The organism is Ruegeria sp. AH7 (assembly GCF_056541325.1).
The window spans coordinates 446,968-502,896 of sequence record NZ_JBQFYF010000001.1; the positions used below are offsets into that span (position 1 = coordinate 446,968).

54 protein-coding genes and 1 riboswitch (1 of these 55 only partly in view) are annotated in these 55,929 nt (G+C 58.0%); of the genes, 29 read left to right on the forward strand and 25 right to left on the reverse strand.

Annotation, left to right across the window (positions count from 1 at the left end):
- Positions 1 to 403 carry the 5' end (the start) of an L-serine ammonia-lyase gene (locus ACR0JX_RS02295; protein WP_480541031.1) on the reverse strand. It extends 974 nt beyond the left edge of the window, so 403 of the gene's 1,377 nt are visible here — the first part of the coding sequence; it begins with the start codon at positions 401 to 403; its stop codon lies off the left edge, out of view.
- A gap of 1 nt (position 404) precedes the next feature.
- Positions 405 to 1,106, reverse strand: a complete 702-nt coding sequence (locus ACR0JX_RS02300; protein ID WP_480541033.1) for a glutathione S-transferase family protein — start codon at positions 1,104 to 1,106, stop codon at positions 405 to 407.
- A gap of 167 nt (positions 1,107 to 1,273) precedes the next feature.
- On the opposite strand from ACR0JX_RS02300, the gene rpiA reads away from it, so the two are divergent.
- From rpiA to ACR0JX_RS02335, 7 genes are all read left to right on the forward strand, one after another.
- On the forward strand, positions 1,274 to 2,062 hold the full coding sequence (gene rpiA / locus ACR0JX_RS02305; RefSeq protein ID WP_480541034.1) for a ribose-5-phosphate isomerase RpiA: 789 nt from the start codon (positions 1,274 to 1,276) through the stop codon (positions 2,060 to 2,062).
- Between the two features lie 127 nt (positions 2,063 to 2,189).
- Entirely contained in the window at positions 2,190 to 3,548 is a 1,359-nt protein-coding gene (gene gor, locus ACR0JX_RS02310; protein ID WP_480541035.1) for a glutathione-disulfide reductase, read from the forward strand.
- Between the two features lie 72 nt (positions 3,549 to 3,620).
- Positions 3,621 to 4,766 (forward strand): FtsH protease activity modulator HflK, encoded by a 1,146-nt coding sequence (gene hflK, locus ACR0JX_RS02315; protein ID WP_480541036.1) that lies wholly within the window; start codon positions 3,621 to 3,623, stop codon positions 4,764 to 4,766.
- The gene (hflC, locus tag ACR0JX_RS02320) at positions 4,766 to 5,662 is read left to right on the forward strand and encodes a protease modulator HflC (protein WP_480541038.1); all 897 of its coding nucleotides are present in this window, start codon (positions 4,766 to 4,768) and stop codon (positions 5,660 to 5,662) included. The genes hflK and hflC overlap by 1 nt, the downstream gene beginning before the upstream one ends.
- Positions 5,662 to 5,856, forward strand: coding sequence for a DUF2065 domain-containing protein (locus ACR0JX_RS02325; RefSeq protein WP_480541743.1), 195 nt, complete (start codon positions 5,662 to 5,664; stop codon positions 5,854 to 5,856). The genes hflC and ACR0JX_RS02325 overlap by 1 nt, the downstream gene beginning before the upstream one ends.
- Before the next feature lie 129 nt (positions 5,857 to 5,985).
- Positions 5,986 to 7,476: a Do family serine endopeptidase gene (locus ACR0JX_RS02330; RefSeq protein WP_480541040.1), complete on the forward strand. Its 1,491-nt coding sequence runs from the start codon at positions 5,986 to 5,988 to the stop codon at positions 7,474 to 7,476.
- A gap of 163 nt (positions 7,477 to 7,639) precedes the next feature.
- A complete protein-coding gene (locus tag ACR0JX_RS02335; RefSeq protein WP_480541042.1) occupies positions 7,640 to 8,641 on the forward strand; it encodes a DMT family transporter in 1,002 nt (333 codons plus the stop codon).
- A gap of 191 nt (positions 8,642 to 8,832) precedes the next feature.
- Here ACR0JX_RS02335 and ACR0JX_RS02340 read toward each other — a convergent pair whose 3' ends face one another.
- From ACR0JX_RS02340 to ACR0JX_RS02360, 5 genes are all read right to left on the reverse strand, one after another.
- Complete coding sequence (locus tag ACR0JX_RS02340) at positions 8,833 to 9,501, reverse strand: Crp/Fnr family transcriptional regulator (protein ID WP_480541044.1); 669 nt, start codon at positions 9,499 to 9,501, stop codon at positions 8,833 to 8,835.
- Between the two features lie 135 nt (positions 9,502 to 9,636).
- Positions 9,637 to 10,242 carry an inner membrane-spanning protein YciB gene (locus tag ACR0JX_RS02345; RefSeq protein ID WP_480541046.1) on the reverse strand — a complete coding sequence of 202 codons (606 nt, stop codon included), beginning with the start codon at positions 10,240 to 10,242 and terminating at the stop codon, positions 9,637 to 9,639.
- Between the two features lie 16 nt (positions 10,243 to 10,258).
- On the reverse strand, positions 10,259 to 11,161 hold the full coding sequence (locus ACR0JX_RS02350) for an EamA family transporter (RefSeq protein WP_480541048.1): 903 nt from the start codon (positions 11,159 to 11,161) through the stop codon (positions 10,259 to 10,261).
- A gap of 87 nt (positions 11,162 to 11,248) precedes the next feature.
- Positions 11,249 to 12,376: a signal recognition particle-docking protein FtsY gene (gene ftsY, locus ACR0JX_RS02355; protein WP_480541050.1), complete on the reverse strand. Its 1,128-nt coding sequence runs from the start codon at positions 12,374 to 12,376 to the stop codon at positions 11,249 to 11,251.
- Between the two features lie 57 nt (positions 12,377 to 12,433).
- Positions 12,434 to 13,069 carry a lysoplasmalogenase gene (locus ACR0JX_RS02360; RefSeq protein WP_480541052.1) on the reverse strand — a complete coding sequence of 212 codons (636 nt, stop codon included), beginning with the start codon at positions 13,067 to 13,069 and terminating at the stop codon, positions 12,434 to 12,436.
- Between the two features lie 129 nt (positions 13,070 to 13,198).
- Between ACR0JX_RS02360 and ACR0JX_RS02365 the strand changes: the two genes are divergently transcribed.
- The gene (locus tag ACR0JX_RS02365) at positions 13,199 to 13,594 is read left to right on the forward strand and encodes a hypothetical protein (RefSeq protein ID WP_480541054.1); all 396 of its coding nucleotides are present in this window, start codon (positions 13,199 to 13,201) and stop codon (positions 13,592 to 13,594) included.
- 2 nt (positions 13,595 to 13,596) lie between these two features.
- Here the strand turns inward: ACR0JX_RS02365 and ACR0JX_RS02370 are convergent, their stop codons facing one another.
- Both ACR0JX_RS02370 and xseA read right to left on the reverse strand, forming a co-directional pair.
- The gene (locus ACR0JX_RS02370; RefSeq protein WP_480541056.1) at positions 13,597 to 14,238 is read right to left on the reverse strand and encodes a glutathione S-transferase family protein; all 642 of its coding nucleotides are present in this window, start codon (positions 14,236 to 14,238) and stop codon (positions 13,597 to 13,599) included.
- A gap of 3 nt (positions 14,239 to 14,241) precedes the next feature.
- The gene (gene xseA / locus ACR0JX_RS02375; protein WP_480541058.1) at positions 14,242 to 15,726 is read right to left on the reverse strand and encodes an exodeoxyribonuclease VII large subunit; all 1,485 of its coding nucleotides are present in this window, start codon (positions 15,724 to 15,726) and stop codon (positions 14,242 to 14,244) included.
- A 75-nt stretch (positions 15,727 to 15,801) separates the two neighbouring features.
- On the opposite strand from xseA, the gene purD reads away from it, so the two are divergent.
- Positions 15,802 to 17,064 carry a phosphoribosylamine--glycine ligase gene (gene purD, locus ACR0JX_RS02380; protein ID WP_480541060.1) on the forward strand — a complete coding sequence of 421 codons (1,263 nt, stop codon included), beginning with the start codon at positions 15,802 to 15,804 and terminating at the stop codon, positions 17,062 to 17,064.
- Positions 17,065 to 17,144: 80 nt separating this feature from the next.
- On the opposite strand, the gene ACR0JX_RS02385 is transcribed toward purD, so the two are convergent.
- The 5 genes from ACR0JX_RS02385 to ACR0JX_RS02405 form a co-directional block, all read right to left on the reverse strand.
- Complete coding sequence (locus ACR0JX_RS02385) at positions 17,145 to 17,900, reverse strand: FG-GAP repeat domain-containing protein (RefSeq protein WP_480541062.1); 756 nt, start codon at positions 17,898 to 17,900, stop codon at positions 17,145 to 17,147.
- Positions 17,900 to 18,223 carry a 2Fe-2S iron-sulfur cluster-binding protein gene (locus tag ACR0JX_RS02390; RefSeq protein ID WP_480541064.1) on the reverse strand — a complete coding sequence of 108 codons (324 nt, stop codon included), beginning with the start codon at positions 18,221 to 18,223 and terminating at the stop codon, positions 17,900 to 17,902. The genes ACR0JX_RS02385 and ACR0JX_RS02390 overlap by 1 nt, the downstream gene beginning before the upstream one ends.
- 195 nt (positions 18,224 to 18,418) lie before the next feature.
- The gene (locus ACR0JX_RS02395) at positions 18,419 to 19,249 is read right to left on the reverse strand and encodes a TPM domain-containing protein (protein WP_480541066.1); all 831 of its coding nucleotides are present in this window, start codon (positions 19,247 to 19,249) and stop codon (positions 18,419 to 18,421) included.
- A gap of 115 nt (positions 19,250 to 19,364) precedes the next feature.
- A complete protein-coding gene (locus ACR0JX_RS02400; RefSeq protein WP_480541068.1) occupies positions 19,365 to 20,054 on the reverse strand; it encodes a glutathione S-transferase N-terminal domain-containing protein in 690 nt (229 codons plus the stop codon).
- Between the two features lie 23 nt (positions 20,055 to 20,077).
- Positions 20,078 to 21,013 (reverse strand): alpha/beta hydrolase, encoded by a 936-nt coding sequence (locus tag ACR0JX_RS02405; RefSeq protein ID WP_480541070.1) that lies wholly within the window; start codon positions 21,011 to 21,013, stop codon positions 20,078 to 20,080.
- 133 nt (positions 21,014 to 21,146) lie between these two features.
- Positions 21,147 to 21,224, forward strand: a riboswitch (SAM riboswitch).
- Between the two features lie 64 nt (positions 21,225 to 21,288).
- Between ACR0JX_RS02405 and metZ the strand changes: the two genes are divergently transcribed.
- Both metZ and folE2 read left to right on the forward strand, forming a co-directional pair.
- Positions 21,289 to 22,479, forward strand: a complete 1,191-nt coding sequence (gene metZ, locus ACR0JX_RS02410; RefSeq protein WP_480541072.1) for an O-succinylhomoserine sulfhydrylase — start codon at positions 21,289 to 21,291, stop codon at positions 22,477 to 22,479.
- Positions 22,480 to 22,678: 199 nt separating this feature from the next.
- Positions 22,679 to 23,779, forward strand: a complete 1,101-nt coding sequence (gene folE2, locus ACR0JX_RS02415; RefSeq protein WP_480541074.1) for a GTP cyclohydrolase FolE2 — start codon at positions 22,679 to 22,681, stop codon at positions 23,777 to 23,779.
- Positions 23,780 to 24,194: 415 nt separating this feature from the next.
- Here folE2 and ACR0JX_RS02420 read toward each other — a convergent pair whose 3' ends face one another.
- Positions 24,195 to 24,623, reverse strand: a complete 429-nt coding sequence (locus ACR0JX_RS02420) for a hypothetical protein (RefSeq protein ID WP_480541076.1) — start codon at positions 24,621 to 24,623, stop codon at positions 24,195 to 24,197.
- A 224-nt stretch (positions 24,624 to 24,847) separates the two neighbouring features.
- Here ACR0JX_RS02420 and ACR0JX_RS02425 point away from each other — a divergent pair, with 224 nt between their 5' ends.
- Positions 24,848 to 26,296 carry a TrkH family potassium uptake protein gene (locus ACR0JX_RS02425; RefSeq protein ID WP_480541078.1) on the forward strand — a complete coding sequence of 483 codons (1,449 nt, stop codon included), beginning with the start codon at positions 24,848 to 24,850 and terminating at the stop codon, positions 26,294 to 26,296.
- Positions 26,296 to 27,870, forward strand: a complete 1,575-nt coding sequence (locus tag ACR0JX_RS02430) for a 5-guanidino-2-oxopentanoate decarboxylase (RefSeq protein ID WP_480541079.1) — start codon at positions 26,296 to 26,298, stop codon at positions 27,868 to 27,870. Before ACR0JX_RS02425 ends, ACR0JX_RS02430 begins: the two co-directional genes overlap by 1 nt.
- A gap of 55 nt (positions 27,871 to 27,925) precedes the next feature.
- On the opposite strand, the gene ACR0JX_RS02435 is transcribed toward ACR0JX_RS02430, so the two are convergent.
- Entirely contained in the window at positions 27,926 to 29,665 is a 1,740-nt protein-coding gene (locus ACR0JX_RS02435) for a serine protease (RefSeq protein WP_480541081.1), read from the reverse strand.
- A 207-nt stretch (positions 29,666 to 29,872) separates the two neighbouring features.
- On the opposite strand from ACR0JX_RS02435, the gene ACR0JX_RS02440 reads away from it, so the two are divergent.
- Positions 29,873 to 30,802, forward strand: coding sequence for a glycine--tRNA ligase subunit alpha (locus ACR0JX_RS02440; protein WP_480541083.1), 930 nt, complete (start codon positions 29,873 to 29,875; stop codon positions 30,800 to 30,802).
- Positions 30,803 to 30,810: 8 nt separating this feature from the next.
- Here ACR0JX_RS02440 and ACR0JX_RS02445 read toward each other — a convergent pair whose 3' ends face one another.
- Complete coding sequence (locus ACR0JX_RS02445; protein WP_480541085.1) at positions 30,811 to 31,443, reverse strand: MarC family protein; 633 nt, start codon at positions 31,441 to 31,443, stop codon at positions 30,811 to 30,813.
- A gap of 75 nt (positions 31,444 to 31,518) precedes the next feature.
- Here ACR0JX_RS02445 and ACR0JX_RS02450 point away from each other — a divergent pair, with 75 nt between their 5' ends.
- From ACR0JX_RS02450 to glmM, 9 genes are all read left to right on the forward strand, one after another.
- Positions 31,519 to 32,040 (forward strand): DUF6446 family protein, encoded by a 522-nt coding sequence (locus ACR0JX_RS02450; protein WP_480541087.1) that lies wholly within the window; start codon positions 31,519 to 31,521, stop codon positions 32,038 to 32,040.
- 9 nt (positions 32,041 to 32,049) lie between these two features.
- Positions 32,050 to 33,261 carry a sodium/glutamate symporter gene (gltS, locus tag ACR0JX_RS02455; protein WP_480541089.1) on the forward strand — a complete coding sequence of 404 codons (1,212 nt, stop codon included), beginning with the start codon at positions 32,050 to 32,052 and terminating at the stop codon, positions 33,259 to 33,261.
- Between the two features lie 9 nt (positions 33,262 to 33,270).
- Complete coding sequence (gene glyS / locus ACR0JX_RS02460) at positions 33,271 to 35,490, forward strand: glycine--tRNA ligase subunit beta (protein WP_480541091.1); 2,220 nt, start codon at positions 33,271 to 33,273, stop codon at positions 35,488 to 35,490.
- Between the two features lie 64 nt (positions 35,491 to 35,554).
- Positions 35,555 to 38,095 carry a putative PEP-binding protein gene (locus ACR0JX_RS02465; RefSeq protein WP_480541093.1) on the forward strand — a complete coding sequence of 847 codons (2,541 nt, stop codon included), beginning with the start codon at positions 35,555 to 35,557 and terminating at the stop codon, positions 38,093 to 38,095.
- 186 nt (positions 38,096 to 38,281) lie between these two features.
- Positions 38,282 to 38,923: a cell wall hydrolase gene (locus ACR0JX_RS02470; RefSeq protein ID WP_480541095.1), complete on the forward strand. Its 642-nt coding sequence runs from the start codon at positions 38,282 to 38,284 to the stop codon at positions 38,921 to 38,923.
- A gap of 73 nt (positions 38,924 to 38,996) precedes the next feature.
- The gene (locus tag ACR0JX_RS02475; RefSeq protein WP_480541097.1) at positions 38,997 to 40,367 is read left to right on the forward strand and encodes a multicopper oxidase family protein; all 1,371 of its coding nucleotides are present in this window, start codon (positions 38,997 to 38,999) and stop codon (positions 40,365 to 40,367) included.
- A gap of 101 nt (positions 40,368 to 40,468) precedes the next feature.
- Positions 40,469 to 41,389, forward strand: coding sequence for a dihydroneopterin aldolase (locus ACR0JX_RS02480; protein ID WP_480541099.1), 921 nt, complete (start codon positions 40,469 to 40,471; stop codon positions 41,387 to 41,389).
- Positions 41,386 to 42,384, forward strand: a complete 999-nt coding sequence (gene folP, locus ACR0JX_RS02485; RefSeq protein WP_480541101.1) for a dihydropteroate synthase — start codon at positions 41,386 to 41,388, stop codon at positions 42,382 to 42,384. The genes ACR0JX_RS02480 and folP overlap by 4 nt, the downstream gene beginning before the upstream one ends.
- Before the next feature lie 33 nt (positions 42,385 to 42,417).
- Entirely contained in the window at positions 42,418 to 43,761 is a 1,344-nt protein-coding gene (gene glmM, locus ACR0JX_RS02490) for a phosphoglucosamine mutase (protein ID WP_480541103.1), read from the forward strand.
- On the opposite strand, the gene ACR0JX_RS02495 is transcribed toward glmM, so the two are convergent.
- On the reverse strand, positions 43,758 to 44,660 hold the full coding sequence (locus ACR0JX_RS02495; RefSeq protein ID WP_480541105.1) for a DMT family transporter: 903 nt from the start codon (positions 44,658 to 44,660) through the stop codon (positions 43,758 to 43,760). The two genes, glmM and ACR0JX_RS02495, sit on opposite strands and share 4 nt — an antisense overlap.
- A 79-nt stretch (positions 44,661 to 44,739) precedes the next feature.
- Between ACR0JX_RS02495 and ACR0JX_RS02500 the strand changes: the two genes are divergently transcribed.
- Both ACR0JX_RS02500 and ACR0JX_RS02505 read left to right on the forward strand, forming a co-directional pair.
- Complete coding sequence (locus tag ACR0JX_RS02500) at positions 44,740 to 45,051, forward strand: ArsR/SmtB family transcription factor (protein ID WP_480541107.1); 312 nt, start codon at positions 44,740 to 44,742, stop codon at positions 45,049 to 45,051.
- Positions 45,048 to 45,503 carry an SRPBCC domain-containing protein gene (locus tag ACR0JX_RS02505; RefSeq protein WP_480541108.1) on the forward strand — a complete coding sequence of 152 codons (456 nt, stop codon included), beginning with the start codon at positions 45,048 to 45,050 and terminating at the stop codon, positions 45,501 to 45,503. The genes ACR0JX_RS02500 and ACR0JX_RS02505 overlap by 4 nt, the downstream gene beginning before the upstream one ends.
- A gap of 45 nt (positions 45,504 to 45,548) precedes the next feature.
- On the opposite strand, the gene ilvC is transcribed toward ACR0JX_RS02505, so the two are convergent.
- Positions 45,549 to 46,571 carry a ketol-acid reductoisomerase gene (gene ilvC, locus ACR0JX_RS02510; protein WP_170487659.1) on the reverse strand — a complete coding sequence of 341 codons (1,023 nt, stop codon included), beginning with the start codon at positions 46,569 to 46,571 and terminating at the stop codon, positions 45,549 to 45,551.
- Positions 46,572 to 46,702: 131 nt separating this feature from the next.
- Here ilvC and ACR0JX_RS02515 point away from each other — a divergent pair, with 131 nt between their 5' ends.
- On the forward strand, positions 46,703 to 47,158 hold the full coding sequence (locus tag ACR0JX_RS02515) for an Lrp/AsnC family transcriptional regulator (RefSeq protein WP_480541110.1): 456 nt from the start codon (positions 46,703 to 46,705) through the stop codon (positions 47,156 to 47,158).
- A complete protein-coding gene (locus tag ACR0JX_RS02520) occupies positions 47,155 to 47,613 on the forward strand; it encodes an Lrp/AsnC family transcriptional regulator (protein WP_480541112.1) in 459 nt (152 codons plus the stop codon). Before ACR0JX_RS02515 ends, ACR0JX_RS02520 begins: the two co-directional genes overlap by 4 nt.
- A 6-nt stretch (positions 47,614 to 47,619) precedes the next feature.
- Here the strand turns inward: ACR0JX_RS02520 and ACR0JX_RS02525 are convergent, their stop codons facing one another.
- Positions 47,620 to 48,321, reverse strand: coding sequence for a GntR family transcriptional regulator (locus ACR0JX_RS02525; protein WP_480541114.1), 702 nt, complete (start codon positions 48,319 to 48,321; stop codon positions 47,620 to 47,622).
- A gap of 234 nt (positions 48,322 to 48,555) precedes the next feature.
- Here ACR0JX_RS02525 and ACR0JX_RS02530 point away from each other — a divergent pair, with 234 nt between their 5' ends.
- Positions 48,556 to 49,683, forward strand: coding sequence for an aminotransferase class V-fold PLP-dependent enzyme (locus ACR0JX_RS02530; RefSeq protein ID WP_480541116.1), 1,128 nt, complete (start codon positions 48,556 to 48,558; stop codon positions 49,681 to 49,683).
- 12 nt (positions 49,684 to 49,695) lie between these two features.
- Here the strand turns inward: ACR0JX_RS02530 and ACR0JX_RS02535 are convergent, their stop codons facing one another.
- From ACR0JX_RS02535 to ACR0JX_RS02545, 3 genes are all read right to left on the reverse strand, one after another.
- Positions 49,696 to 50,892: a UbiH/UbiF family hydroxylase gene (locus tag ACR0JX_RS02535; RefSeq protein WP_480541118.1), complete on the reverse strand. Its 1,197-nt coding sequence runs from the start codon at positions 50,890 to 50,892 to the stop codon at positions 49,696 to 49,698.
- 73 nt (positions 50,893 to 50,965) lie between these two features.
- Entirely contained in the window at positions 50,966 to 51,214 is a 249-nt protein-coding gene (locus tag ACR0JX_RS02540; protein WP_480541120.1) for a hypothetical protein, read from the reverse strand.
- A gap of 86 nt (positions 51,215 to 51,300) precedes the next feature.
- Positions 51,301 to 51,945: a pyrimidine 5'-nucleotidase gene (locus ACR0JX_RS02545; protein ID WP_480541122.1), complete on the reverse strand. Its 645-nt coding sequence runs from the start codon at positions 51,943 to 51,945 to the stop codon at positions 51,301 to 51,303.
- 99 nt (positions 51,946 to 52,044) lie between these two features.
- Between ACR0JX_RS02545 and ACR0JX_RS02550 the strand changes: the two genes are divergently transcribed.
- Positions 52,045 to 52,692: a GntR family transcriptional regulator gene (locus ACR0JX_RS02550; RefSeq protein ID WP_170532641.1), complete on the forward strand. Its 648-nt coding sequence runs from the start codon at positions 52,045 to 52,047 to the stop codon at positions 52,690 to 52,692.
- 3 nt (positions 52,693 to 52,695) lie between these two features.
- On the opposite strand, the gene ACR0JX_RS02555 is transcribed toward ACR0JX_RS02550, so the two are convergent.
- Both ACR0JX_RS02555 and carA read right to left on the reverse strand, forming a co-directional pair.
- Positions 52,696 to 54,576 (reverse strand): glycosyltransferase, encoded by a 1,881-nt coding sequence (locus ACR0JX_RS02555; RefSeq protein ID WP_480541124.1) that lies wholly within the window; start codon positions 54,574 to 54,576, stop codon positions 52,696 to 52,698.
- A gap of 81 nt (positions 54,577 to 54,657) precedes the next feature.
- Positions 54,658 to 55,824: a glutamine-hydrolyzing carbamoyl-phosphate synthase small subunit gene (gene carA / locus ACR0JX_RS02560; RefSeq protein ID WP_480541126.1), complete on the reverse strand. Its 1,167-nt coding sequence runs from the start codon at positions 55,822 to 55,824 to the stop codon at positions 54,658 to 54,660.
- Positions 55,825 to 55,929 lie beyond the last annotated feature (105 nt).

Genomic DNA, 55,929 nt, shown 5'->3' on the forward strand with positions numbered 1-55,929 from the left:
CTTGTGCATCAGTGGCCATCAGGATCATTCCATTGGCGTGGCCGGGCAGGGTGTGGTCATAGTCAAAGACCAGATCAGCCTTGGGGTCGAACGACAGGGGCGACAGGCCGTCAGGCGAAACCGTATGGGTTTCGGCAATTGAGGCGAGTGCAGCTTCAGCTTTTTCATTGTCATAGGTCTCGGGCACAAATCCTGCGAGACCCAAAATGGTGGCGCGGTCCGTGGCGTGGCCAACTCCGGTAAACGCCAGCGACCCGTGCAGTGACCCGCGCAGGCCGGAGAATTCAAATGGCGATGCGCGCATCATGTCCAGAAAGCGCGCGGCAGCCACCATCGGGCCCATCGTGTGCGAAGAAGACGGGCCAATGCCCACCTTGAACATATCAAAAACCGAGAGGAACATGTCAGACAGCTGAGCCTTCTGGAGGGTTGGCATAGGTGGGCGAGGTAAACGGATTAGCCCCAAGCCCTTCGGCGGCGATGGCGGTGCGGGCTGCAGGGCGCGATTCCAACTGCATCAGTATCCTCTGCAAATAGGGCGTATCTGCCAGCTGATACCAGCTGCGATCCGCTTGTGCAGGATAAATCGCCATCCAGCGCATCATGCATCCCACGTAATATGTCAGGACCGAGGGTTTATCTGCGTTCAGCCAATCGGGGGCTTCTTTTGCGACGGCATCCAGCTTTTGTAGATGCATCCGCAAGCGAGGCCGCATCCCGGCACGTAGGGCCTCGGCCTGCGACGGGTCGATGTATTTCTCAGCATAGAACAGAATGCGCAGATCTGCGTGCAATGTGTTCGACGCAAATAACAACCATTTCAGAAATGGCGCGCGATCCGGATGATCGGCGGCTGGGGCAAGGTGGGCGTGGGTATCGGCAAGCCACAGCAGAATGGCGGCGGTTTCGAAAATAGCTCCCTGCGGCGTTTCCAGAACCGGTATCAAACCGTTTGGATTCAGCGCAAGATAGGCGGCGCTGTCCTGTTCGTTCTGGCTGCGATCGACCAGCACGGTTTCATAGGGCAAGCCCATCTCTTCCAACACCAGCCGGATCACCAGTGAGGCGTTGTCGGGGGCGTAGTGCAGGCGATAGGGCTGTGTCATGGCGCGTACTTATGATGCGAGGTCAAATTGGGAAGGCATGATTGCGACGTATCCGATGGGAAACGCGTAGTCTAAGCGACTTTCATAGCGGTCTTGCATGAATTGGGTCTCGCCGTTGCGTTTTGCATTCCGTATAACTCAGAAAAACCATTTCGGGAAAGCTGCCGATGACCACAGAGATGTCGCCAATCGATACCGCAAAATATGTCGCGGCAAGGCGCGCCGCTGAAATGGTCGAAGATGGAATGCGCGTTGGATTGGGAACCGGTTCAACCGCCGCCTGGCTGGTGCGTCGATTGGGCGAGCGGGTGGCGCAGGAGGGTTTGCGGATCAAGGGTGTTCCAACGTCGACCCGCACGGCGCAACTGGCACGTGAGGTTGGGATCGAAGTTGTCTCGTTGGATCAGGCCGGGTGGCTGGATCTGACGATTGATGGGGCAGATGAGTTCGACGGTGATCTGAACCTGATCAAAGGCGGTGGTGGGGCGCATCTTCAGGAAAAGATCGTGGCAACGGCCAGCGATCAAATGGTGGTGATTGCCGATGCAGGCAAAGAGGTCGAAACCCTAGGTGCGTTTCCCCTGCCGGTCGAAGTGATCCCCTTTGGCTGGCAGACCACACGCACACTGATCGAAGAGGTTCTGGATACGATGGATGTGCTGGGCACCAACTGTGCGCTGCGCATGAATGGAGAGGCCCCCTATGTGACCGATGAGGGCAACCATGTCCTGGACCTGCATCTGCAACGGATCGGCAATGCTCGCCAGATGGCGCTGGTGCTCAATCAGGTGCCCGGTGTTGTCGAGAATGGTCTGTTTATCGATATCTGCGATAAGGTCGTCGTTGGCCATGGAGATGGTCGGGTTGAGCTGCGGGACATCAACGCAGGCACGATCGAGATGGATCAGCTTTTGAGTGGCGCGCGCGAGAACCTGTTTTCGGATCTGACGGATTGATCCGAACCCTTACGAAACTTGGCCTTATGAATGAAAAATCCGAGATTTGTGCCGCAAGGGGTTGGCAGCTGACTTTTTGCGCCCAGATATCCAAAGACTTTTTGAAGACTGAACGAAGGAACCCGGCATGAGCTTTGACTATGATCTGTTTGCCATCGGAGGCGGCTCTGGCGGGGTGCGCGCGGCGCGCGTGGCAGCAGGAGAAACCGGCGCCAAGGTGGCGCTGGCCGAAGAGGATCGCTATGGCGGCACCTGCGTGATCCGCGGCTGTGTGCCGAAAAAGCTGATGGTCTTTGCCAGCGAATATTCGGGCATGGTCGAGGATGCGCAGGCCTATGGCTGGGACATTCAGCCGGGTGCCTTCGAATGGAACACCTTCCATGGCAAGCTGGTTACCGAACTGGATCGACTGGAAGGCATCTACCGCAACATCCTCAAGAACAACGGCGTCGAAAGCTTTGATCAGCGCGCGCATGTGGTCGACGCGCACACGATTGAGCTGGCCGATGGGACCCGCAAAACCGCAAAGCACATTCTGATTGCAACAGGCGGTCGTCCGGTAGTGCCGGACTTCCCGGGCTCGGAACTGGCGATCACGTCGAACGAGATTTTTCATCTGCCGAAACTACCCGAAAGCATTCTGATCGTCGGTGGCGGCTACATCGCCAGTGAGTTCGCCGGGATCATGAATGGTTTTGGGGTCAAGACCACGCAGTTCTATCGCGGCGCGCAAATCCTGCGCGGGTTCGACGAAGAAGCGCGCGGGTTGATTTGTGAAGAGATGCGCCAGAACGGCATCGACGTGCGTCTGGGCACCAATGTGCTGGAGATGACGAAAGAGGGCGACAAAATCCGCGTCAAGGCTACGGATGGCACTGAGGATCAGTTTGACGTCGTGATGTACGCCACCGGTCGCGCGCCGAACGCGGACAATCTGGGGCTGGAAGCCGTGGGAGTTGAGCGCGGCCGCAAGGGTGAGATCATCGTGGATGACTACAGCCAGACCGGTGTGCCCTCGATCTACGCGATTGGCGACGTGACCGACCGCGTGAACCTGACCCCGGTAGCCATTCGCGAGGGCATGGCCTTTGTTGAAACCGTGTTCAAGGGTAACCCGACACCGGTGGATCACGACCTTATTCCCACTGCGATCTTTACGCAGCCTGAATTCGGAACGGTCGGTCTGAGCGAGGAAGAAGCGTCGGCTCAGGAACCAATTGAGGTATATGCGACCTCGTTCAAACCGATGCAGAAGGCGTTCGCTGGTGGCACTCAGCGGGTTCTGATGAAGTTGATCGTCAGCCAGGCGTCGCGCAAGGTGCTAGGATGTCATATCGTCGCCCCCGGCGCGGGTGAGATGATTCAGCTGGCAGGGATCGCCGTGAAAATGGGCGCCACCAAGGAAGATTTTGACCGCACGGTTGCAGTTCATCCGGTGATGGCCGAGGAATTGGTGACAATGCGGCAACCTGTACGCACGGCTTGATTTGCAACCGAGCGCACACAAGTTACAAGGGACCCCGTGATCACACGGGCCTAAACGAAGGATTCGAAAAATATGGCGGGCAACAGCGGTGGCCCCTGGGGGGGCGGAGGCTCATCCGGAGGCGGAGGAAATCGGGGTAACAACGGGGACGGGCGTAAGCCTCCCGAAGGTGACGGCCCGCAGATCCCCGAGATCGATGAGCTGATGAAAAAAGGCCAGGAGCAGCTGCGCGTTCTGATGGGCGGTCGTGGTGGCGGTGGTCGTGGCACAAACGGTTCAGGCGGTGGCGGCGGTGGTCCGTTGTTTACCAAAGGAACTGTGGCGATTGGCGCTTTGGTTGCCATTGGCCTTTGGGCGGCTGCCAGTTTTTACACCGTGAAACCCGAAGAACAGTCTGTTGAGCTGTTTCTGGGTGAGTTTTCCGCTGTTGGGAACCCGGGTCTGAACTTTGCACCTTGGCCGTTGGTAACCGCCGAAGTCATTCCGGTCACACGCGAACAGAACGAAGATATGGGCGGAGCGCGTGGCAGCGATGACGGTCTGATGCTGACCGGCGACGAAAACGTGGTCGACATTGACTATCAGGTTGTCTGGAACATCAACGACCCCGCCAAGTACCTGTTTAACTTGCGCGATCCGCGCCAGACGATCCGTGCCGTGTCCGAATCAGCGATGCGTGAGATTATCGCGCAAAGCGAACTGGCACCGATCCTTAACCGGGATCGCGGTGTGATCGCAGACCGGTTGCAGGAATTGATTCAGTCGACAATGGACAGCTACGATTCAGGTGTGAACATCATCCGTGTGAACTTTGACAAGGCCGACCCGCCGCAGGATGTAATTGCTGCCTTCCGCGATGTTCAGGCCGCTGCGCAAGAGCGTGATCGTCTGCAGAACGTCGCTGACGCTTATGCGAACCGAGTTCTCGCTGAGGCCCGTGGTGAAGCTGCACAGATTCTGGAAGAAGCGGAAGGGTATCGAGCCCAGCAGATCAACAGTGCACAGGGTGAGGCCAGCCGCTTTAGTGCGGTTCTGGAAGAGTATTCCAAAGCGCCGGATGTGACTCGTAAGCGTCTATATCTAGAACGGATGGAGCAGATTTTGGGTGACGTTAACAAGATCATTCTAGACCCAAGCTCGAGCGGCCAAGGGCAGGGTGTCGTACCCTATCTGCCGCTGAATGAGCTGCGTCGCAGCCCTGCAGGGGAGAGCAACTGATGCGTAAGTCACCTATTATCCTGATCATCGTTGCAATTCTGGCCGTTGCCGGGCTGTCCTCGATCTTCATTGTAGACGAGCGCGAACGCGCCCTGGTTCTGCAATTTGGCCGCGTTGTTGCGGTGAAAGAAGAGCCCGGCCTGGCGTTCAAAATCCCTGTGATTCAAGAAGTTGTACGTTACGATGACCGTATCCTATCCATCGACGTGCAGCCGCTTGAGGTGACGCCGCTAGATGATCGTCGTCTGGTTGTTGATGCCTTTGCACGCTACCGGATTTCCAATCTGGAACAGTTCCGACAGGCTGTTGGTGTTGGTGGCATCCCGGTCGCAGAGGATCGTCTGGACCGCATTCTGCGTGCTGAAACGCGCGAAGTGCTGGGTTCGGTTTCCTCGCGAGACATCCTCAGTTCAGACCGTGCCGCTTTGATGCTGCGTATTCGCAACAGCGCAATTGCCGAAGCGCAAGCGCTGGGTGTCACCGTAATCGATGTGCGCTTGAAGGCCACAGACTTGCCGCAAGCCAACCTTGAGGCCACATTCGACCGGATGAAGGCCGAGCGGGAGCGTGAAGCGACAGACGAACGCGCACGTGGTAACGAGGCGGCGCAACGTGTGCGTGCCCAGGCTGATCGGACCGTGGTTGAATTGGTGTCGGATGCGCGTCGTGAGGCCGAAATCACCCGCGGTGAGGCCGACGCTGAACGCAACGCGATCTTTGCCGAAGCATATGGCGCAGACCCGGAATTCTTCGAGTTTTATCGCTCGCTGACGGCCTATGAGAATGCGCTGCAAGGGGGCAACAGCTCGCTGGTGTTGAGCCCGGATTCCGATTTCTTCAACTACCTGGGATCACCGACAGGGCGCCCAGTGCCCACGGCACCGGCAGCTGAATGATGGGTATGATCCTTCTGGCCTTTGGGCTGGTTCTGATTGTCGAGGGGCTGGCCTATGCGCTGGCCCCTTCGCTTATTGAACGGATGCTAGAGGCACTCCGGTCCCTTCCAGAACAGGCGCGACGGTTATCCGGATTGCTCTGTGTGGTCAGTGGGCTGGTCCTGATTTGGGGTGCCTATCAGGTCGGGTTTTGACTTCAGGGCTTCACACGCTGGTGATTTCCCCGCGATCCTGAGTTGCGGGTTGCAGCAAACCGACTACATTGGTTGCCAAGAGGGCGGCCCAAGGGCGGTCCGCGGATAGTGACGACAAGGAGTTCCCAAGTGCAGGCACAAGCACGCAGTATTTCCGTCCGGCGGGACGAAGGTTTTGGTTTAATTCGGCTCATGTGGCTGGCATTTGCGGGAATGGTGCTGATCGCTGCGCAAACTGTTGCGGCCTATGCGCGGGGGGAAAGCCTAGCACCTCTGGCGGATCAGATCAGTCCTGCTGTGGTCAACATCACCACATCTACGTTGATAGAAGGGCAAACAGGCCCACAGGGTATCGTGCCCGAAGGATCCCCATTCGAGGACTTTTTTCGCGAGTTCCAGGATCGTGGGAACGATGGTGAAAACGTGCCGCGCCGTAGCAATGCCCTGGGCTCGGGGTTTGTGATCTCGGAAGATGGATTCATCGTCACCAACAATCACGTCATTGCCGAAGCGGATGAAATCCTTGTCGAATTCTTCCCTGGCGATGGTCAGCCCAAGAAAGAGCTGCCCGCCAAAGTGATTGGCACCGACGAAAAGACCGACATTGCTCTGCTCAAGGTCGAAGCTTCTGGCCCGCTGAAATACGTCCAATTCGGTGACAGCGACATCGCGCGCGTTGGGGATTGGGTGATTGCGATGGGCAATCCGCTGGGGCAGGGATTCTCGGTCTCGGCCGGGATCGTATCTGCGCGCAACCGCGCGCTAAGCGGATCTTATGATGACTACATCCAGACCGATGCGGCGATCAACCGGGGCAACTCGGGCGGTCCGCTGTTCAACATGGATGGCCAGGTGATCGGTGTGAATACCGCGATTCTTTCGCCCAATGGTGGGTCGATCGGGATCGGTTTTTCGATGGCTTCGAACGTTGTAGTCAAAGTTGTCGATCAGTTGCGCGAGTTCGGGGAAACCCGCCGAGGCTGGCTGGGTGTCCGTATTCAGGACGTGACCGAAGACATGGCCGAAGCCATGGGCCTTGAGAAACCCGGTGGTGCGCTGATTAGCGATGTGCCTGAAGGTCCCGCGAAAGAGGCTGGCCTGCTGGCGGGTGACGTCATCCTCAGCTTTGACGGCGTCGATGTCGCGGATACGCGCGGCCTTGTGCGTCAGGTAGGTGAAACAACGGTCGGCAAAGCCGTCCGCGTCGTGGTCAGCCGGGATGGCAGCACCCAGACCGTCTTGGTCACGCTGGGCCGCCGAGAAGATGCGGAGCGCGCCGAGAATGGCGAAGAAGAAGCTGAAGACACGCCTGATGATGAAAACACGGATATTCTGGGTCTGACTATTTCACCGCTCAACGACACACTGCGCGAAGAACTGGGTCTGGACGCAGATGCCGAAGGGCTGGTGGTTTCGGATGTGGATCAGGCTTCGGAAGCCTATGCCAAAGGGCTGCGTGCTGGCGATTTGATCACCGAAGCGGGTCAGCAAAAGGTTGCCACAATAGAAGACCTGGAAGACCGGATGGAAGAGGCACAGGTGGCTGGACGCAAGTCTCTGCTGTTGCTGGTGCGTCGTGGCGGTGACCCACGGTTTGTGGCGCTCAGCCTGGAAGAATAACAACAGTTTGGATCTTCCAAGCAATGATTTAAGAGGCTCCGATCCGGGGCCTCTTTTTGCCTGCTAGGCGGTGGTCAGGCTCTCTGAACCGGGGTTGGAATCAATGTCTAACATCATGTCGCAAACAGAGCGGACCTGATCCGAAACCCGTGTTACCGGCCGGATGAAAGGGCATATTGTGTCGGAAAACAAGATATTACAAAACCCTACATTGGCTATCGTCTTTATCCTGATCGGCATGCTGGGGATTTCCCTCAACGATATGTTGATCAAGTTTCTGTCGGGTGGGTATCCCTTGCATCAAATGGTATTTACCCGTTCTCTGATTGGAATCGGCTTTAGCCTCGCTCTGGTTCAGTTGGAGGGGGGATGGAATATCCTGAAAACCGATCAGCCGGGCCTGCATGTTCTTCGAGCGACGTTCCTGGTGATTGCAAACCTGACCTTTTTCACCGCGCTTGCGGTTATGCCTCTGGCCGAGGCGACGGCTGTGTTTTTCGTGGCCCCCTTGATGATCACCTTGCTCAGCATCCCGATCCTGGGCGAAAAGGTCGGACCGATGCGCATTGGCGCGGTTCTGGTCGGGTTTGCTGGCGTGATTATCATGACACGCCCCTGGGAAAGCGGGGCAGAGCGCGCGATCAGCCTGTGGGTTTATGTCCTGCCCATTGCCGCCGCTTTTACCTATGCGCTGAACAATGTGATGACGCGATATCTGGGCGCCAAATCCAAGGCGTCTGCCATGGCGGTCTATATTCAATCTGCCTTTATTGTTGTCAGCATTGTCTTCTGGCTCGTCGCCGGAGATGGACGATTTACTGAGGGTGTCGAGAATGAAAGCTTACTGTTCCTATTCCGTGCCTGGGTCTGGCCTGAAGGTCATGACCTCTGGTTGTTCGCAGGTTTGGGGTTGAACGCAGCTCTTATCGGGTATTGCCTTGGGCAGGCCTATCGCATCGCGGACGCGGCCACCGTGGCCCCTTTCGAATATGTGGGCCTGCCGCTGGCGATTTTTTGGGGCTGGGTGATCTGGGGCGAGCTACCGGGTTTGCCGGTTGTTTTTGGAATACTCTTGATCCTCGGTTCGGGTCTGTTTGTCTTCCTGCGGGAAAAGCAAAAGAACCGAATGGTTGTTCGTGGTAAACACGTGCATCGCAGGTACTGATACGCGCGAGCAAGGCCCGAGTTTGCAAAGAAAATGAGCCATATGTCGGGATGACATATGGCTCAGATACAGGGAGAGATCAGTGGACAGATATCGGGGATGATTCTCTGACCTCCTACGGTAACAAGCTCACCTTAGGTTAGGTTCGGCCTGTTCTTCTGTGAACCAGATCACACCAAACGACGAAATCGTCAGATCAGGTCGGATTCGGCTAATTCACGCAGGGCTTCGAAATCCTGAATCAGCAAACCTCCGCGCGAGGCTTCGACCACGTTGTCGCGCTTCCAGGTTGAGATGGTTTTTGACACCGCCTCGCGCGTGGCGCCGACAAATTCGGCCAATTCGCTTTGCGATAGCGTGATTCGTGCCGATGGGTCGTCCTGAAGATTGGACAGATGAAGCAATTTGCGGGCCAGGCGGATCGGCATGGGCAGAAAGACCTGCTCGTTCAGCTGGGAATCCATCCAGCGCATGCGTAAACCGGCCAAACGCACCATATCAACGGCCAGATCGGGATGCTGGCGGATTTGGTCCATCGCATCACGGCGGCGCACGCGCAGAACACGCGACGGTTCGGCTGCGGTGACCGTGGCGGTGCGCGGGCCACTGTCAAACAAGGCAATCTCGCCAAACACTTCGCCGGGGCGCATCAGAGTCAGCGTCAGCTTTCGCCCGCTCATGGCCAAAAACGACACTTCAAGCGTGCCTGAGAGTATCGCGTAAAGCGCGTCGCCCTCGTCACCCTGTTCAAACAGGGTTTCGCCCTGTTCAAGAGTCAGTTCAGAGGCAAGATCAGAGAGCATCTCTCGAAGCTCGTCAGAGGCTTCGGATAGAAAGCCACTAGAAGGAAAGGCCGTCATACGGGCGGTGAACTCCGGATTTAGGTGATGAGTGGTGCTTTAACCTTTCATAGCTTCGGGCTTAAGCCAAGTTCTTTTGCAGCGAGCGGATCACTCGCGCGGTGTGATGGTGGTGCATCAACGCAGCGCTGGCGCTTATTGCTGATCCGGATCTTCCATATAGTTTTGCAGTAGGCTGAATTGCAGCATCAGAAACGCCATCAAGGCAATCGGGAAGGCAAAGGTTTCGATCTTCACCCACAAGTCCGTGGACATGGTACGCCAGACGAGTTCATTGGCGATGGCCAGAACGGCAAAACAGGCACAGAGCCGACGGGTTAGTATCATCCAGCCTTCGTGTTTCATGGGCAGCATCTCATCCAGCACGTATGCCAGATATGATTTTCCCTGCAGCAGGCCGATCCCAAGGATGGTCGAGAAGACGCCGTAAACCAGCGTCGTTTTCATCTTGAAGAACCGTTCATCATTGAACCAGGCGGTCAGGCCACCGAAGAAGATCACCATGAAGGCGGTGAAAATCTGCAATCTGCTGAGTTTACCGGTCAGAAACCACAGGATGCCCATCGCGGCCAGCATCAGGGGCACAAAAATGATCGTCGCAACGATAAAGCCGGAATATTCTGTACCGCCGATCAGGAAGCTGTCATCGCGCAGGCGCAGGTAAATGAAGAAAAAGGCCAGTGGCGGGCCAAGCTCCAGCACCTGTTTCAGAAACGGGTTGATGTCTTTTTTGCCTGTCATCGTATCTTCCTGCTGCTTACCCGCCCATTTCAACGATTACGGCGCCCAATGCAATCAATGCCATCAACGCAATGCGTCTGGGGCCGACAGTTTCTTTCAGAACAAGCCAACCGATCAAGGCTGCAAAGACTGTTGAGGTCTCGCGCAGAACGGCGGCTTCGCCCACTTTGTCGAGCCGTGTGGCCAGCATGATCGCCCCGAAGGACATGGGCGCGATGATGCCGCCTGCAAGACCACGCAGCATGAGCGGACCAATGGCTGGACGGTTAATCATGGCGCGCCATCTGAGGAAGGCGTAGATTGGCATGGCCGCGCCGTCGATCATGAAAAACCACGCCAGAAAGGTGAACGGATCGGCGGTGGCACGGATGCCATAAGCATCGTAGGTCGTGTAAAGCGCCACGAAGAGGCCGGTTGTAACCGCCAACGCCAGCGCGATCCCAAGCGTTTCCCGGTTGGTTTCCAGAAAACGCAGGTTGTAGAGGGCGAGGCCGAATATCCCGGCCAGCAGAACCGCAACACCAAACCACTGAGTGCCGCTGAAAGTCTCGCCGAACAACAGATAGGCGCCAATCACGGTGAACAGCGGGCCGGTGCCCCGCACAACGGGGTAAACGACCGTATAAGACCCTTTGGTGTAGGCCATGGCCTGAAGCGTTTTGTAGGCGATGTGGATCAGCCAGACGACGGCAAAGATCGGCCACATATAGGGTTCGGGCCAGGGCACGACGAAGAACGCAAAAGGGGCGGCCATTACGCAATAGCAGGCGTCGATCGCTCCGCGCGACAGCCAGGGATCGTGGCGGCCTTTCTGAAGTGCCCCGAAGACCGCGTGCAAAAAAGCGGCCATGAGCGCCAGCCCAAGGGCAAGCTGGTGGCCCGCTTCGGTGCCTTCAAGTGAGATCAGCCAGTCGCTCAAGTATCAGATCTTTTCGCTGGAGGGAGAGGCTAGGGGCTGTCTGCCCCCAGACCCCCGAGGATATTTATGGCCAGATGAAGGTTTGGATCAGCTTTGGTCTAGGCCGGTCAGGGCGGCGGCGAATTCTTCGGGGTCGAAGGGGGCCAGATCGTCGATCTGTTCACCGACGCCGATGGCATGGATCGGCAGGCCGAACTTGTCCGCAAGCGCCACCAGAACGCCGCCCTTGGCGGTGCCGTCGAGTTTGGTCATCACAAGGCCCGAGACATCGGCGAGATTGCGGAAGGTCTCTACCTGGCTGAGGGCGTTCTGGCCGGTGGTGGCGTCGAGCACGAGCAGCGTGTTATGTGGGGCGGTATCATCGACCTTGCGAATGACGCGGACGATCTTGGCCAGTTCCTCCATCAGGTCGGCGCGGTTTTGCAGGCGGCCTGCAGTGTCGATCATCAGCAGGTCGGCGCCATCTACCTGGGCTTTGGTCAGGGCATCGAAGGCGAGGCTTGCGGGGTCCGAGCCTTCTGGCGCGGTTAGCACCGGGACACCGGCGCGCTCGCCCCAGACCTGGAGCTGTTCAACAGCGGCGGCGCGGAAGGTGTCGCCGGCGGCGATGACAACTTGCTTGCCTGCCGATTTGAACTGGCTGGCAAGTTTGCCGATGGTTGTGGTTTTTCCTGAGCCGTTGACGCCGACGACCAGAACCACCTGCGGGCGTTTGGGATAAATCGGTAATGGGCGCGCCACAGGCTCCATGACGCGGGCGACTTCCTGCGCCAGCAACTGCTTGATTTCGAGGGCCGAGAGTTTGCGGCCAAAGCGACCCTCGGCCATGTTGGCGGTGACGCGCAAGGCTGTATCGACGCCCATGTCAGAGGCGATCAGCAGCTCTTCGAGCTGTTCCAGCATGTCGTCATCCAGCGTGCGGCGGACAACGGTTTGGGCATCGCCGCGGCTGAACAATCGACCTAGCAGGCCTTTTGACTCCGGAACCTCTGGCGGCGTTGGCGCAGGCGTGGGGTCTGCAGGTTTAGGAGCAGGAGGTTCGGACGGCGCAGGGATGGGTGCCTCTGCAACGGGTTGCGGTTCGGGCTCGGGCTGCGGGATCACCGGGTCGGGCGCGGATTCCTCGCCGCCATCCTCGACAATCGCATCCAACCCCTCTTCGAGGCGCGAGGAGGATTTGAATAGCTTGTCCTTGAGCTTTGAAAAAAACGCCATTTTGGTCTCCGCAGGTGATCCTTTCACCTAATGCGGATTGGCAGCAGTTGCAAAGGGTCAGGTGAAGGCGATCAGGAACCCGGCTTGTGCGCCCCAATAGAGCGGCCAGATCAGATAGGGCGTGAGTTTCAGAGCCGGATGATTTGCAGGTAGTAGGAACTTTTCAGTTGCAAGGATCAGATCAGAGGCGATGAAGGCCATCGCAGCGGGCAAGGCCCAGCGAAGGGCACCGGCATCAGGTAGAGCGAGAACTGTGATGCCCATGCCGAGGATGATCGGGATGTAGGCCAGAACCGGAACCTTGAGGTCTCCGGCACGAGGGGCCAGGAGGGTGGCGGCGACAATTCCCAGCAAGATGAGGGACCAGACATATCCGGGGTGATCGAAGATGAGCGCCACGTTGCTGGTTGGATGAGACAGAAACAGGGCGATATAGGCAAGGTGACCCGCCGCAAATGCGCCGATACCGGCCATAAAGCTGGTCTCGGACTCGCGGGAAAGTAGCGCGTCCCCCATAGCGCAAAGGGCCAAAGCAAGGATCAACAGGCTCGCGGACCCGCTGAGAGCTGCGAACAGGGCCAATAGGGCGACAGAGGCAGTTTTTAGCGCGGTGCGTATTGTACTGGCCGGGCGTGGCGACAGGGGCAGATAGGCCATGGCGCATGCGGCTGCGATCCAAATCAGGCTTGTCATTCTGGTTTCCTCCCACTCTCGTGGGTTTACTGTCGTTCGAAATCTGCAATTGGCACAACAGGTGACGTGGAGGCATGCGAACGTGCAGCGCGCATAGCTTTGACCGCATGTATCTGACACTATGGCGCCATGCTGAGGTTCTTTGCGATTCTTCTTGTGCTTTCGGCCCATCCTGTGGGGGCGCAAACGGCGTTATCTGGGGCGGAATTCGATGACTATACGCGCGGAAAAACCCTGTTTTACGGCTATAGCGGCGAGGTTTACGGGGTAGAACGCTATTTGCCCAATCGTCGCGTGATCTGGTCGTTTCTTGATGGCAACTGCAAGGAAGGTGTGTGGTATCAGCGCGAAGACCAAATATGTTTTGTCTATGAAGACAGGTCAGATCCGCAATGCTGGGTTTTCACGCGGGTGGGCGGCGGCTTGGTTGCCCAGTTCGAAGGCGACCCACAGGCAACGCAGCTGTATGAGGCCGAAGATCTGGGTGAAGAGATGATCTGCCTTGGGCCAGAGGTTGGGGTTTGATCTCAGCTCACCCTTAGGTCTTCGTAGCTGATCATGACGTGCTGTCTGAACGCGGGTCTTGCTGTGAGTTGAGTATAGTAGCGTTTAAGATTGGGGAACTGCGCGTGCGAAATCTCGATGTCGTAGTATCGGTACAGGATGTGGCCGAACTGGATGTCGGCCAGGGTCAGGTCAGGGCCGGTGAGGAATTCGCGGCTCTCCAAACGTCGATCTGAAATTTCTAGTTTTGTTTCAAGCTGTTCAATGGCGTTCCTGATGTTAACCTTGTCTCTATTGGCAGGTGCGGTTCGAACCACATGCCAGAACACCGGGACCGTGAAACCCATTGCAACATTGATCTTCGCCCATTCAGCCCATTTGTCCACGTCGGCGCGCTGAACCGGGTCTTTGGGCCAAAACGTGTCGGGCCCGTAGCGGTCGGCGAGATAGCGCAGAATGGCCCCTGTTTCCCATAAGGGTGGGTTGGTGCCATCCTGCAGGACGGGGATGGTGCGGTTTGGGTTCAGCTTGCCGAAGGCTTGCGTGTCCAAACCGCCAAAGTGATGGCCAACATCATGGCGGTGATACTCCAGTCCCAACTCTCCGACACACCACATGAGGGCTTGCACATTCGATGATGTTTTGCGCCCCCAAATCGTCAGCATGGTTTAGAAGAGAGAGCCCTGATCGGGAGCATCTGTCTTAGCCTTTTTGGGGGGCGATTTGCTGGAACCTCCGGTCGTCAGGCGACCATCGGTGAACTCGATTTCCAGCACCAGGTGCTTGGAGGCTTGTGACTTGGTGGTAATCACGTCGCCCTCGGCCCGCACAACGGCATAGCCGCGTTCCAGCGTGGCTTTGTAGCTAAGCGTTTCGCGCAGGCGGTCTGTGGCATCCAGCTGTTGGCGCAGGCGATCCAATCGGGTGCTTTGAGCGGTGTCTAGTCGTTCGGCCAGTCTGTTGGTGGCTTGGCGCTGCTGGTCAATCTCGCGTTGGATCGGACGCACGGATAGGCGCGAAGACAGGTTGCGCAGGCTTTCCTGCCGAGATGCGACAACGCCGCGCAAGGTTGAGGGGCGCAGATGGGCCGACATCTCAACCAGTTGCAAGCGTCGGTTTTGCACGCCTCTGGTCAAAGCGGGTGTCAGTCGTTCTGCAATCAGATCAAGCCGTTGCCGGGGAGTGTTCAACAAACTATCCGGGCGCGGTAGGGCGCGGGCAATATCGCGCAAACGCTGGCTGCGGCGCTGGACCGCATCGCTGGCCGCACGGGACAGGCGTGCACCCTGTTCATTGGTCCAAGCCAGCAGCTCCATCCGGACGGGGACAGCCAGCTCAGCGGCAGCAGTCGGCGTGGGTGCCCGGCGGTCCGAGACAAAATCGATCAGCGTTGTATCCGTTTCGTGACCCACAGCCGAGATCAACGGGATGTCCGAGGCGGCAGTGGCACGTGCAACGCTTTCTTCATTGAACCCCCACAGATCTTCGATCGACCCGCCGCCGCGCGCAACGATGATCAGATCAGGTCGAGGCAACGCGCCCCCGGGTGTGAGCGCGTTAAACCCTTCGATGGCGCGGGTCACTTCAGGCGCGCAATTGGCCCCTTGAACGGCAACCGGCCAGATCAGAACCTTACGAGGAAAGCGATCCCGTAGCCGGTGCAGGATATCGCGGATTACTGCGCCGGAAGGTGACGTCACCACGCCTATGATCTGAGGCAAATATGGCAGTTGCTTCTTGCGTTCGGGCGCGAACAGTCCTTCGGCTTCCAACTGCTTTTTGCGCTTTTCCAGCAGCGCCATCAAAGCACCTTGTCCGGCGACGGCGACCTCATCCACGTTCATGTTGTATTTGGACTGTGCGCCAAAGGCGGTGAGACGTCCTGTGACAACAACCTCCAGCCCTTCTTCGGGGACAACAGACAGGCCCGAAATCTGACCTTTCCAGGTGGTGCAGGCCAGCACATTTCGATCATCTTTGATGTCGTAATAAAGGTGTCCTGAGCGCGCTTTGAACACCCGCCCGACCTCACCACGCACGCGGATTCGCCCAAAAGCGTCCTCGAGCGTCTTTTTCACCTCACCCGAGATGTCCGAGACAGAATATTCGGGAGTATTTTGACCGGGAATCGGGTCGTCGAGCAGGTCGGACATTTCAGCGCCTTGTGTCAAATGCCCACCCAGCTTAGAACGCCGCGCAGGCAAGGCCAAGCAGATCGGAGAGCTTTCATGAACATCCTTATTCTCGGCAGCGGCGGGCGCGAGCACAGCCTGGCCTGGGCGGTGATGCAGAATCCCAAATGTGACCGCTTGATCGTTGCGCCGGGAAATGCCGGGATCGCTCAGATCGCCGATTGTGCTGCGCTGGATATCGAGGATGGTGGCGCAGTGGTCAGTTTCGCCGAGGAAAACGCAATTGATTTCGTCATTGTCGGCCCCGAAGCGCCCTTGGCGGCAGGCGTTGCAGATCGTTTGCGAGAGGCTGGCGTGCTGGTCTTTGGCCCCTCGGCCGCAGCGGCGCAGCTTGAGGCCTCAAAAAGCTTTACCAAAGAGATTTGTGACGCAGCCGCAGCACCGACAGCGGCCTATGCAAGGTTCACCGAGGCGGAACCGGCAAAAGCCTATATCCGCGAACAGGGCGCACCCATCGTGGTCAAGGCCGACGGTCTGGCCGCAGGCAAAGGCGTGATCGTTGCGATGGACGTGCAAACCGCGTTAGAGGCCATCGATGACATGTTCGGCGGCGCTTTTGGGGGTGCAGGGGCCGAAGTTGTGATCGAGGAATTCATGGAGGGTGAGGAAGCCTCGCTCTTCGTGCTGTGCGACGGAGAGAACATCTTGTCGATCGGCACAGCACAAGACCACAAACGGGTGGGCGAAGGCGATACCGGGCTGAACACCGGTGGCATGGGCGCCTATTCTCCCGCTCCGGTTCTGAGCGCTGAGGTCGAAGCCCGTGCGATGGATGAAATCATCCGCCCGACCATGGCCGAGATGAAGCGACGCGGGATGCCGTTTCAGGGGGTGCTCTATGCCGGTTTGATGATCAAGGATGGGCAACCACGTTTGGTGGAATACAATGTGCGGTTCGGCGACCCCGAATGTCAGGTGCTGATGATGCGTCTGGGCGCGCAAGCTATGGATTTGATGCATGCAGCGGCCGAGGGGCGACTGGAGGAGACCCGGGTGAATTGGGCTGAGGACCATGCGATAACCGTGGTCATGGCTGCGCAGGGCTATCCCGGGGTGTATGAGAAAGGCTCTAACATCAAAGGTTTGGATGACCTGCCCGAAGACAGCAGCAACATGGTGTTTCATGCAGGCACCAAGGCCGTTGAGGGGCAGGTGCTGGCTTCTGGCGGTCGGGTGCTAAACGTCACTGCACGCGGGGAAACGCTGCACAAAGCGCGGGATCGGGCCTATGCGATGGTGGATGGTGTGGACTGGCCGGAGGGGTTCTACCGCCGCGATATTGGTTGGCGGGCGCTTTGAGCGACGGGCGGGCTAGGGGGCTTTGCCCCCTCGGCCTGCGGCCTCACCCCCAGGATATTTGTAGCCAGATGAAGTAGGGATCAGCATTTTAGGGCTTGGGTGAGGCTGTTGGGGCCGTTGAACGGGCCGAGAACGGTTTGGGTCCAAACGGATTGGTGCGAGACGCTGATGATCCGCGACCAATCGGCGTTGACAACGATCAGCTCCGCCTGGCCGTTGCAGAGGCGCAGGCCGCCCGAGATAAAATCCTCACCGATCTTGTGATTGGTCAGGCCTGGGATTGCGGCGATCTCGGTCAGCTGACCAGCTTTGAAGCGCCAGATACGCAGGGTTTTTGCGAGGTGAGGGCGGTCGATATAGGCAACCTCGACATGGCCGTCGCCATCCAGATCAGCAGCTCCGATTGGGGCCAGCCAACGGAAGCGTGTACCGATATACGGGGTGGCGGCGATTTTTGTTCCGGTTGTATCGTAGATAGCGAGTTGAGCACCACGCTGGTTTTGAGATTCAACGACGACAGCTTCGACATTGCCGTCGGAATCGACGTCCCAAAGCCGGGGCACCAAGTCTTCGAACACGCGATCTTCTGGCAGGGTGATGGTCGTGACCTTGGTGCCATCTTCACCTTTGACGCTTAATTCTAGCGCGCCGTATTCGATGTTGTCACCCAGGACACCATGCGCATAGCGCGTGGTTGGTTCCGTAAACCGGGCTGAGGTTATTGTATCGGCGGTTACAAAGCTTGCTCCGGCAAGCCACATGCAACACGCTGACAGAGCGCCGCGGGCCCGAAAGTGCCAGAGGCGAGCGGGCGGGCGCGGCGCTTTGGTTGGCATCAGATCTGCTTTTCGGGCATTTGTACAACCAGACCATCCAGTGCATCCGTCACCTTGATCTGGCAGGTTAGGCGCGAGCGGGCAGGGTCGGGCTCGTAAGCGAAGTCCAGCATGTCTTCTTCCATATCATCCTTGGCGGGGATTTTCTCGACCCAGTCAGGGTGGATATAGACATGGCAGGTTGAGCAGGCGCAGGCGCCGCCGCAATCGGCCTCAATGCCTGGAATATTGTTGTCACGGGCCCCTTCCATGACCGTCAGTCCGTTGGCAACCTCGACTGTATGTTCGATACCGCCATGCTCGACATAGGTGATCTTTGCCATTGCGTGCGTCTTCCTTCTGCAAGTGTCGAATTCTTCATTAGTCAAGGGAGCTAAGCGTTTCCAGTGGCAATTGCGACGCATCGCGCCGCAGATCGGCACTAGATACCAAAGTTCAACTCGGATTTGAGGACGCCAACACGTGGGCGACCCAATTCAGATGAGTCAAAGAGTAAGCAAGGGCTTGCGTATCTGATGCTACCAGCGTCCGGATGCTCCGCCACCCCCGGATCGGCCCCCTCCGAAACTGCTGCTGGTGCCGCTGGATACTTTTGGAATAGTGTACGAAGTTTCTTCGGAATAGTCGCAATTGAGGCACTCAATCCGGCGAATTCCCGAACCGGGCATTGTTTTGTTTGCCGCGATTCTGACCCGACGGCTCTGCCTTAGGCTGCGTTTCCCACATTTTGGGCAGGTTTGAAATCGAGCCAAACCATCGCTTATTGTGCTGCGGAGATTGAACAAAAGCATCGCCAGCGCAAACGCTGCAAAAATCCAAAGACCGGGATCATCACTTGTTTTCTTGGTGGGCGCATCTTCTCCGGCGCGGAACGGGTATACCAGCTTTTCTATGATGGCTGTGGTTCCGAGTTTGATCCCGTTTGAATAGCTGCCTGCTTTGAAGGCCGGAATGAACTTGCTGTCGACAATTTGTTTCGCCCGGTCATCCCAAGCGCGCCCATATGCAGCCCCAAGCTCTATTCGCATTGCCCTATCGTCACGCAGGACCATTACAAGGACACCATCATTTCGCGATGAGGCGCCAATCCCCCAATGATTAAAAAGCCCTGTGGCAAATTGCTCGAGCGTCCGGTTGGGCGCATAGTTGTTTTGAGTGTGCAGAGTGAGAATAGTCATCTCAACCCCGGTCTCCCTTTTGAGTTTCTGCAGTTGTTGTGAAACAGCCTGCTCATCCAGCGGGCTAAGCAAATCAGCGAAGTCGTTGACGGTCGTGTTTTTGTATTCTGGATAGGTCTGTCCCAGTGCGGCACTGGCCCAAGCCATCAATAGGATAAAGGCAATTCTCATGGTTGCTCACAGGTTTTTGTGAATCCTACAGCAGGAAAATGGAACAGCAATTGCTAAATACTTAGTCCCCAATTTGGTGGGTTTATTACTGACTGATGTGGGTCTCTTGTCATGTTTATCGTTTGAACAAAACGCTTTGCGCTGTTTTGTCCTGATGGTCGCCTCGTAGCTCTGCATATAGGGCGCGACCTGCCTGTACCGCCGGGCGGGCACCGACTGCGTTGAGCCAGCGTGAGAAATGCGGTTTGTTTTCAAGCTGCTGCTGCTGGCCTTCCCATAGGCTGGCCCAACCCCAGATCGCCATATCGGCGATCGAGTAGAAATTGCCCGCGACATACTCACTTTCGGCCAGTCGTCGATCGAGCACGCTGTAAAGGCGCCCAACCTCGGCGCGATAGCGATCCTTGGCATAGGGCAGGTCCTGGGGTGGGTCCATCTGAGGGGCATATTTCAGGAAGTGATGCGCTTGTCCGGCCATCGGGCCTACACCGCCCATCTGCCACATCAGCCACTCTTCGACGGCGATACGGTCACGTTCGGATTCGCCATAGAAACGTCCGGTCTTGCGCGCCAGATACATCAAGATCGCGCCACTTTCGAACACGGAAACGGGTGCGTCATTCGGGCCGTCAGGGTCAACGATGGCAGGCATCCGGTTGTTGGGCGAAATCTTCAGAAAGTCAGGATCGAACTGGTCGCCCTTGCCAATATTAATCAGATGGGTGGTGTAAGGCAGTTCCATCTCTTCCAAAGCGATGGATACCTTCCAGCCATTTGGCGTGGGCCAGAAATACAGATCGATCATGATATCTCCTCAAGCTGAGGGGATCATGATGCTTTCTGAGCAAACGGCAAGAGGGCCTGCGGACGGGGGAGTGCAAAAAGCCGTGACCAACGCTTGTGCGGTGTTTCGGGGATACCGCGCTTAAGCGTTTGTAGGCATAAACGCTCGGTGTCGCGCAGCAAGGCATTATAGACCCGCAGCACGCCGGGGCGTGTGTAACTGGACCAATGACAGATGCGCCGTTCAGGCGATGCTACTGGGAATATCAGAGCCGACAGTTGGTCTACCGTAGCCGGGCAATCGATCTGCAATGTAACAGCGTTTGGCGCCGTCAGTCCCGCGCCAATACTGAGATCCCCACGACAGGGCGGCTGGATGAAGGATTCATAAAGAAAATCAAATAGATCGTTCTCGCGGCTGATGATATTGATGAACTCGGCCTCGCGCCCGGCGGGCGTTGTCAGGGCCGCGATAGTGCGGGATTGATAGGCGGCCCCGGTGAGGGAAACGATCCGGCTGAGCGCGCCTGTTGGAACGTGATGAAGCGCCTCAAGCGCCAGTTCGGTACCCATCGAGTGGCCGATGAAATGGATCGGACGCTGAGGATTCAAGTTATGGACGTGACGAATGACTTGTGCCAGGACCTTGCCTGCCTCAACAGCGCGACGTTGCGCCGACCAGAGTGGGCCGCGCGCGTCCCAACCAAAAGCGATGGCCAGACCTTCGTCTTCGAACCCGCTGCCAAAGCCAAGATGTTGCGGCCAACTGGGGCTGTACCAGGGCATCGTCTTGGGATGCAGCGACAAGATATGACGGTGAGGACAGGCATCGGCATCATCCGGCCGGTACTTGTACCCGTGGGTCATGATAATGACAGGTCCGTCGGACAGCTGGCTCTGCTGCAAAGCCCCGATCAAGGGGCGGGAACTTCCGTGCAACTCAGCACGGCCATTGACAGCATTGATCCTGACTATTGGCATATGCTCTGCCTCACACAAGATGTTGTGGTGCCGCTTTGTCATAACGCTATGACGCTTCCATGACTGAACGATTACAGAACCGTGACGTTGCAGGTGTCGGGCTTGACGAATTCGCAACTGCGGCGTATGGGCAACAACACCACGTGGCGATTTGTTACCGGATTGCGGGCCACGCTAAACAACACCGCTAAAAGGTCAGGATGAAAGGCCCCTTTCGCTTGACCGCGTCTGGGGTTTTTTTATGCCCCTCGGGGGTCGAGGCCGAAAGGAATGACATGAGCGAGAGCTGGAACAAACGCACTCAGGCCGTCCATGGCGGCATTCGTCGCAGTCAGTACAATGAGGTAAGCGAGGCGATCTTCCTGACCCAGGGCTTTGTCTACGACAATGCCGAGCAGGCCGAGGCCCGGTTTCTGGAATGCGGCCCTGATGAGTTTATCTATGCCCGTTACGGCAATCCGACTGTGTCCATGTTCGAACAGCGCATCGCCGCGATGGAAGGGGCCGAGGATGCCTTTGCTACCGCGTCAGGGATGGCTGCTGTCAATGGTGCACTGACCTCGATGCTGAAGGCTGGGGACCATATCGTTTCGGCCAAAGCGCTGTTTGGGTCCTGTCTATATATCGTTGAAAACATCCTGACCCGGTTCGGGGTTGAGGTGACTTTTGTGGATGGCACAGATCTTGAGCAGTGGGATGCTGCAATTCGGCCAGACACCAAGGCGGTGTTCTTCGAATCCATGTCGAACCCGACACTTGAGGTGATCGATATCGAGGCGGTCGCCAAGCTGGCACATGCGGCAGGTGCTTTGGTCGTGGTGGACAATGTGTTCTCGACCCCCGTATTTTCGCGTGCGATCGAGCAAGGCGCGGATGTAGTTGTGTATTCGGCCACCAAACATATTGACGGACAGGGACGCGCCTTGGGCGGTGTCATCATCGGCACACGAGACTTTATTCGAGGCACGGTCGAACCCTATCTGAAACACACCGGTGGTGCGTTGAGCCCATTCAATGCTTGGGTCATGCTGAAAGGTCTGGAAACCATGGCGTTGCGCGTGAACGCGCAGGCGGCCACAGCCCAACACATCGCCGAAGCGTTGGCAGGACATCCTGCTTTGAAGCGGACGCTTTATCCAGGGCTGAAAACCCACGCGCAGAACGCACTGGTGCGGTCGCAATTGGGCGGAAAAGGTGGCACAGTTCTGTCGCTTGACATCAAAGGCGGCAAAGAGGCTGCGTTCAAGTTTCTTAATGCTATGACGATCCCCGTGATCTCGAACAATCTTGGCGATGCGAAATCCATTGCCACCCATCCGGCGACCACCACACATCAGCGCTTGAGTGACGAGCAGAAGGATGAGTTGGGCATCACCCCCGGTTTGATCCGGTTTTCGGTGGGGCTTGAGGACGCAAATGATCTGCTGACGGACATCCGCAACGCTTTGAAGGCGTCACAAACCTGAGGAGATTGGGGGCGAAAATACCTCCAACTTTTGGATAAGACGCGGCGTATCCCCGTGCTCGCCGTCGGTATCGGCCTAAAAACGCCGGTATTTTTCATTTCATTTCAATCCGGAATGGTATCGCGTCCGTAAAACGCTACACTGGCAAATGAACTGCAGTCATCTATATCAAGGATGACCAATTGAGGACCCTCAGCCAATGAACGTTCATCCGCGCGATATTGATACTCCGGACCGTGACGAGGCCGCCGCCGCCCTGAAGCTGCTGCGCAAATGGGCCGAAACTGCATCGTCTCTTGAGATTTCGCAGCTTGATCCGGCTGTGGCGCGGCTGATCCCGGGGTTCAATGCACAGAATTATCCGGCGCTCGCGCGGGAGTATCCCGAAGAATTTGCGGTGGATGCCGCCTATCGCGCCTCGCTACCCGATCTGCAAAACGGTCCCTCTAGTTTGATCCGTGGTGCAAAGCAGCAGATCCAGCACGTCGGAATTTCCAACTTCCGCCTGCCAATCCGCTTTCATCGCAAGGGCGGCGATGACCTGACGCTTGAGACCTCGATCACAGGCACCGTAAGCCTTGAGGCCGAGAAGAAGGGCATTAACATGTCCCGCATCATGCGCTCGTTCTACAAACATGCGGAAAGGACGTTCAGCTTCGAGGTGATCGAGGCCGCGCTGAGCGATTATCTGACCGATCTTGACAGTTTCGATGCCCGCATCCAGATGCGATTTTCCTATCCGGCGAAGGTAGAAAGCCTTCGTTCGGGGCTGATAGGCTATCAGTACTATGACATCGCGCTGGAACTGGTCGAACAGAACGGTGTGCGTCAGAAGATCATGCATTTGGACTATGTCTATTCTTCGACTTGCCCCTGTTCGCTGGAGCTGAGCGAGCATGCGCGGTCGCAGCGGGGGCAGCTTGCAACGCCGCACTCTCAACGTTCGGTCGCGCGGATTTCCGTTGTGGTGGATTGCGATGCAGATTGCCTGTGGTTCGAAGACCTGATCGAGCTGTGCCGCCGCGCCGTGCCGACAGAAACGCAGGTCATGGTGAAACGTGAAGATGAACAGGCCTTTGCCGAATTGAACGCGGCCAATCCAATCTTCGTCGAAGACGCCGCGCGGCTGTTCTGTGCGGAACTGTTGGCCGACCATCACGTCGGTGACTTCCGTGTGATCGCAAGCCATCAGGAAAGCCTGCACAGCCACGACGCGGTTTCGGTTTTGACCGAGGGTCCCACCTTCGAGTCGGTCAGTCTGGACCCAAGACTGTTCACAACCCTGTTCCACGTCGGGTAACGACAGCGCCTAAGCGCCTGGATTTTCATCACAAAGAACGCGTATCAGCGCCCTATCGCCGCATTGCAGCAAAAATGCTGCACTTGCGTGATGTTGTAGTGTAAGAATGTTCGGGAATGCAGCTGCCGCATGATGGGCTTTGACCTGCGTGCTGCCCCGGAAGGACACCGAGACGTGCCACGCCTTAGACTGCAATACCCAAAGCTCTGCCCAGATGATCTGGGCGGACAGGGACACTCACCCTCAGATTTCAGGCTGCTTCGCTGTTACAGGAGAGACATGTAATGAATCCAATTACCCAACCGCTGGAGTTTCAGGCAGCGGCATTTCGCGTGGCTGGTTACGCCATGGTGAGCCAAATCAAGATCATGCAAATCGTTGCCCGCTCGGCAATGGAATTTCCATTGGCTCAGGTTCAGGCAGTGCAGACGACGGCACTGGGTTCGACCCCGGTAACCAAAACGCCTGCACCCAAGAAACCTGTCGCAAAACGTGCCAAAGCCACCCCGGCAAAAAAACCCGCTGCATCAAAGCCTAAGGCGGCAGCAACAGCGACGCCCAAAGCAGCAGCAACAGCGAAGTTCAAGGCCAAACCGCGCACAGCAGCTAAACCTGCACCTGCAGCAAAGCCCACAATTGTGGCCAAATCCGAGCCGGTGGCGAAGCCTACAGCTGCAGCCAAATCGCCTGTCAAAGCGGAAGCCGCCATCAACAAACCTGCAGCGCCCGTAACAAAGACTGCAACGCCAAAGCCCGCTGTTGCTAAACCCGTCGCGGCGAAACCAGCGCCGAAAGCGCGGGCTTCAAAACAGGTTACTCCTAAGCCCACGGTTGCAAACGCCACTGCAACACCAGCAAAAACGGCAGCTGCCCCTAAAGCTGCGTCCAAGCCGCAGCAGGCGACTGCGGTGAAAACAGCGCAGGCGGCCGAATCTCCGAAACCTCAAGCCCGCCGTACACGCGCGCCGTCAAAACCGCCTGCAATGCCCAAGGCAACCCAGAGTTCCGACGAATAATCGCGGATCATCTGCTTGACACGGTCGGGTCGGCGCGCCAACGCTGCGCCTCATGATGGATCTTCGCCCGGTCGGATATGTGATTGGCTTGCTGGTCGCCATTCTTGGGGCGACCATGCTGCCGCCTATGGTTGCCGACCTGATCGAAGGACGCGGCGAATGGCATGTCTTTTTGGAAAGCGCCATTATTACCATGCTGGCGGGTTCGGTTCTGGCCATCAGTTGCTCGAACGGGGTGGGCGAAGGTCTGACTATTCGTCAGACCTTTTTGTTAACCACGGGCGTCTGGGTTGCCTTGCCAGTCTTTGGGGCGATCCCGTTTCTGTTTGGTGAAACCGAACTGCGCTTTGTCGATGCGTATTTCGAGGCGATGTCAGGGCTGACCACCACCGGTTCAACGGTCATTTCAGGCCTGGATGATCTGCCCCAAGGTTTGTTGCTTTGGCGTGGCATTTTACAGTGGCTAGGCGGCATCGGTATCATTGTTGTCGCCATGGTGTTCCTGCCCGAGCTACGCGTGGGCGGGATGCAAATCTTCCGTTCGGAAGGGTTTGAAACCATGGGGAAAATCCTGCCTCGTGCGCAGGAGATTGCGGGCCAGATATCCCTGATCTACGTGTTCCTGACGGTTGTCTGTATGTTGGTCTACGCGGCACTGGGCATGGGGTTTTTTGATGCGCTGGTGCACGCCTTCACGACAATCTCGACAGGCGGGTTTTCGAACTATGATGCCTCATTCGGGACGTTTACAGGGCCGTCGGAATATGCCGCATCGGTTTTCATGATTTTGGCGGCACTCCCTTTTGTGCGCTACGTGCAGCTTGCCAACGGGCATACGCTTTCACTGTGGCGTGACAGTCAGATCAGAGCATTCATAGCCACGATATTGGTTCTGGTCGTCGTCATGTCGGTGTTCCTGACATCGGTGTTTCCACACCATTGGGAACAGGCCTTCCGGGAGTCCCTGTTTAACATCACGTCGATCATTTCAGGGACAGGTTATGCCAGCGTTGACTATATGAACTGGGGTAGCTTTGCGATCATGTTGTTTTTCTTGATCGGCCTGATCGGCGGTTGCGCAGGCTCGACCGCCTGTTCGATCAAGGTGTTCCGCTATCAACTGCTGTTTGCGTCGATCAAAACGCAAATCCGGCGCATTCGATCACCACATGGCGTGTTTGTACCCTTGTATGACGGCCGCCCTGTCAGCCGGGATGTTCTGACCTCGGTCATGAGCTTTTTCATGTTCTTTGTGCTGTCGATGGGCGTACTGTCTTGGGCGCTGGCCCTGACCGGGTTGGATTTCATCACCTCGGTTTCTGGCGCGGCCACCGCTCTGGCCAATGTGGGCCCGGGGCTAGGCGAACAGATCGGGCCGGCAGGCAACTTTTCCGGGCTGAACGATACGGCGAAGTGGCTGTTGATCATCGGCATGCTCGTGGGACGGCTGGAGCTGTTGGCCGTTTATGCAATCTTTACCGTTCAATTCTGGAGAAGCTGATGAAAAGACCCCTTGGCGCGCAACTCTCGCACATGCTCAGGGATCGAGGCGTCGATGTGATCTTTGGCATTCCGGGTGTGCACAATCAGGAACTGTATAGGGGTATCGAAGAGGCGGGGATCACCCATGTTCTGGCGCGGCACGAACAAGGGGCGGGGTTCATGGCCGATGGCTATGCCCGTGCGACCGGTAGACCGGGTGTGGCCTATGTGATCACCGGGCCGGGGCTATGCAACATCATGACGCCCATGGGGCAGGCCTACAGCGACTCGGTGCCGATGCTGGTTCTTTCATCCTGTCTGGATGAGACGCAGGAGTATCGCGGCCAGTTGCATCAGATGAAGGATCAGCAAGCGGCGGCGGGAACTGTCGCAGACTGGTCCGCACAGGCGAATACGGCACAGGCTGCCTATGGTTTGGTGGAACGTGCATTTGAGGAGTTTGAACTCAACCGCCCCCGGCCCAAGCATATTCAGGTGCCCATTGCGCAGCTGGAAGCGGATGCTGATCCGGCCCCGTTTCCGAACCAACCCGCGCTGCGCACCAAGGCGCAGCCGCCCGATGTCGCACCGGCTGTCTCGCTGCTGAACCTTGCCAAACGACCGTTGTTCATTCTGGGGGGCGGTTGCCGGTCGAACGAATGGCGGCAAATCCTGACACAGTTGGGCGCGGCCTGTTTCACCACCTATGCCGGACGCGGGATGGCTGGGGTGAATTATCCGCTGGATTTCGGGGCAATGCTGCCCCGACCCGGCAGCGCCGAGGTCATCGCCTCTGCCGATCTGGTGATCGCGGTTGGTGCAGAGCTGGGAGAGGTCGATCTGTGGCGGCGCGAGCTGGGGCACAAAGCCACCCTGATCCGCGTTGATCTGGACCCCGAGGTTCTGTCAGATCATCACCGGGCCGCCGTCAAAATTCAGGCGGATAGTGCAAGTTTCGCGCGGGCGCTATGGGCCGTCACCGAAGATGCCAAACCCGCCACGGGCTGGACCGCGGAAGAGGTTGCCGAAACGCGCGCCCGCTGGCGGGCTGAGGTGGATGCCGAACGGCCAGGCATTGTGCCGGTTGTCGACGCCCTGCGCGCCGCGATGCCTGTTGATACGATGATCTATTCCGATATGACCCAGTTCGCCTATGTCGCGAAAGAAGTTTGGGATATGGCCTATCCCCACCATTGGCACCACCCAACAGGCTTTGGCACGTTGGGATATGCTTTGCCTGCCGGGATCGGCGGGGCGATTGGGCGCAGAGGCAAACTCACGGCGGTGATCGCCGGGGACTACGGGTTCCACTATACGATGCAGGAACTGGGGGTTGCGGTGGAACTGGGTCTGCCTCTGCCCATCATCCTGTGGGACAATGGCAAGCTGAAAGAGATCGAAGACAGTATGTTCCGCAGTCAGATCGCCCCGAATGCGGTTGTGGCGCGCAATCCCGATTTTTGCAAACTGGCCGAGGCGTTTGGTGCACGATCTGCTGCGCCCTCTACGCTGGATTCTTTGCAGGATGCCGTGCGCGCCGCGTTTGAGGCCGACGGACCAACATTGATCCACGTCACGCCAGATATCCTGTGAAACGAAAAGCGCCGCAAAGGTCTGCGGCGCTTTCATTTTTTCTCTCGCAGCGACTTTAGTCCCAGCAATGCACCAGAACTGTCATGCCTGTCGCCCGGCGGTTCAACTCGTTGGGTGAGATTTGTGTGCTTTCCTGACTGGGCTGTCCGGACACACCGGCCTGGGTCAACACATCTGTCAAACGCGCGGCGGTTGCGGCAAGGCTGACCGAGGCGGGCAGGGTGCGCCCCTCGGTCGGGGTTGGCAGCAGCATGCCCACAACATTGCCGCTGTCGTTGAAGACAGGGCCGCCCGCATCACCAGGCTGGGCGTTCAGGGCCAGACGTTTCACACCTTCTTCTCCGTTCAGGCCACGGATATCTGCGATCTGCCCATAAGTCAGGGTCGGGGCGCCAAGCGCACCCTGATAGGAAAAGCCGGATACCGCGACCTCGGATTGAATGCGCGGCGTGTCCGCGCTGAAGGCGGCGACATTCATCGGCGCAAGGCTCTGACTGGGGCGCAGGACCGAGACACCCAGATCGGCATCGGTCCAAGCCACCTGAACCTCCTGATCGCCGTCCAGCGTAATCCGGGTGCAGTTATCTGCCGCCTCGGACACGGTCAGAACCGCCCCGCTGGTATCGGCAAAGAAACCCGAACGCGACAGGCGCGGTTTGCGCACTTGCAGGCCCGAAATCAGGTCGATCCGCTGATCCGCGGATGCGCCTGCTGCTGAGTCCAGAACCGCATCGGTGGTCGCAAAGCTCTGCGCCATGGCGGCCAGAACACGCAGGCGGCGCGCCTCGTCCCCTTCCGGCCAGACCAGAGTGAACCCTTTGATCTGCCCGTCTTTCAGCGAGGCCTGTGTGAACGAAACAATGCCGTTTCCGCGACCTTCCAACGAGAACCGATCACCGCGCAGTTCACGCGGGCCATCAAGCGGTACGATTTCCAGTGACTGCATCACTTCATACAGCGCCCGCAAGGTAGATTTGTCGCCCGCCTGCGAGATCAGCAGCGCCTGAGCACCGATATCATCGCTTGATTTGAAATGGACAAACGGAGCCTCGTAGCGGTCAAATTCCAGCGCGCCCAATGGCATGTCCAAAGACACACCAGCCTGATCGTCGGCATAAGATGCCATCCCGACGCTGATCAGCGGCGCGTTGTAGTCATCCATTAGGGCCTTGCGCTGCAATGTTGTCAGAACGCCCGTCGGCTCATAACCGTTGAAACGCTGCCAATCGCCCATCGAGCGGCGGGTTCCCTGACCAAATGCGCCATCGATGGACGAGTTATAGAACCCAGCGGCCTGCAAGGCGGTTTGCAGGTCTTTCCGCTCCTGCGCAGTTAGCAACCGTTCTGATTGCAGCGCTTCGGCGCGTGTTTCGTCTGCGTCCTGCGGGGTGACCTCTGACAGGTTCTGTTCCGGCTGTGGTTCCGGTTCAACCGGGGGCGCAACTACCCCACGATCCAGAAGATTAACGCCTATAGGCCAAAATTGCTGACCCAGATCATTGGAAAACGCAATGAAGCTGTCGCGCGGGATTTGCCTCTCGGCGCGATAGACTCGAAGAACCTGTTCCGCGTCGCTGCGGGCATAGGGGCCGATCACAATGGCGTACCAGCCACTGTTCAGGCGGAACCCGTTCACATCGGGCAGAGCGCTGGCATAAGCCTGCGCACGATCCTGCGCTTCACGCAAGGAAGGCTGGGCTTCGACTTGCACCCAGACGCCTTGGTCTTGCTGTGCAGATGCGGTGTGCACTCCCAATAGAAGAAACAAAAGAAATGCCGTCAAAACTCGTGTCATATTCTGCCCGTTTTATGCAGTGTTGAACATTTCGCGCAGAATACGCGATTTCGCGGTCTAAATACCATGGCGGGAATACGGGGAATTTACGGTGTGGCCATGCAGATACAGCATGGGGCCATTGGCCCGTTGACGCCCCTTGGCCCCTTGCATAGGAAGGGCAAAACCGACCGGAACAGGGCGCAAGCGACGCCCAAAGGGAATGTCATGACCGAACCGTCCAGCGCACCGCGTTCTTTTCAGGAAATTATCCTGCGGCTTCAGACCTATTGGGCGTCCAAGGGCTGTGCGATCCTGCAACCCTATGACATGGAGGTCGGGGCAGGGACGTTCCACCCGGCGACCACGTTGCGCGCGCTGGGATCCAAGGCCTGGGCCGCAGCCTATGTGCAACCCTCGCGCCGCCCGACCGACGGGCGGTACGGTGAGAACCCCAACCGGTTGCAGCATTACTATCAGTATCAGGTACTGATCAAACCCAGCCCGCCGGATTTGCAGGACCTGTATCTGGGCTCGCTGCAGGCCATCGGCATCGATATGGACCTGCACGACATCCGGTTCGTCGAGGATGACTGGGAAAGCCCGACACTTGGCGCCTGGGGTCTGGGATGGGAGGTCTGGTGCGACGGCATGGAGGTCAGCCAGTTCACCTATTTCCAACAGGTCGGCGGCCATGACTGCGCCCCGGTCTCGGGCGAGCTGACCTATGGGTTGGAACGTCTGGCGATGTATGTGCTGGGCATCGATCACGTGATGGACATGCCGTTCAACGACCCGCAATCCCCCAGCCCGCTGACCTATGGCGATATCTTCAAGCAAACCGAAGAAGAATACGCCCGTTGGAACTTTGACGTGGCCAATACCGAGGTCTTGCTGCGCCATTTTGAAGAGGCCGAGGCAGAATGCGCCACTATTCTGGCGCAGGAACACGATGATCCCAAGACCGGCAAGCGTATCGTCATGGCACATCCGGCCTATGACCAGTGCATCAAGGCCAGCCACATCTTCAACCTGTTGGACGCACGGGGGGTGATCTCGGTCACGGAACGCCAGGCCTATATCGGCCGGGTGCGCGCGTTGGCAAAGCAATGTGCCGATGCCTTTGTCCAGACCGAGGCCGCCGGGTTCGGGGCCTGATGCGCGGCTTAGGCCAATCCAGGCAGCAACACCTTAAGGCCGTCGGCGATCATGCCAATGGCGATGGCCGACAGGATCATGCCCATGAAGCGGCTCATGATCACGCGGGCATTTTCGGACAGGCGCTTGGCCAAGGCCGAGGCGTTCCAGAACGTGACGAACAGCATCGCAACGACGACCAGAAAAACACCTGCGTAAGCAATGGCTTCAACGGGCTTCTTTATGTGACTTGCATACAAGATCAATGTGGTGATCGTGCCGGGGCCGACCAGAATTGGAAAGGCCAGCGGATAAAACGCCACAGTCTCGGGCGCCGGATAGGATTTCTTTTCTCCTTCTGTCCCGTGGTGCGAACTGCTCTCGTTCCCGTTCAGCATGTTCAGCCCGATCATCAGAACCACCAGCCCGCCGGCCACGCGCAGGTCATCAACACTGATGCCAAACAGCCCCAGCGCCTGATTGCCGATCAGCGCAAAGGCCGATCCCAGGATCAGGCAGTAGGTCGCTGTTTTCGCGGCAACTTTGCGCTGGTCTGGAACGGGAAGATCCTGCGTGACACTCAGAAACACGGGCAGGTTTGTGACCGGGTTCATGATCGCAAACAGTGCGCCAAAAAAACCGACGGCAAGGGTGGTATCCATGCGGGTTGCCTCGTTTCGTCCTGTACAGCTGCGGACCCTGTCCTATTTTCTGCCAATATGAAAGAGGCGTCATAGATGACCGGAAAATTGCTCGCTCTGATCCTATTGTTGTCGGCCGCTTTGGCGGGCGGTGGGATGTATTATCTGCAGGTCTATGGCTTCTATTACGAGGTCGCGCCGCAGCCCGGTCAGGATGTGCTTTTGCTGGCGAAGGGGGCGGATCAACCCCAAGCGATTGCCTATACCGCGTTTCAGGCAATCGACGCCGATAGCTCTCCGATTCGCTACCGGGCGTGTTTCGAGACGGACCTGACGCCAGATCAGATGACCGCTTTCACTCCGGTGGAAGACCCTGAACCCCTGACCGCGCCGGGTTGGTTCGATTGCTATGACGCGCCCGCCTTAGCGGATGCGCTGAAAGACGGGCAGGCGCAAGCGTTCATGGGCGCCAAGAATATCCACTATGGCGTTGATCGCATCGTGGCCGTGACTCAAGACGGCAAGGGCTATGTCTGGCACGCGCTCAACAATTGCGGTGAAAAGGCCTATGACGGTACGGTAGTGGGCGAAGAATGCCCGCCCAAACCGCAGGAATAGGGGAACGCTGTGAGCCATGTCGTCGAAATCCCCGATTTTCTGACGGCCACGCTGGGCTTTGCCGTCTATCTGATCGGGGCTGAGATCAACGCCCGGGTTTCTGCGTTGCGCAGCTTCAACATCCCCGAGCCCGTGACAGGGGGGCTGCTGGCATCAATCGTCGTGCTGCTGCTCTATCTGCTGTTCGGGGTCGAGCTGTCCTTTGGCCTGACAGCCCGTGATTTCCTGCTGGTACTGTTTTTCGCTGGGATCGGTCTAAACGCACGCCTGTCGGATCTGATCGCTGGCGGCAAGCCTTTGCTTTTGTTGTTGATCCTGACATTGGCGACCATCGTGTTCCAGAACGTCATCGGTGCTGCGGGCGCGGCTCTGTTTGGCTATCCTGCGCAGGCGGGGGTTCTGTTCGGGTCTGCCGCGCTGATCGGGGGGCATGGAACAGCGATTGCCTGGGCCCCCGAAGTGGCCCAGGCGACAGGGCTGGACGGTGCGACCGAACTGGGCGTTGCCGTTGCGACTTTGGGTCTGGTTCTGGCTGCCCTTGTAGGCGGCCCCATTGCGCGCCTGTTGATCGAAGGGCGAAACCTCAGCCCCAGTAGGCCCGAGGAAGAACACAGCGTCGGCCTGCCCGATGACGCCACTGATGCAAAAACCCAGATCAACCACCTGACGATCATGCGGGTGTTGCTGTATCTGAACCTGGCAATCATCACGGGATATGGGCTGGATCAGGTGATTAGCGCGGCGGGCCTGAAACTGCCTCTGTTCGTGCCCTGCCTGATCATGGGCATTGTCATCGCCAATCTGCGCACGGCCATCTTTCCGGGCGCGCCCAAAGTGTCACGAACCCCGTCGCTGGCACTCATCTCGGAATTCGCGTTGGGGGCCTTTCTGGCCATGTCGCTCATGAGCCTGCAACTCTGGACAATCGCCGAGCTGGGGCTTGCCATAGCAGTGATCATGACCGCCCAGACTCTGTTTGCGGTTTTGTTCGTGCTTTGGGTTCTGTTCCCCGTCATGGGCTCGAACTACCGCGCCGCAGTTCTGGCCGCCGGTTTCGGCGGCTTTGCCTTGGGCGCAACCCCCACCGCAATTGCAAATATGACCGCCGTAACCAAGCGATATGGTCCGTCGCCTATTGCCTTTATCGTGCTGCCCCTTGTATCCGCCTTCTTTGTGGATATAGCCAATGCCATCGTCATTCAGACGATTGTGAATTTCTAAGGACCGACTATGCCCGACCTGTTGATCGAACTGTTCTCTGAGGAGATCCCCGCGCGTATGCAGACCCGCGCCGGAGATGAGCTGAAAAAGCGGATCACTGATGGTTTGGTCGAGGCCGGTCTGACCTATGCCGGGGCCGCCGCCCTGACCACGCCGCGCCGCCTGACGCTGGCGGTCGAGGGGGTGCTGTCCGAGAGCCCGACGATCCGTGAGGAACGCAAAGGTCCCAAGGTTGGTGCGCCAGACAAGGCGATCGAAGGGTTTCTGCGCGGCGCGGGCCTGACACGGGATCAGTTGGAAGAACGCGAGACACCCAAAGGCGCTGTTTATTTCGCCACCGTCGAAAAAGCTGGGCGTCCTGCGGCCGAGATCGTGGCCGAAGTGCTTGAGGCCACCATCCGCAACTTCCCTTGGCCCAAATCGATGCGCTGGGGCAGTGGCCCGATGCGCTGGGTGCGGCCCTTGCACTCGATCCTGTGCATCCTCAGCGATGAGGCGGGCGCGCAGGTTGTGCCTTTGGAGATCGAGGGGATCAAAGCCGGAGATACCACCGAAGGCCACCGTTTCATGGCGCCGAACCGGTTCTCGGTCACATCGTTCGAGGATTACGCAGCCCAGTTGAAACGCGCCTTTGTGGTCTTGTCGCCCGAAGAACGCGCCGAGCATATCTGGAACGACGCCCAGAACATGGGTTTTGCCGCCGGTCTTGAGGTGGTCGAAGACAAGGGCCTGCTGGCCGAGGTCGCCGGTCTGGTCGAATGGCCCGTTGTCCTGATGGGTCAGATCGACGAGGGGTTCCTGGAACTGCCGCCCGAGGTGCTGCAAACCTCGATGAAAGAACATCAGAAGTTCTTTTCCGTGAAGAACCCTAAAACGGGCCGGATCGAACGGTTCATCACCGTCGCCAACCGCGAAACCGCCGACAATGGCGCAACCATTTTGGCGGGGAACCAAAAGGTGCTTTCGGCCCGTCTGGCTGATGCGAAATTCTTCTGGGAGAACGACCTGCGCGTTGCCAAATCGGACATCGCCCAATGGACCCGCGCGCTGGAGAATGTGACCTTCCACAACAAGCTGGGCACGCAGGCCGAGCGGATCGACCGCATCGCCGCACTGGCCCGCGAATTGGCCCTGGTGACCGGCGCGGATGCGGATCAGGCCGAGAAAGCCGCGCGTCTGGCCAAGGCCGATCTGAGTTCCGAGATGGTCTATGAATTCCCCGAACTTCAAGGTCTTATGGGCCGCTACTATATTGAGGCCGCAGGCGAAAATGCCGCCGTGGCCGCCGTGGCGCAGGAACATTACTCGCCACTGGGACCGTCAGATGAGGTGCCGACCGCACCGATTTCGGTGACCGTGGCGCTGGCCGACAAGCTGGATACGCTGACCGGCTTCTGGGCGATTGACGAGAAACCGACCGGATCAAAAGACCCATTTGCGCTACGCCGCGCGGCGTTGGGGGCTATTCGACTGATCTTGGACAACGATTTGCGTATCAATTTGGACCGTTTCTTTGACAGCCAGTTGGTTCGCGCGGAGAGCGCTATTAATGAGGCGCTGCCGGATGCGAGTGTCCGCGACCTTTTGGAGGAGATCGCCGATCATGGCGTCTTTGGTGCTGCATTCCAGACAGTTAAGGACAAGGTCGGAGGATTGCCTGCAGCTGCTTTTCTGGAGCTCGAGAATAAGGTTCCTGACGCATCCGACGATCTCCTCTCCTTCTTCCACGACCGCCTCAAGGTCTTCCTCCGCGACGAGGGTATCCGCCACGACATCATCGACGCCTGTATCGCGATGGAAGGCAATGACGACCTCAACCTGCTGGTCAAACGCGCCCGAGCTCTGAACACGGTGATCGCGACCGAGGATGGCGAAAACCTCGTGCAAGGGTTCAAGCGCGCCAATAACATCCTGACGCAGGCCGAAGAGAAGGACGGGGTCGAATACTCCTACGGCGCGGATGTGAAGTTTGCAGAGACGGACAGCGAAAAGGCGCTGTTTGCCGCGTTGGATCAGGCGCAAAAGCAGATCGATCCGGCGTTGAAGGCTGAGGATTTCCCGACCGCCATGGCCGCCATGGCAAGCTTGCGCGCGCCAGTGGATGCGTTTTTCGAGGACGTGCAGGTCAACACCGACAATGACATCCTGCGCCGCAACCGTCTGAACCTGCTCAGCCAAATCCGCACGATCTGTTCCAGCGTTGCCGATCTGACCAAGATCGAAGGATAAGCCAGATCGCCCTTGCGCCGTTGGTGCAAGGGCTTATGCTGCGGCGAAGCTAAAAGGTGCCGCAGTGCAGAATAACCCGCATACCACGCTCATCACGCCCAAAGCGCCCGTTGCCGCCAATACCCATGGCGGGCGGGCTAAGTGTCTGCAACGTCTGGTTCGACTGGACATGCCGGTGCCGCGCACCGTGGCGCTGTCTTTTGATCTGGTGCAACAGATTGCCGATGGTCAGGTGCCTGACATTACCGCGATTTTGGAACAGTTTGACGACACGGCGTTGCTGTGCGTGCGACCCAGTTCCGAAGACCCCGATTGGGGCGGGCCAGGTGCGGTTCTGAACATCGGAATGAACGACGCGCGCTATGTGGACCTATCTGATCAGATGGGGGCCGAAGCTGCCGCCGCGCTGTATCTGAGATTTGTTCAAAGCTACGCCATCCACGTCGCGCGGCTGGATGCGGATGTGTTTGATGACATCGAAGCTGATGGCAGCGAAGGGTTAAAACTGTCTCTGCGCGCTTATGAGGATGAGACCGACGAGGCCTTTCCCCAGGATCGCGGAGAGCAGTTGGTCGGTGTCTTACGATCCATGGCGCGGGCGTGGGATGGCACGTCGGCTCGGTTGCTGCGTCAGGCTAAAGGAGCCCCTGCAGATGCGGGGCTTGGGTTGGTCATTCAGGAAATGATACCCGGAGTGGGGCAGGGCGAATGCGGCTCGGGTGTATTGCAACTGGTTGATATCACAACCGGAATGCCACAGATCACCGGGCGGTATCTGAGCCAGAGCCAGGGGCGCGATGCGTTGGGCGAAGGTGTTGCGGCGCTGTACTTGGAAAAAGACCCGCGCGGGCAGTCACTGGAAGAACTGGCACCCAAAGCTTTTGCCGATCTCAAAGCGCAGGCCGCGCTGATGCGCGAGAAACTGCGCGAGGAAATGCAGGTCGAGTTTGTGATCGAAAACGGCCATGTGCATATTCTGGATGGCGTGCGGGTGCAGCGGTCCGCCCGCGCGGCGATGCGGATTGCGGTGCGGTTGGCCGAAGACGGGATCATCCCACCGCAAGAGGCGGTGATGCGCGTCGATCCGCACGCGTTGAACGAGCTGTTGCACCGTCAGGTCCACCCAGATGCAAAGCGCGATATCCTGACGACGGGTATCGCGGCCAGCCCCGGAGCGTCAACGGGCAAGATTGTGTTCACCGCGGCTGAGGCACAGGCTAGCGCCGCGCGGGGCGAGGCTTGTATCCTGGTCCGCCGCGAAACCTCGCCTGAGGACGTGCGGGGCATGCATGCGGCAGTCGCGGTTCTGACGGAAAAGGGCGGTATGACGAGCCACGCGGCGGTGATCGGGCGCGGGTTGGGCCTGCCTTGCATCGTCGGGGCGTCGGGGATGCGCTTCCAGACCAAGAAAAAGCTTCTGACTGCGCCGGATGGACGGATGTTCAAAACCGGGGATGTTCTGACCATCGATGGGACGTCAGGACAGGTTCTGGCAGGGCAGCCCGCGATGCTGGAAGCGGCTTTGGACGATTGTTTTCAGACGCTTATGGGCTGGGCAGACGCCGAGCGGGATATTGCGATTCGGGCCAATGCGGATACACCGGCAGACGCCCAGACCGCGCGCAATTTCGAGGCGCAAGGCATCGGACTGTGCCGGACCGAGCATATGTTCTTTGATCCCGGCCGCCTGATCGTCATGCGTGAGATGATCTTTGCGCAGACCCCATCTGGGCGGTCTGCGGTGCTGGAACGACTGCTGCCTATGCAGCGCGAGGATTTCATCCAGCTGTTCCGGATCATGGAAGGCCAGCCGGTTTGTATCCGCCTGTTCGATCCACCGCTACATGAGTTTCTGCCGACCACTCGCAGCGGTCAACGCGAACTGGCCGAGGCGCTGGATTTGCCGGTCTCCGACGTTGAGCGCCGAGTTGAGGCGATGTCGGAATACAATCCGATGCTGGGCATGCGCGGCGTGCGGCTTGGGGTGACCGTACCCGAGATATACGACATGCAGGCCCGCGCGATCTTTGAAGCCACGTTGGAGGCCAGCAAAAACGGCGCGCCGGTGGTGCCCGAGGTGATGATCCCGCTGGTATCAGCCAAGCGCGAGGTTGAGCTGGTCAAATCCCGCATCGACTCGGTGGCTGCGGCAGTCGCTTCCGAAAAAGGCCAGGAGTTTGAGTATCGGCTTGGGGTGATGGTTGAAACGCCGCGCGCCTGTTTGCGGGCGGAAGAGATTGCACCACATACGTCTTTCCTGAGCTTCGGAACCAATGACCTGACCCAGATGACGTATGGCCTATCGCGCGATGATGCGGGCCGGTTCATGTCGGCCTATGTCCGGCAGGGAGTGTTTACCGAAGATCCGTTCCATGTTCTTGATCCGGATGGGGTGGGCGAGTTGCTGAAACTTGGCGCTGAACGCGGGCGTCTGGCCAAGCCTGACGTCACTCTATCGGTCTGCGGTGAACATGGGGGTAACCCCGAATCAATCGCCATTTGCCGTGATCTTGGGTTTGACTATGTTTCCTGCTCGCCGTTCCGGGTGCCCGTCGCTCGGCTGGCTGCCGCTCAACTGGCGATTTCGTCCAGACTTGGGGGTTGACAGCGGGCTGAAACCCAAGAAATGGTGGGTTACAGGCACTCTTGTGGAGAATTTTTTCTTCTCCACAAGCGATTTTCCACTTGCTTTTTCTTCTGATCTGGACGTTTGCGCCAGACTGCGCTAAATGCCTCGACGCGCCCGCCGGGGGAGGGTTTGGCGCGTTAAGTGCCTGTGCGAGGTTATCTGATGCTACGTTACATAATGGCTGTTGCCACATTGGCAGCAACCATGCTGCCAAGTGCTTCCTTCGCCGAGAGGGAAGCAACCGATTCTGCTAAGCAAGAACTTGTCGCCCGCAATGAATTGCCGGCGCAAAGTTTCCGTGACTATTTCAAATTGTTCAAGCCGCGCAAGTCGGTCGAACCAATTCAAGTCTCCTATTCCAAGGACTGGCTGGACCAGCAACCAAAAGCCACCGGGGATGAGAACTGGCAATGCCTGGCTGAGGCGCTGTATTTCGAAGCCCGTGGTGAAAGCGTGCGCGGTCAGTTTGCCGTGGCCGAAGTGATCCTGAACCGGGTCAAAAGCAGCCGCTTTCCTGACAGCCTGTGCGGTGTGATCCGCCAGGGCACGGGCAAAAAATACCAGTGTCAGTTCACCTATACCTGTGATGGCCGCAAAGAGGTGATCCACGAACAGAAAGCGTTCGAACGTGTATCAAAAGTGGCGCGCGCGGCCATTGACGGGATCTCGAAGGAATTGACCGAAGGGGCGACCCATTATCACACAACCGCTGTGCGTCCGTCCTGGGCGCGGGTCTACAAACAGACGGCCAAGATCGGTGTGCATATCTTCTATCGCCACAACTACCGGACGGCGAGCAACTGATTGACGCACCCGCGCTGGAAGCTTGATGGCGCGGGGCATGTTGCGGTCTATATTGCGGGTCAGGAGGCCCGCAATGCCATTCAATCGAAGACAATTCCTGCAAGCCGCGGCAGCAGTGTCGTTGCTGCCCGTTGCGGCGAAGGCCGAGTTCCCGCAGCTTGAGGCGCGTGTTGCCCGTCAGCGCCTTGCACCAGAAGGGTTTCCTGAAACGGAAATCTGGGGCTTTGAGGGTACGGTTCCGGGCCAAACGCTGAGGTTTCGGCAAGGGGATCAAGTTCAACGCCGCTTGGTAAACAATCTTCCTCAACCGACGTCGATCCATTGGCATGGTATTCGTATAAACAATGCGATGGACGGGGTGCCGGGCTTGACGCAAGAGGCTGTCGCGCCCGATGGAACCTTTGACTATGACTTTGTCGTCCCTGACGCTGGCACCTATTGGTATCATGCGCATAATCGCTCGGTTGAACAGGTTGCGCGCGGGCTCTATGGGCCCCTGATCGTCGAGGAAGCCGCCGGCCCCAAAGTAGATCAGGACTTAATCCTGATGCTGGATGATTGGCGTCTGGACCCGGAAACAGCGCAAATTACCGATGATTTCAACAATGGCCATGATCTGAGCCATGCGGGCCGACTTGGGAATATCGTCACCGTCAATGGCGTATTTGATCCGGCCTTCTCGGTGGGTCGAAACCAGCGCCTCAGGCTCCGCCTGATAAATGCATCAAACGCGCGGATATACGATCTGGACCTCGACGGCCTGGCCGGGTGGATTGTCGCGTTGGATGGGATGCCTTTGGAATTCCCGCTGAGGGTCGCCGACACTTTCCCGTTGGCCCCCGCGCAAAGGATTGATTTGATTGTCGATGTTCTTGCCGAGACCACGGCAAGTCTGGTCAGCGTCGAGCGAGACGGCGGCTTTGGTCTGGTGCGGTTCGATGTGAAAGAAAGCGCGGCCCGTGCCCCGCGCGATGGCATAGCATCCCTTCCACCCAATCCCGTGCCTGAGGTGACGCAGATCAGCACTGCCCCGTTGCACCAGATGGTTTTACAGGGCGGGGCGATGCGGTGGTTGCAAAGCGCGCAGCTTGGCGGTGCGGACTTGTCAGGGCGTGAACTGGCGCAGCTTGGGCGGTTCTGGGCGTTAAACGGTATCGCCGAGCGCCCATATGATCCGTTTCTGGATGCCGCGCGGGGCAGCATTCACCGGATTGCGTTCGTAAACGAAACCGCTTTCCCACATGCCATGCATCTGCATGGTCATCACTTCCGTCTGGTATTGGAAGATGGGTCGCTGGGTCCCTGGCGTGATACGGTTCTGATTGAACGCGGGCAGACCCGGCAGGTGGTACTGGTCGCGGATAATCCGGGTGATTGGCTGCTGCATTGCCACATGCTGGGCCACGCCGCCGCTGGCATGATGAGCTGGTTCCGCGTTACTTGACGCCGCAATCAGTGGTTGGAATGGCGTTTGCATGAATGTTATAGGCCCTCGAAACGCCTAGACTGGGCGAACTGTTTTACGAGCCGGAAAAGGCCTGATCCATGAGTTCTGAAATCCGCCTTGCCTTTGCGCACCCGTCTGAACGGTCCGAGGCGACCTCGCCCCGAGGGCCGCTGGATCGCATTTCGCTTCGCGATCACACCGTCGAAGTTGAGATCGGAGCTTTTCAGGCCGAGCGCGGCACGACCCAGCGCATCTGCTTTAACATCGTTGTCGAAGTCCGCCCGCTGACGGCGGATATTGACGATGATGTGGATCGTATCCTGTCGTATGACCGAGTGACCGAAGCGATTGCCTATGAGCTGGCCGCAGAGCGTCTGAACCTTCTGGAAACGCTCGCCGAACGAGTGGCCGAGCGTATCTTGTTGGAACCGCAGGCGGTGCGCGTGTTTGTCCGGATCGAGAAACTGGATCGCGGACCCGGAGCGCTGGGGGTCGAGATCGTGCGCGGCAAGGATGCGATTCACCACGATGTGGTCGAAGAAGAACGCCCGCATCCGCGTCTTGTTTTCCTGTCCAATGACGCCATTGCATCTGGCAACCTGAAAGGCTGGATCGACCAATTGGAGAACCGCCAGCGGCCATTGATCCTGTGTGTTGGCGCCTCTGATCTGGTGATGCCGCAAACCGGCCACGCCATGACTCAGCGCCGGATCGACCTGCTGTCCATCGAACAAAACGCATGGGTTTTGGCCGCACGGGATCACCGCTGTGTCGTTGTTTCAACTCGAACCGAGTTGGATTGGGCGATGAAAAACGGCCAAATCTGCGTTTGGGCCCCGTCCAAGATCGTGTTGGATGCGGTTGACGGTCCATCAGCTGCGCCTTCGGACGCGGTTGCACTAGCCGCGTGGTTTGCCGCGACATTCGAGGCCAGCGAGATGATGGTCATCGGAGGCGAGTTGCCGAAAGAACCCAAGACGCCGCTGCGCTCGGTTGCCGTCGATCAGGCACAATTGTGAGGGATTACTACCGCCCGCTCGTTCAACATGGCGCGGCCCGGCCCGAGGACGCTGTGCCGTTGGCGGGTCAGGCGCTCTGGTTTACCCATGTCGAGGTTCTGTTGCGGGGTCGCGAGCCAAGTGTCGTCATGGCGGCAGAGGTCCCGGCTGATCAGTTGGACAGCCTCAGCCGTCCGCGCGCAGCTATTGCGGGCCTCGACATGGCACAACCTCAGATCATGGGCATTCTGAACGCCACGCCAGACAGTTTCTCGGATGGGGGTGTACATAGCACCGTCGACGCGGCGCGGGCAGGCGCGGTTGAAATGGTCGCTCATGGCGCAACCATTCTGGACATTGGTGGCGAATCCACGCGACCCGGCGCAGATTTTATCCCAGAAGACGAAGAAATAGCCCGGACACGCCCGCTGATCGAAGCGATCCGGGCCGAAACAGATGCTTTGATTTCAATCGACACCCGCAAGGCGGCGGTGGCCAAAGCGGCCTGCGCAGCCGGGGCGGGTTTGGTCAACGATGTGTCTGGCTTTACCTTCGACCCCAAGCTTGCCCCGTTCTGCGCCGGGCTCGGCGCGCCGGTTTGCGTGATGCACATGCAGGGCGATCCGGCCACGATGCAGGATGATCCGCAATACGATGACGTCGTGCTGGACGTTTACGATTTTCTGGAAAGCCAAATCGCTCGTCTAGAGGCGATGGGCTTGAGCCGCGACCTGGTCATCGTTGATCCCGGCATCGGTTTTGGCAAAACCGAGCAGCACAATCTGGCCCTTCTACGCAATCTCAGCGTGTTTCACGGGTTGGGCTGCCCGATTCTGTTGGGCGTGTCGCGCAAGGGCTTTATTGGATCAATCGGGAAAGAGCCGCAAAAAACCGCCCGCGCGCCGGGATCAATCGCCCTTGCTCTGGACGGATTGTCCCAAGGTGTGCAGATCATCCGGGTGCATGACGTGGCCGAAACTGCTCAGGCCTTGCGTCTATGGGCTGCGGTCCGGTAATCCGGTCTCAACGATTTTGGTGAGGGGTCATTGATGCGCAAGTTGTTCGGAACAGATGGTGTGCGGGGCACGGCCAATACCCATCCGATGACAGCCGAAATGGCCTTGCGTATCGGGGCTGCGGTTGGGCGGTATTTCCGCCGTGACGCCTCAGGCGTACACCGTGTGGTTATCGGTAAAGATACGCGACTGTCCGGCTATATGCTGGAAAACGCGCTGACAGCAGGTTTGACCTCAACTGGAATGAACGTGCTGCTGTTGGGCCCTGTGCCGACACCCGCAGTGGGTCTGATGACCCGGTCCATGCGCGCCGATCTGGGGGTCATGATTTCGGCCAGCCACAACCCGGCCATCGACAATGGGATCAAGTTTTTTGGGCCTGATGGATTCAAACTGTCCGATCAGGCCGAGATCGAGATTGAGCGCTTGATTGAAGAGGGCGTCAGCCCGGCCCAAGCACAGAATATCGGCCGCGCCCGCCGCGTCGACGATGCGCGTTTTCGCTATGGCGAGCGGATCAAATCCTCTTTGCCACGCGATGTGCGGCTGGATGGCCTGAAGGTTGTGATCGATTGCGCCAACGGGGCCGCGCACCGCACCGCGCCGGAAGTGCTGTGGGAGTTGGGGGCCGAGGTGATCCCGGTTGGCATTGCGCCGAACGGCAAGAACATCAACCTCAACTGCGGATCGACACAGCCGCAATTGGCCGCAGAGACGGTGGTGGCGCATGGCGCGCATGTGGGGATTTGCCTGGATGGCGACGCGGATCGGGTCGTCGTTATCGATGAGACTGGAAAAGTAGCGGATGGTGATCAGTTGATGGCCTTGCTGGCCTTGGCCTGGGCCAAGTCTGGCCAGTTGAAAGGCGGCGCTTTGGTCGCCACCGTTATGTCTAACCTTGGGCTAGAACGGCATTTGCAGTCGCAGGGTTTGCAGCTGGAACGCACCGCGGTTGGCGACCGATATGTGGTCGAACGCATGCGAGACGGTGGCTTCAACCTGGGTGGGGAACAATCCGGCCATATCGTGATGAGCGACTATGCCACCACCGGTGACGGGCTTATGGCGGGTCTGCATTTTCTGGCCGAAATGGTTCTGTCGGGCCGTAAAGCCTCGGATCTCGCGCGGCAGTTTGAGACCGTGCCACAGTTGTTGAAGAACGTCCGCTATGCTGCCGATCAAGCCCCGCTTGAAGCACAAAATGTCAAGGCAGCGATTGCCGATGCCGAGGCCCGCCTGAACGGGCAGGGGCGTCTGTTGATCCGCAAATCAGGCACAGAACCATTGATCCGAGTGATGGCAGAATGCGAGGATGATGCGCTTCTGTCTCAGGTGGTCGATGGCATCGTGGCCGAGGTCGAAGCGGCTGCCGGCTAGCGGCCGATCAGCAATTTACGCAGGCTGAACCACTGGCTGATCGCCAGCCCGGTCAGGATCATCGCCAGCGCGATGAAGAATCGCAGTGGCAGCGCCTCGGACAGAACCCAGGCACCGAACACCATCGACCAGATCGGAACCTGATAGTTCACCAGCGTCAGAAAGACTGACCCCGCACTGCGAATGATCGAGACCCTCAGTAGCGTTGCAAAGGCGGTCGGAACCAGCCCGAGGATGATGATGGCAAGACCCGAGCGCGCGCCTTCCCATTCCGGCAGCCCTTCTATGACCAGCATAAGTGGCAACAAGCAAACTGCGCCGACCACAAGCGTTAGCGCGGCCAGAGTCACCGGGTCGATTGGCGGGCAGCGCCGGGTGAAGATCGAGGCCACAGAATAGCACAGCGCAGCTGTGATACAGGCAAGCTGGGCCAAAGGCTCGGCCCCTTGTCCGATCTGGGCAAGCCCCGGACCTATCAGGACCAAAGCGCCAGCAAACCCCAGAGATACCCCCAGCATTCTGCGCACATTCAGCGGTTCGTCGGAAAAGAAATGGGCCAATGGTAGAACCATCAGCGGGATCGCTGCCATGGAAAGGCCTGCGAAAGCCGATGGAACATATTGTTGACCCCAACTGAGCAGCATGAAGGGCAGAGCGGTCGACAGCAACCCGATGATGACAATCGTCCCCCAAAGGCTGCGATCCGGTCCGGGCATCCGACGACCAGTGACAGCCATCAAACACAGCAGGGTGATCGCACCCAGCGTCGTCCGTGCCGTTGCGACGGTCACGGGTCCATATCCCTCTAGCGCCATGGCGACCACCATGAACGTACCACCCCAGATGAGGCCGAGTGAAATCACACCACTCCAATCGCGGTAGTTGGGGTCTTGAACCATAATTCCCCCTTATCCTTTGATTTTACAGATGTCACGTGGCTGAATTTGACAATACGTAAGTTGTAACTTACGGTAAGTTATGACTTACCATGATACATTTTCAGCCCTAGGTGATCCAACTCGCCTTAGGGTTTTCGAAGCGGTAGCGGCCCGGCCTTCTGCGGTCGGGGCCTTGGCGGAAACGCTACCCGTCAGCCGCCCAGCGGTATCGCAGCATCTGAAGGTTTTGTCTGACGCCGGATTGGTCGAATGCCGATCAGAAGGGACGCGTCGTATTTACTTTGCACGTCCAGATGGGTTGGACAGCATTCGGGCATGGCTGGAAAGACACTGGTCGGACGTGCTGGGCAGTTTTGCAGAAGAAATCAATCGGGAAAGGCACGATGTATGACCAATCCAATTGTCAAATCTATTACCGTGAACGCTGCGCCGAATAGGGCTTTTGATGTCTTCGTTCATCGCGTTGCAAACTGGTGGCCGCTGGACGGCCATGCAGTGTCGGCCGCCAAGGGAAAACCAGCGCTGGCGGTCATGATCGAGCCTTGGGTTGGTGGTTCGGTGTACGAAACGATGTGCGATGGCGGAAGGGCCGACTGGGGCGAGGTGCTGATCTATGAAGAAGGTCGGCGCGTGGCATTCACCTGGCACCCTGGCACGAACAAAGACCTTCCAACGCGGGTTGAGGTGGTTTTTGAAGAAAACGATCCGGGCAAAACCCTTGTAACGTTGACCCATTCGGGGTGGGAAGTCTGGGCTGCAAAGGCGCCGGAGAAACGGGGCGGATACGATACAGGCTGGGATTTTGTTCTAGGCGAGTGTTACGCCAACGCATTCACAAAATAGAAAGGGCGACCACTTTGGTCGCCCTAACTCTGACATCTGTCAGGCTTAGTTCTTTTCTTTGTCGACCATCTTACCGGCCGAGATCCAGGGCATCATGGCACGCAGTTTTGCACCTGTTTCCTCGATCATGTGCTCGTCATTGGCACGGCGCGACGCTTTGATGGTCGGCTGGCCGACTGCGTTTTCCAGCATGAAGTCACGAACGAATTTACCCTGCTGGATGTCGTTCAGAACTTCTTTCATGCGTGCTTTGGTCTCGTCGTATTTCAGGATACGTGGGCCTGTGACGTACTGGCCGTACTCAGCTGTGTTCGAGATCGAGTAATCCATGTTGGCGATGCCGCCTTCATAGATCAGGTCAACGATCAGCTTCACTTCGTGCAGACACTCGAAATAGGCCATCTCGGGCGCGTAGCCCGCTTCGACCAGAGTTTCAAAGCCGCAGCGGATCAGCTCAACCAAGCCGCCGCACAGAACAGCTTGTTCGCCGAACAGGTCGGTTTCACACTCTTCGCGGAAGTTGGTCTCGATGATCCCCGAGCGGCCGCCACCGATGGCCGAGCAGTAAGACAGGCCGATTTCCAGTGCTTTGCCGGTTGCGTCGTTGTTGACGGCGACAAGGCAAGGCACGCCGCCGCCTTTCGTGTATTCGCCACGCACGGTATGGCCGGGGCCTTTGGGGGCCATCATGATGACATCGACGCCTTCTTTCGGCTCGATCAGGCCGAAATGGACGTTCAGGCCGTGAGCGAAGGCAATGGCCGAGCCGGGCTTGATGTTGTCATGCACGTATTTCTTGTAGGTTTCGGCCTGCAATTCGTCGGGCATGGTGAACATGATGACGTCGCACCATGCTGCCGCTTCGGCGATACCCATGACCGTAAGACCTTCACCTTCGGCTTTCTTGGCTGAGGGCGAACCTTCGCGCAGGGCGACGACCAGGTTCTTCGCACCCGAGTCGCGCAGGTTCAGCGCGTGCGCGTGACCTTGCGAGCCATAGCCCAGAATGGCCACTTTTTTGTCTTTGATCAGGTTGATGTCGCAATCGCGATCGTAATAGACGCGCATTTCGCTGGTCCTTTCTGTTTCGATTGCTGTGCTTTTAGCCGGGGCTTTTGGTATTGGCGAGCGCGTCGGCATCAGATATTCACAAAAAACAAGAAGAAGTATTCGTGTTGGTGAAAGATTCTGGAAAATTCATGCTTGATGAGATTGATCGACGTATCTTGCGCCATTTTCAGGCCGAGCCCAGCCTTTCGACCGCTGAATTGGCCGAACGGTGTCGGATCACGCAAGGTGTTTGTTGGCGACGTATCGAAAAGATGCAGGCCGCAGGAATTGTCGAGGGCCAAGAGGCAGTGATTGACTGGACCGCTTTGGGCTACGCGGTCGAGGTGTCATTGCGTGTGACACTGGATAAGACACAGCCGCGCGCATTTGATGAGTTCACCGCTGCAGCCCGACAGGTGCCAGAAGTGATCGAGATACAGACCTTTCTGGGTAGGGTGGATGTGCGCCTGTCCATTCTGGCAAAGGATATGGCGCATTATCAGCAGCTGTATCGGGATCGCATCCTGACCCTGCCGCATATCGCTGATATCGAAGCGTTAATGCATATCGCGCGGGTCAAGCGGGACGAGGTGCTGCCGGTATGATCGAACTCGACGAAACTGATCGACAGATCCTGCGCCCCCTATGTCTGGACGCAACCCAAAGCGCGGGTGCCCTTGGTCGCAAACTCGGATTGTCACAGCCCGCCACGTGGCGGCGTATTCGCAGGCTCGAAGAGGCCGGCGTCATCAAGGGCCGCCGGCTGCGCCTGAATGCCGAGGCTTTGGGGTTCGGCGTTACGGTTTTCCTGGGTGTGAAGCTGGCCCGCAAAGGACAGGTCAGTCTGGAAGATTTCGAACGCGCCGTCAGTGCTATCCCCGAAGTGCAGACTGTCGAACATGTGTTGGGGCTGTATGATTACCGGTTGCGTGTTGTGGCGCGTGACTTGTCCGATTTCGAGCGGGTACTGCGCCGCCGGATCATGACCCTGCCGGGTGCAGGCGATGTTGAGGCGAATGTCCTACTCAGCGAGGAACGGCTGCCCGGGCCGATTGGGTGACAGCGTCTAGTACTTTGTCCGGATGCGATAGCTCGGGTGATGCGTGATCCGCGCAAAACTTAACGGGGTGTCATCTTTCCATGTCGTCTTTTCCATCTGGATCATCGAGGTCCCGGCTGTCGTACCCATGAACTCTGTAAGGCGACTGTCAGCCGAGACTGCGCTGAACGATACTTCCGCTTCGTTAAACGGCGCGGCGTTCAACAGCCATTCATGCGGACCACTATCGGTTAGATTGGCATCTTCGATCTCGGGAACGGCTTCGATATTGATCCAGCGCTCTTCCAACTGAAAGGGGCGGTTGTCGGCATAGTGCATGCAGGTCAGGTTCAGAACACGTGCGTCGCATGCTACGCCGAGCTGCGAAGCCAGCCATCCCGGGCTGAATTCTACATTCCGTTCTACCAGCGCATACCGATAGTCAGCGTTTTGGTTTTGCACCATCTGCCGGGCCAGCAAAAGCTCTAGCTTTGCATGACGGCTTGGTTCCTTTTTAACCCGCGTCCCGCTTTTGCGCTTGCGTTCGACAAAGCCCTGATCGGCGAGTTCGCGCAGCGCCCGATTCACAGTTGCACGGGCGCAGTTGAACTCTTCAGCCAGTTGCGTTTCTGTCGGTAAAAGCGAGCCCTGAGGCCAGATGCGGCTTTCGATACGGCGTTTGACTTCGTCACGAACGACCTGGAAGCTGATCCGCTTTTGAACATTCACCTGTGAAATTATCCCTTCAAGCAAAAAGTGTATGCATCTGGTCAGAAGCAAGCAAAAGTGTAAAGGGGAGCTGATACTAATTGGCGTCATTTTTGCTGTATTTGAAGCCTTTAGTACTGAATCCCAGGGATTGTTTCACTTGACCTTAGGTCAGTTTTGTCGCGCCGTTTTGACTTTACCCGCCCATGTAATCCCGCCAGTCTTTCAACCAAATGCTGTAGAGAAGGATTCGAAATGCCTGCATTGCTGGAAACCGTGGATCCAGACGGTCTTGAAGAGTTCTCGGTTGTCTTTACCGATCGCTCGTTGAATCACATGTCGTCGAGATTTCAGCAGGTCATGCGCGATATCTCTGACATGCTGCGCGAGGTATACAACGCCGATGGCGTTGCCATCATTCCCGGCGGTGGCACCTATGGGATGGAGGCTGTTGCCCGTCAATTCGCTCGCAACGCCGAGGTTCTGGTCGTGCGAAATGGCTGGTTCTCCTACCGGTGGAGCCAGATCATCGAAAGCGGTGCTTTGACCAAAGCGGTGACTGTCCTGAAAGCCCGGGAAACCGGGAATTCCAGCCCATCGCCTTTTGCACCTGCGCCTATCGAGCATGTGATTGCCACCATTCGTGAGATCCGCCCAGATGTGGTCTTCGCGCCGCATGTGGAAACCTCGGCCGGGGTGATCCTGCCCGATGACTATGTGGCCGCTATGGCTACTGCTGCGCATGAGGTCGGGGCCTTGATGGTTCTGGATTGCATCGCGTCTGGCTGTGCCTGGGTGGATATGAAAGCAACCGGTGTGGACGTCCTGATCTCGGCCCCACAAAAGGGCTGGAGCGCATCGCCCTGCGCCGGTCTTGTCATGCTGTCCGAGCGGGCCGAGGCGCGGTTGCAAGAGACCGAGTCCGACAGTTTTGCAGTGGATCTCAAAAAGTGGCGTCAGATTATGCAGGCCTATGACAATGGGGGACATGCCTATCACGCCACCATGCCCACGGATGCGTTGACTGCGTTTCGCGATACGATGCTTGAGTCGCAAGGTTACGGGTTCGAGAAGTTGCGCGATGCGCAATGGGCATTGGGCAATGGCGTGCGGGCGCTGTTGAAGGAAAAAGGTGCTGTCTCGGTGGCCGCGGATGGCTTTGGCGCGCCAGGCGTTGTTGTCAGCTATACGGCTGATCCGGACGTTCAGAATGGAAAAAAATTCGCAGCGCAGGGAATGCAGATCGCGGCTGGCGTGCCGCTGCAATGTGACGAACCGGCTGGGTTCAGCACGTTTCGGCTTGGTCTGTTCGGCCTCGACAAGCTGTATGATGTCGATGGCACCATCGCCCGCTTGAAACGCGTTCTGGATCAGGTTCTATGAACCTGTTGGGCCTTAGCGAACGCCGAGGCCCATCTGCATCAGCGTCTTGCGTACTGGTGCCATCGAATACAAGGCGTTCAGCCCCATAGCGCGGGCATCGCGCAACGGGCGCGCCTCGATCATCGAGGCGCGGTTCAGCAGGTCAATGCCTTTAACCCGCAGGTCAATCTCGGCGTGTCGCGCCTTGTGATAGGCATCCAGCATTTGCGCGTCGCCCAAACCATCGGGTCGGGCTTGCGCCAGATCCAGCAGCGACCGCAGATCACCCAGCGACATGTTCAGGCCTTGCGCGCCGATAGGGGGCACCACATGGGCGGCCTCGGCCATCAGCGCGATGCGCTCGCCCGACAGGCGCGCAGCAGATTGGCTGATGATTGGCCAGATCGTCCGGCGCGAGGCCAGTTTCAACGGCCCGAACAAACCGCAGGACCGCTCGGTCATCGCGGTTTCGAATGCATTGGTATCGAGGTTCAGCAACTCAATCGCACGTGGCCCGCGTTCCATCCAGACGATTGCAGATGAAGGTTGACCCTGCCAATCGGGCAAAGGCACCAGCGTGAAGGGGCCACCGGACAGGTGTATCTCGGTCGAGACGTTTTCATGCGCTATGGGATGTGTGACGGCAAAGGCAAGCGCTTTCTGGCCATAGCGTGTGGTGTGAACTGTAATTCCCGCGGCTTCGCGCATGGGAGAATTCCGACCGTCTGCAGCGATGATCAGTTTGCACTGGAGCCGGCTGCCATCACTCAGGCCGACACGCGCCTCAGCGGTGCGGGTGAACAGGCTGACGGTACCTGTTCCGGGGCGGAAATCGACGTTGGGCAACTCGGCCAGCCGAGCCACCATCTCGCGTCGCAGCAGCCAGTTGGGCAGGTTCCAGCCAAATGGCTGATCCGAGATGTCAGAGGCGTTGAAATCCCGCACCACGCGCGGTTCAGGGATGTCACCGCCCGCGTCAACGATACGCATAATCTGCAAGGGAGCTGCGTACGATTTCAGCCGGCCCCACAATCCACACTGTTCCAACAACGCCTGCGCGGGCTGAAGAAAGGCCGTGGTCCGCAGGTCTGACCCATCAACATCGCGTTCAGTGATCGGAGGGGTCGGGTCAACGCAGACCACATTGTACCCAGCTGTGCCAAAGGCCGCCGCCGCAGTCAGGCCCGCGATTCCTCCGCCGGAAATCAGGATGTCACAGCTGTTGCTCATGGCGCTCACTCCGTTCCCGGCAGACCCTAGTGCGGTTCCGTCGCCTGCGCCAAGTGACATCCTGTCTCGTGCCCTATCCGCGTGAAATCAGGATGAGGATCAGGAACATGATTGGGACCATCAGTACCGCTGGGATGTAAAGACCCGGCAGACCGAATAGCAAAGCCGAGCACCCCCACATGCTGAAGATCGCCGCCGCAGTATACACCAGGTCTTCGGGTTTGCCCTCTGCGGCGTCTCGTGCCAGCCAGCCAAGCAGGGGAATTCTATAAAACAAGCGCTGCCAAATCGGCTGGCGCCGAGGCATCTCGATCGCGGTCATCGGGGTCTCCGTTCTGTTCGTCGCAAAACGGGATATAGGATTGATGCTGCAGGTGCAGAATGTGCAGATCGTCGCAGTGTGACAGCCTATCGCAGGCGCGCCAGAAAGGCGGTTAGATCGTCCGTGTGATGGTGGATATGGTCGGCCTCATGCGGGTCTGGCGCGACGTGAACGGTGCGCATTCCCATCTCGTGCGGGGCGGCCAGATTGCGGGGGTCATCCTCGAACATGGCAGCCTTATCGGCCTGAATGCCATCCTGCGCAAAGATCGTCTCGAAAGCTGCCTTTTCCGGTTTCGGGCGATAGCCTGCATGTTCGACGCCGTAGATCGCATCAAACAGTCCTGTCAGTCCACGCGCCTCAAGCACACGTTCCGCATAGGGCGCGCTGCCATTGGTATAAACGATACGACGGCCGGGCAGGGCGCGGATTTGGGAAGCCAGTTCGGCATCGGCGTCCATATGGCTCATATCGACCTGATGGACCGCATGCAGATAGGGATCAGGGTCCAGGTCGTGTTCAGCCATCAACCCTGCCAGCGTGGTGCCATATTCGCGCCAGTAATGGTTGCGCAGCCGGTCGGCCTCGGCCCGGTCCACGCCAATGGCCTGTACGACGTAATCCGTCATCAACACCTCGATCTGGTCGAACAGGCGCATGTGCGGCGGATAAAGAGTGTTGTCCAGATCGAACACCCATTGGGTGACGTGGCTAAAGGCAGGTTTGACCATGATGTGGGTTTAGGCTGCAATCTGGTGCTTTTCAATGCCGGGCTTGATTGCACGGCCCGGACACGGATAGACATGTCCGAACGAGGAGACGTAAGACACATGCCCCAATCCCGACAATCCAACAAGGACGCCTATAGCCTGATCTTGGAAGCGATTGACGTGGGTGTCTACAAACCCGGCAATCGTCTGGTCGAAAGTGAGTTGGCCGAGCGGTTTGGTGTCTCGCGTACTCCGATCCGCGAGGCGCTTCAGCGGCTTGAGACGCAGTCTTTGTTGGAACGGGACGGGCGGTCGCTGATCGTGGCGTCTTTGGATCACAACCAGATGGCTGAGTTGTATGTGGTACGGCGCGAGCTAGAAGGTCTAGCCGCCCGTCTGGCCGCCAAGCATGCCACCGAAGAAGAAATCAGAGTTCTGCAGGAAATGGTGGCCGAGGATGATGCTTTGGTCGATGACCCAACCGCCTTGGCGCGTGCAAACCGTCGGTTTCATGAGCAGATACATTTGGCCTCGCACAACCGGTATCTGGTGCAACAACTGGATCTGGTACACCGCACGATGGCCTTGATGGCAACAACGTCCCTGGCGGTTCAAGGGCGTGGCGAGATTGCGCAGAGCGAACACAAAGCCATTGTCGATGCCATTGCCGCACGGGATGAAGAAGCCGCAGGCCGCGCCCTGAAAGAGCATATCTCCGTCGCGTTTATGACACGCCTCAAACAGGATGCCGTGCGGCGGGAAAACTGACGCTTAGACCTGTTGCAGGTCCTCGGCTGCTTGGCCGTGTTGGGTTTTGTCCCAGAAGAACGGGTTGAACACCAACTCCCACAACGCCTTGTAGGCCGCAACGACGCCCAAGGGAAAATACAGCCCCATCGTCGGCACCCATGGCAGAAGGAACCGCCGCTCGCGTGCGGCGACGGCAAGCATCCCAACCGCAATGTTGATCGTTTCGGTTACAATGAACAGCATTAGCAAAGGCGGGATGAGAGCAGAGTGCAAGATGGTTTGCATTGGGTTCGACACACCCAGTGTCGATAACCAAAAGACCCATAGTACCGGAGCCAGAAGGAACTGTCCCAGAGTGCCCAGAAAGAACGCCTGAATCCCGGCAAACTTCATCAGTCCAAGATCGCGGTACAGTTTCAAGGGGCTGCGCATATGCACCAGATAGGTGACCATAAACCCCTTGAGCCAGCGCGAACGCTGTTTGACCCAGGGCCAGGCGCGGAAATTGGCCTCTTCATAGGTTGTGGTATCAACCATCTCGGTCCTGTATCCGGCACGGCTGAGGCGCACGCCTAAGTCTGCATCTTCGGTCACGTTATGGGCATCCCAGCCGCCCAGTTCGACCAGTTTGTCACGGCGAAAGAAAAACGTGGTTCCACCCAATGGCACTACAAGGCCCAACCGAGCAATCCCTTGTAAAATCACGCGAAACCAGCTGTTATACTCGATCGTAAAACAGCGTGAGCGCCAATTGGTGCGAGGGTTGTAGTAGTCCAGAACCCCTTGCAGGCAAACCACATCCGGTGCGGCTTGGGTGAAGTGTTCGACAACGCGTTCGATCTGATCCGGTTGAGGCGCATCTTCGGCATCCCAAACGCCCAGAATGTCGCCCCGGCAGAAATCCAGCGCATAGTTCATCGCGCGCGGCTTTGTAGTCAGGCCTTTCAACTCGGGAACTTCGACGGTTCTGATCCAACTGGGCAGGTCGACCTTGGCAACGGTTTCGCGCGTGACATCGTCACTTTCTTCCAGCACCAGGATCACATCAAGCAGCGCTTTGGGATAGGTCAACCGTTGCAAACGTTGGATCAAAGCGCCTGCAATCTCGCGTTCTTTGTACAGCGGGACCATGATAGAGACACAAGGTTGTCGCAGGGAAATCGGGGCGGTTTTGGGATCAGCCTCGCGTGGTCTGATCCGCGATACCAGAAAGGTCAACGCGCCTGCCACTCGCAAGATCATGAACAGGATCAACGTGGTAACAGCCGCCATCAGAAGAACGGAAAGCCCGAACTTCGGCATCAGCGCAAAAAGGGTCGTCACCCCAATTGCACCCAAAACCGGAACGGCGCGCGAAACCGGTGTCCAGGTGCGGCAGCTTTGCGACTCATCAACGCGTGCTTCGGCAGCATGGGCCAAAGGCATCGCAAATTGCTGCGATATCACCCGGTCAATCTGGTCTGGCGCGGCCAGAACCGGGATGATGGCATAGGGGCAGTCCTGCATTTCAGCGGTGACAGTTGGAAACCGGTCAGGTCGGGCAGTGGCGACCAGAAGAAGGGGGCCGATGCGCATCCACGGGATGACATTATGCGCCAGCCAGAATTCCACCGGCTTGAACTCGGACAAGCCCGGGGTGGGCGGGATTTCTTCAAGGTCGGCAATTTGCCAGCCGCTTTGTGTGGACAGGGCCGTCAGAACATCAGCGCGACTGACCCACCCCTCGCCAACCAGAATTTCGCCCAAAGAGGCTTTCTGTCGCGTTTGGAGGTCCAGCGCTTGCCTCAATTGATCCGCCGTTATTGCGCCTTGTTCAATGAGACAGGCCCCAAGGGGTTTGCGCAAACCTTGCGGCGGGATCGGTGCTGCAGAGGTGAAATTCTGAAGATTCAATTCAACCATTAAAAAAACCCTGACGCAGCGACCTGTCGTCAGGGTTGATCCATTTAGGTTAATAGCGGGTTAACCTTGGGCAGTGGGCGATTATGCCTGCGCTTTACGGCCCGCCATGGCGTCTGCGAAACGTTCGAACAGGTAGAAACTGTCCTGTGGTCCGGGTGACGCCTCAGGGTGGTATTGAACCGAATAGACGGGGCGATCCGTCATGCGGATGCCGCAGTTCGATCCGTCAAACAAGGATCGATGGGTTTCTACAATGCCCTCGGGTAGGGTCTCGGCATCCACCGCAAAGCCATGGTTCATCGAGGTGATCTCGACCTTGCCGGTATCCAAGTCCTTGACCGGGTGGTTCGCACCGTGGTGGCCGTGGTTCATCTTGATGGTTTGCCCACCAAGCGCCAGAGCCAACATCTGGTGGCCAAGGCAGATGCCGAAGACCGGCAGTTCTGTCGTCTCAAGAATTTCTTTAATCATCGGCACGGCGTACTCACCAGTCGCGGCGGGATCACCCGGACCGTTTGACAGGAACACTCCGTCGGGATTGTGAGCCAAAACCTCGCCGGCAGTGGCGGTTGCCGGCAGCACGGTCACATCGCAGCCCGCCGAGGCAAGACAGCGCAAGATGTTACGCTTGGCACCATAGTCAATTGCAACGACCTTATGAACAGGTGCTTCCTGACGGGCATAGCCCTCGGGCCAGGCCCACCGCATTTCATCCCAGCGATAGCTTTGGGCGCAGGTAACTTCTTTGGCCAGGTCCATGCCTTCCAGACCGGCAAACCCACGCGCCGCTGCAATCAATGCCTCAATATCGAATTTCCCTTCCGGGTCATGGGCCAGCGCCACATGCGGCGCGCCTTGCTGACGGATCGCGCGGGTCAGGCGGCGGGTATCAACACCGCCAATGGCGATCCGGCCACGGCGGGCCAGCCAATCCTTCAACTCTTCAGCGGAGCGCCAGTTCGAGGGTTCGGTCGGATCCCATTTGACCACCATACCGGCGGCCACCGGATCGTTGGTTTCGTCATCTTCGGGGTTCACACCGACGTTGCCGATATGCGGGAAGGTGAAGGTGACGATCTGTCCGGCGTAAGAGGGATCAGTCATGATTTCCTGATACCCTGTCATCGCGGTGTTAAAGCACAGCTCGGCCACAGTTTGGCCTGTTGCGCCGAAGCCTACGCCATAAAACAGGGTTCCGTCGGCCAGAGCCAGACATGCGGTGGGCTTGGACGGGGCATTCTGGACCATGGCGCAACTCTCCTAAAGGGTAAATCGGCGCATAACTAAGGGGGTTATGCCTTCGGGTCAAGTGTGTTCAAATTTTTGGCTATCGTTATTTATCAATAGGTTAAA

Excerpts from the sequence above, each read along its gene's own strand:
- ACR0JX_RS02340 (WP_480541044.1), bottom strand. The coding sequence starts at position 9,501 with ATGACGGCCTTTCCTTCTAGTGGCTTTCTATCCGAAGCCTCTGACGAG.
- ACR0JX_RS02445 (WP_480541085.1), bottom strand. The coding sequence starts at position 31,443 with ATGGATACCACCCTTGCCGTCGGTTTTTTTGGCGCACTGTTTGCGATC.
- ACR0JX_RS02555 (WP_480541124.1), bottom strand. The coding sequence starts at position 54,576 with ATGGTTGAATTGAATCTTCAGAATTTCACCTCTGCAGCACCGATCCCG.
- ACR0JX_RS02450 (WP_480541087.1), top strand. The coding sequence starts at position 31,519 with ATGACCGGAAAATTGCTCGCTCTGATCCTATTGTTGTCGGCCGCTTTG.
- ACR0JX_RS02475 (WP_480541097.1), top strand. The coding sequence starts at position 38,997 with ATGCCATTCAATCGAAGACAATTCCTGCAAGCCGCGGCAGCAGTGTCG.
- ACR0JX_RS02425 (WP_480541078.1), top strand. The coding sequence starts at position 24,848 with ATGATGGATCTTCGCCCGGTCGGATATGTGATTGGCTTGCTGGTCGCC.
- hflK (WP_480541036.1), top strand. The coding sequence starts at position 3,621 with ATGGCGGGCAACAGCGGTGGCCCCTGGGGGGGCGGAGGCTCATCCGGA.
- carA (WP_480541126.1), bottom strand. The coding sequence starts at position 55,824 with ATGGTCCAGAATGCCCCGTCCAAGCCCACCGCATGTCTGGCTCTGGCC.
- ACR0JX_RS02335 (WP_480541042.1), top strand. The coding sequence starts at position 7,640 with ATGAAAGGGCATATTGTGTCGGAAAACAAGATATTACAAAACCCTACA.
- folE2 (WP_480541074.1), top strand. The coding sequence starts at position 22,679 with ATGAACGTTCATCCGCGCGATATTGATACTCCGGACCGTGACGAGGCC.
- ACR0JX_RS02370 (WP_480541056.1), bottom strand. The coding sequence starts at position 14,238 with ATGCTGACGATTTGGGGGCGCAAAACATCATCGAATGTGCAAGCCCTC.
- ACR0JX_RS02540 (WP_480541120.1), bottom strand. The coding sequence starts at position 51,214 with ATGACCGCGATCGAGATGCCTCGGCGCCAGCCGATTTGGCAGCGCTTG.
- ACR0JX_RS02515 (WP_480541110.1), top strand. The coding sequence starts at position 46,703 with ATGCTTGATGAGATTGATCGACGTATCTTGCGCCATTTTCAGGCCGAG.
- ACR0JX_RS02535 (WP_480541118.1), bottom strand. The coding sequence starts at position 50,892 with ATGAGCAACAGCTGTGACATCCTGATTTCCGGCGGAGGAATCGCGGGC.
- ilvC (WP_170487659.1), bottom strand. The coding sequence starts at position 46,571 with ATGCGCGTCTATTACGATCGCGATTGCGACATCAACCTGATCAAAGAC.
- ACR0JX_RS02400 (WP_480541068.1), bottom strand. The coding sequence starts at position 20,054 with ATGATCGATCTGTATTTCTGGCCCACGCCAAATGGCTGGAAGGTATCC.
- ACR0JX_RS02545 (WP_480541122.1), bottom strand. The coding sequence starts at position 51,945 with ATGGTCAAACCTGCCTTTAGCCACGTCACCCAATGGGTGTTCGATCTG.
- ACR0JX_RS02530 (WP_480541116.1), top strand. The coding sequence starts at position 48,556 with ATGCCTGCATTGCTGGAAACCGTGGATCCAGACGGTCTTGAAGAGTTC.
- ACR0JX_RS02405 (WP_480541070.1), bottom strand. The coding sequence starts at position 21,013 with ATGCCAATAGTCAGGATCAATGCTGTCAATGGCCGTGCTGAGTTGCAC.
- hflC (WP_480541038.1), top strand. The coding sequence starts at position 4,766 with ATGCGTAAGTCACCTATTATCCTGATCATCGTTGCAATTCTGGCCGTT.
- glmM (WP_480541103.1), top strand. The coding sequence starts at position 42,418 with ATGCGCAAGTTGTTCGGAACAGATGGTGTGCGGGGCACGGCCAATACC.
- ACR0JX_RS02520 (WP_480541112.1), top strand. The coding sequence starts at position 47,155 with ATGATCGAACTCGACGAAACTGATCGACAGATCCTGCGCCCCCTATGT.
- purD (WP_480541060.1), top strand. The coding sequence starts at position 15,802 with ATGAACATCCTTATTCTCGGCAGCGGCGGGCGCGAGCACAGCCTGGCC.
- ACR0JX_RS02390 (WP_480541064.1), bottom strand. The coding sequence starts at position 18,223 with ATGGCAAAGATCACCTATGTCGAGCATGGCGGTATCGAACATACAGTC.
- ACR0JX_RS02325 (WP_480541743.1), top strand. The coding sequence starts at position 5,662 with ATGGGTATGATCCTTCTGGCCTTTGGGCTGGTTCTGATTGTCGAGGGG.
- metZ (WP_480541072.1), top strand. The coding sequence starts at position 21,289 with ATGAGCGAGAGCTGGAACAAACGCACTCAGGCCGTCCATGGCGGCATT.
- ACR0JX_RS02500 (WP_480541107.1), top strand. The coding sequence starts at position 44,740 with ATGACTTACCATGATACATTTTCAGCCCTAGGTGATCCAACTCGCCTT.
- gor (WP_480541035.1), top strand. The coding sequence starts at position 2,190 with ATGAGCTTTGACTATGATCTGTTTGCCATCGGAGGCGGCTCTGGCGGG.
- ACR0JX_RS02495 (WP_480541105.1), bottom strand. The coding sequence starts at position 44,660 with ATGGTTCAAGACCCCAACTACCGCGATTGGAGTGGTGTGATTTCACTC.
- ftsY (WP_480541050.1), bottom strand. The coding sequence starts at position 12,376 with ATGGCGTTTTTTTCAAAGCTCAAGGACAAGCTATTCAAATCCTCCTCG.
- ACR0JX_RS02345 (WP_480541046.1), bottom strand. The coding sequence starts at position 10,242 with ATGACAGGCAAAAAAGACATCAACCCGTTTCTGAAACAGGTGCTGGAG.
- ACR0JX_RS02300 (WP_480541033.1), bottom strand. The coding sequence starts at position 1,106 with ATGACACAGCCCTATCGCCTGCACTACGCCCCCGACAACGCCTCACTG.
- ACR0JX_RS02505 (WP_480541108.1), top strand. The coding sequence starts at position 45,048 with ATGACCAATCCAATTGTCAAATCTATTACCGTGAACGCTGCGCCGAAT.
- glyS (WP_480541091.1), top strand. The coding sequence starts at position 33,271 with ATGCCCGACCTGTTGATCGAACTGTTCTCTGAGGAGATCCCCGCGCGT.
- ACR0JX_RS02365 (WP_480541054.1), top strand. The coding sequence starts at position 13,199 with ATGCTGAGGTTCTTTGCGATTCTTCTTGTGCTTTCGGCCCATCCTGTG.
- ACR0JX_RS02470 (WP_480541095.1), top strand. The coding sequence starts at position 38,282 with ATGCTACGTTACATAATGGCTGTTGCCACATTGGCAGCAACCATGCTG.
- ACR0JX_RS02360 (WP_480541052.1), bottom strand. The coding sequence starts at position 13,069 with ATGACAAGCCTGATTTGGATCGCAGCCGCATGCGCCATGGCCTATCTG.
- ACR0JX_RS02430 (WP_480541079.1), top strand. The coding sequence starts at position 26,296 with ATGAAAAGACCCCTTGGCGCGCAACTCTCGCACATGCTCAGGGATCGA.
- ACR0JX_RS02385 (WP_480541062.1), bottom strand. The coding sequence starts at position 17,900 with ATGCCAACCAAAGCGCCGCGCCCGCCCGCTCGCCTCTGGCACTTTCGG.
- rpiA (WP_480541034.1), top strand. The coding sequence starts at position 1,274 with ATGACCACAGAGATGTCGCCAATCGATACCGCAAAATATGTCGCGGCA.
- ACR0JX_RS02395 (WP_480541066.1), bottom strand. The coding sequence starts at position 19,249 with ATGAGAATTGCCTTTATCCTATTGATGGCTTGGGCCAGTGCCGCACTG.
- ACR0JX_RS02440 (WP_480541083.1), top strand. The coding sequence starts at position 29,873 with ATGACCGAACCGTCCAGCGCACCGCGTTCTTTTCAGGAAATTATCCTG.
- ACR0JX_RS02480 (WP_480541099.1), top strand. The coding sequence starts at position 40,469 with ATGAGTTCTGAAATCCGCCTTGCCTTTGCGCACCCGTCTGAACGGTCC.
- ACR0JX_RS02435 (WP_480541081.1), bottom strand. The coding sequence starts at position 29,665 with ATGACACGAGTTTTGACGGCATTTCTTTTGTTTCTTCTATTGGGAGTG.
- xseA (WP_480541058.1), bottom strand. The coding sequence starts at position 15,726 with ATGTCCGACCTGCTCGACGACCCGATTCCCGGTCAAAATACTCCCGAA.
- ACR0JX_RS02550 (WP_170532641.1), top strand. The coding sequence starts at position 52,045 with ATGCCCCAATCCCGACAATCCAACAAGGACGCCTATAGCCTGATCTTG.